Annotated in this window: 63 protein-coding genes and 1 other annotated feature (2 of these 64 running past the window's edge); of the genes, 5 read left to right on the top strand and 58 right to left on the bottom strand. The window is 46.5% G+C overall.

The genetic code is table 11. The annotated features are described in order from the left end of the window. The 4 genes in view from mgsA to ACUYLD_RS07530 are tightly spaced (at most 56 nt apart) and all read right to left on the bottom strand, a layout consistent with a single transcriptional unit that may run on beyond the window. Window positions 1-314, bottom strand: partial view of a methylglyoxal synthase gene (gene mgsA, locus ACUYLD_RS07545; protein ID WP_013310694.1) — the 5' portion only. 124 nt of this gene lie to the left of the window's left edge; only the first 314 of its 438 coding nucleotides appear in the window; it begins with the start codon at window positions 312-314; its stop codon lies off the left edge, out of view. Between the two features lie 56 nt (window positions 315-370). Continuing rightward, window positions 371-1174 (bottom strand): 4-hydroxy-tetrahydrodipicolinate reductase, encoded by an 804-nt coding sequence (gene dapB, locus ACUYLD_RS07540; RefSeq protein ID WP_061829195.1) that lies wholly within the window; start codon window positions 1172-1174, stop codon window positions 371-373. A gap of 31 nt (window positions 1175-1205) precedes the next feature. Then, complete coding sequence (locus tag ACUYLD_RS07535) at window positions 1206-1724, bottom strand: tetratricopeptide repeat protein (protein WP_013310696.1); 519 nt, start codon at window positions 1722-1724, stop codon at window positions 1206-1208. Window positions 1725-1774: 50 nt separating this feature from the next. Continuing rightward, window positions 1775-2104, bottom strand: a complete 330-nt coding sequence (locus ACUYLD_RS07530; protein ID WP_023989148.1) for a nucleotide pyrophosphohydrolase — start codon at window positions 2102-2104, stop codon at window positions 1775-1777. A 214-nt stretch (window positions 2105-2318) separates the two neighbouring features. Between ACUYLD_RS07530 and ACUYLD_RS07525 the strand changes: the two genes are divergently transcribed. Next, window positions 2319-3188, top strand: a complete 870-nt coding sequence (locus ACUYLD_RS07525; protein WP_061829196.1) for a YitT family protein — start codon at window positions 2319-2321, stop codon at window positions 3186-3188. A gap of 77 nt (window positions 3189-3265) precedes the next feature. On the opposite strand, the gene ACUYLD_RS07520 is transcribed toward ACUYLD_RS07525, so the two are convergent. The 29 genes from ACUYLD_RS07520 to mtrB form a co-directional block, all read right to left on the bottom strand. Further along, window positions 3266-4111: a sporulation protein YpjB gene (locus tag ACUYLD_RS07520; protein ID WP_061829197.1), complete on the bottom strand. Its 846-nt coding sequence runs from the start codon at window positions 4109-4111 to the stop codon at window positions 3266-3268. A gap of 565 nt (window positions 4112-4676) precedes the next feature. After that, window positions 4677-5321, bottom strand: a complete 645-nt coding sequence (locus ACUYLD_RS07515; RefSeq protein WP_322159794.1) for a DUF1405 domain-containing protein — start codon at window positions 5319-5321, stop codon at window positions 4677-4679. A 173-nt stretch (window positions 5322-5494) separates the two neighbouring features. Continuing rightward, on the bottom strand, window positions 5495-5674 hold the full coding sequence (locus tag ACUYLD_RS07510; RefSeq protein ID WP_013371655.1) for an IDEAL domain-containing protein: 180 nt from the start codon (window positions 5672-5674) through the stop codon (window positions 5495-5497). A gap of 22 nt (window positions 5675-5696) precedes the next feature. After that, window positions 5697-6203 (bottom strand): gamma carbonic anhydrase family protein, encoded by a 507-nt coding sequence (locus tag ACUYLD_RS07505; RefSeq protein WP_023989153.1) that lies wholly within the window; start codon window positions 6201-6203, stop codon window positions 5697-5699. A 52-nt stretch (window positions 6204-6255) separates the two neighbouring features. After that, window positions 6256-7365 carry a hypothetical protein gene (locus ACUYLD_RS07500; protein ID WP_061829200.1) on the bottom strand — a complete coding sequence of 370 codons (1110 nt, stop codon included), beginning with the start codon at window positions 7363-7365 and terminating at the stop codon, window positions 6256-6258. Between the two features lie 166 nt (window positions 7366-7531). Beyond that, complete coding sequence (locus ACUYLD_RS07495; protein WP_068941607.1) at window positions 7532-8134, bottom strand: histidine phosphatase family protein; 603 nt, start codon at window positions 8132-8134, stop codon at window positions 7532-7534. A 70-nt stretch (window positions 8135-8204) separates the two neighbouring features. Next, window positions 8205-8831 (bottom strand): hypothetical protein, encoded by a 627-nt coding sequence (locus tag ACUYLD_RS07490; RefSeq protein WP_061829202.1) that lies wholly within the window; start codon window positions 8829-8831, stop codon window positions 8205-8207. Next, window positions 8828-9424: an RNA polymerase sigma factor gene (locus tag ACUYLD_RS07485; protein ID WP_172828252.1), complete on the bottom strand. Its 597-nt coding sequence runs from the start codon at window positions 9422-9424 to the stop codon at window positions 8828-8830. Before ACUYLD_RS07485 ends, ACUYLD_RS07490 begins: the two co-directional genes overlap by 4 nt. Window positions 9425-10280: 856 nt before the next feature. Then, window positions 10281-11369, bottom strand: a complete 1089-nt coding sequence (locus tag ACUYLD_RS07480; RefSeq protein ID WP_446674703.1) for a prephenate dehydrogenase — start codon at window positions 11367-11369, stop codon at window positions 10281-10283. Between the two features lie 26 nt (window positions 11370-11395). After that, a complete protein-coding gene (gene hisC / locus ACUYLD_RS07475) occupies window positions 11396-12499 on the bottom strand; it encodes a histidinol-phosphate transaminase (RefSeq protein ID WP_446674702.1) in 1104 nt (367 codons plus the stop codon). A 54-nt stretch (window positions 12500-12553) separates the two neighbouring features. After that, a complete protein-coding gene (trpA, locus tag ACUYLD_RS07470) occupies window positions 12554-13360 on the bottom strand; it encodes a tryptophan synthase subunit alpha (RefSeq protein WP_069289824.1) in 807 nt (268 codons plus the stop codon). Continuing rightward, a complete protein-coding gene (gene trpB, locus ACUYLD_RS07465) occupies window positions 13357-14553 on the bottom strand; it encodes a tryptophan synthase subunit beta (protein ID WP_069289825.1) in 1197 nt (398 codons plus the stop codon). The genes trpA and trpB overlap by 4 nt, the downstream gene beginning before the upstream one ends. Further along, entirely contained in the window at window positions 14550-15221 is a 672-nt protein-coding gene (locus ACUYLD_RS07460; protein WP_446674701.1) for a phosphoribosylanthranilate isomerase, read from the bottom strand. The genes trpB and ACUYLD_RS07460 overlap by 4 nt, the downstream gene beginning before the upstream one ends. After that, on the bottom strand, window positions 15218-16012 hold the full coding sequence (gene trpC, locus ACUYLD_RS07455) for an indole-3-glycerol phosphate synthase TrpC (RefSeq protein ID WP_446674700.1): 795 nt from the start codon (window positions 16010-16012) through the stop codon (window positions 15218-15220). The genes ACUYLD_RS07460 and trpC overlap by 4 nt, the downstream gene beginning before the upstream one ends. Continuing rightward, window positions 16002-17048 (bottom strand): anthranilate phosphoribosyltransferase, encoded by a 1047-nt coding sequence (trpD, locus tag ACUYLD_RS07450; protein WP_446674699.1) that lies wholly within the window; start codon window positions 17046-17048, stop codon window positions 16002-16004. Before trpD ends, trpC begins: the two co-directional genes overlap by 11 nt. 34 nt (window positions 17049-17082) lie before the next feature. Further along, window positions 17083-18633 carry an anthranilate synthase component I gene (gene trpE, locus ACUYLD_RS07445; RefSeq protein ID WP_235309591.1) on the bottom strand — a complete coding sequence of 517 codons (1551 nt, stop codon included), beginning with the start codon at window positions 18631-18633 and terminating at the stop codon, window positions 17083-17085. A gap of 385 nt (window positions 18634-19018) precedes the next feature. Beyond that, entirely contained in the window at window positions 19019-19393 is a 375-nt protein-coding gene (aroH, locus tag ACUYLD_RS07440) for a chorismate mutase (RefSeq protein ID WP_013310718.1), read from the bottom strand. A 2-nt stretch (window positions 19394-19395) separates the two neighbouring features. Beyond that, window positions 19396-20490: a 3-dehydroquinate synthase gene (gene aroB, locus ACUYLD_RS07435; protein ID WP_446674698.1), complete on the bottom strand. Its 1095-nt coding sequence runs from the start codon at window positions 20488-20490 to the stop codon at window positions 19396-19398. A 1-nt stretch (window position 20491) separates the two neighbouring features. Next, window positions 20492-21661, bottom strand: coding sequence for a chorismate synthase (gene aroC / locus ACUYLD_RS07430; RefSeq protein WP_013310720.1), 1170 nt, complete (start codon window positions 21659-21661; stop codon window positions 20492-20494). A 229-nt stretch (window positions 21662-21890) separates the two neighbouring features. Then, complete coding sequence (locus tag ACUYLD_RS07425; protein WP_023989169.1) at window positions 21891-22691, bottom strand: CheR family methyltransferase; 801 nt, start codon at window positions 22689-22691, stop codon at window positions 21891-21893. A gap of 30 nt (window positions 22692-22721) precedes the next feature. Beyond that, window positions 22722-23165, bottom strand: coding sequence for a nucleoside-diphosphate kinase (gene ndk, locus ACUYLD_RS07420; RefSeq protein WP_061829211.1), 444 nt, complete (start codon window positions 23163-23165; stop codon window positions 22722-22724). A gap of 110 nt (window positions 23166-23275) precedes the next feature. After that, window positions 23276-24250, bottom strand: coding sequence for a polyprenyl synthetase family protein (locus tag ACUYLD_RS07415; RefSeq protein ID WP_061829212.1), 975 nt, complete (start codon window positions 24248-24250; stop codon window positions 23276-23278). Continuing rightward, the gene (locus tag ACUYLD_RS07410) at window positions 24247-25113 is read right to left on the bottom strand and encodes a menaquinone biosynthetic enzyme MqnA/MqnD family protein (protein WP_446674697.1); all 867 of its coding nucleotides are present in this window, start codon (window positions 25111-25113) and stop codon (window positions 24247-24249) included. The genes ACUYLD_RS07415 and ACUYLD_RS07410 overlap by 4 nt, the downstream gene beginning before the upstream one ends. Then, complete coding sequence (locus ACUYLD_RS07405) at window positions 25070-25729, bottom strand: UbiX family flavin prenyltransferase (RefSeq protein ID WP_061829214.1); 660 nt, start codon at window positions 25727-25729, stop codon at window positions 25070-25072. Before ACUYLD_RS07405 ends, ACUYLD_RS07410 begins: the two co-directional genes overlap by 44 nt. Then, window positions 25729-26601 (bottom strand): UbiA-like polyprenyltransferase, encoded by an 873-nt coding sequence (locus ACUYLD_RS07400; protein WP_061829215.1) that lies wholly within the window; start codon window positions 26599-26601, stop codon window positions 25729-25731. Before ACUYLD_RS07400 ends, ACUYLD_RS07405 begins: the two co-directional genes overlap by 1 nt. Then, on the bottom strand, window positions 26594-27322 hold the full coding sequence (locus ACUYLD_RS07395) for a demethylmenaquinone methyltransferase (protein ID WP_254325691.1): 729 nt from the start codon (window positions 27320-27322) through the stop codon (window positions 26594-26596). Before ACUYLD_RS07395 ends, ACUYLD_RS07400 begins: the two co-directional genes overlap by 8 nt. A gap of 9 nt (window positions 27323-27331) precedes the next feature. Beyond that, window positions 27332-28201 (bottom strand): heptaprenyl diphosphate synthase component 1, encoded by an 870-nt coding sequence (locus tag ACUYLD_RS07390; RefSeq protein WP_446674696.1) that lies wholly within the window; start codon window positions 28199-28201, stop codon window positions 27332-27334. A 116-nt stretch (window positions 28202-28317) separates the two neighbouring features. Further along, window positions 28318-28869 (bottom strand): hypothetical protein, encoded by a 552-nt coding sequence (locus ACUYLD_RS07385; protein WP_023989175.1) that lies wholly within the window; start codon window positions 28867-28869, stop codon window positions 28318-28320. A gap of 98 nt (window positions 28870-28967) precedes the next feature. Continuing rightward, the gene (gene mtrB, locus ACUYLD_RS07380; RefSeq protein WP_013310730.1) at window positions 28968-29198 is read right to left on the bottom strand and encodes a trp RNA-binding attenuation protein MtrB; all 231 of its coding nucleotides are present in this window, start codon (window positions 29196-29198) and stop codon (window positions 28968-28970) included. Between the two features lie 37 nt (window positions 29199-29235). Here mtrB and ACUYLD_RS07375 point away from each other — a divergent pair, with 37 nt between their 5' ends. Further along, a complete protein-coding gene (locus ACUYLD_RS07375; RefSeq protein ID WP_250261099.1) occupies window positions 29236-29529 on the top strand; it encodes a hypothetical protein in 294 nt (97 codons plus the stop codon). A 71-nt stretch (window positions 29530-29600) separates the two neighbouring features. On the opposite strand, the gene ACUYLD_RS07370 is transcribed toward ACUYLD_RS07375, so the two are convergent. From ACUYLD_RS07370 to ACUYLD_RS07350, 5 genes are all read right to left on the bottom strand, one after another. Beyond that, window positions 29601-29873 carry an HU family DNA-binding protein gene (locus ACUYLD_RS07370; RefSeq protein WP_013310732.1) on the bottom strand — a complete coding sequence of 91 codons (273 nt, stop codon included), beginning with the start codon at window positions 29871-29873 and terminating at the stop codon, window positions 29601-29603. Between the two features lie 247 nt (window positions 29874-30120). Continuing rightward, window positions 30121-31107: an ABC transporter permease gene (locus tag ACUYLD_RS07365; protein ID WP_165177228.1), complete on the bottom strand. Its 987-nt coding sequence runs from the start codon at window positions 31105-31107 to the stop codon at window positions 30121-30123. Continuing rightward, window positions 31104-32621: a sugar ABC transporter ATP-binding protein gene (locus tag ACUYLD_RS07360; RefSeq protein WP_446674695.1), complete on the bottom strand. Its 1518-nt coding sequence runs from the start codon at window positions 32619-32621 to the stop codon at window positions 31104-31106. Before ACUYLD_RS07360 ends, ACUYLD_RS07365 begins: the two co-directional genes overlap by 4 nt. Window positions 32622-32688: 67 nt before the next feature. Further along, window positions 32689-33804: a sugar ABC transporter substrate-binding protein gene (locus tag ACUYLD_RS07355; RefSeq protein WP_446674694.1), complete on the bottom strand. Its 1116-nt coding sequence runs from the start codon at window positions 33802-33804 to the stop codon at window positions 32689-32691. Window positions 33805-34055: 251 nt separating this feature from the next. Beyond that, window positions 34056-34988: a zinc-binding dehydrogenase gene (locus tag ACUYLD_RS07350; protein WP_061829222.1), complete on the bottom strand. Its 933-nt coding sequence runs from the start codon at window positions 34986-34988 to the stop codon at window positions 34056-34058. Between the two features lie 131 nt (window positions 34989-35119). On the opposite strand from ACUYLD_RS07350, the gene ACUYLD_RS07345 reads away from it, so the two are divergent. Beyond that, the gene (locus ACUYLD_RS07345) at window positions 35120-36031 is read left to right on the top strand and encodes an MmyB family transcriptional regulator (protein ID WP_061829223.1); all 912 of its coding nucleotides are present in this window, start codon (window positions 35120-35122) and stop codon (window positions 36029-36031) included. Window positions 36032-36211: 180 nt separating this feature from the next. Here the strand turns inward: ACUYLD_RS07345 and spoIVA are convergent, their stop codons facing one another. The 15 genes from spoIVA to ACUYLD_RS07270 form a co-directional block, all read right to left on the bottom strand. Next, on the bottom strand, window positions 36212-37690 hold the full coding sequence (gene spoIVA / locus ACUYLD_RS07340) for a stage IV sporulation protein A (RefSeq protein ID WP_023989182.1): 1479 nt from the start codon (window positions 37688-37690) through the stop codon (window positions 36212-36214). A 420-nt stretch (window positions 37691-38110) separates the two neighbouring features. Next, window positions 38111-38461 carry a 2Fe-2S iron-sulfur cluster-binding protein gene (locus tag ACUYLD_RS07335; RefSeq protein ID WP_235309581.1) on the bottom strand — a complete coding sequence of 117 codons (351 nt, stop codon included), beginning with the start codon at window positions 38459-38461 and terminating at the stop codon, window positions 38111-38113. Between the two features lie 38 nt (window positions 38462-38499). Beyond that, window positions 38500-39150: a hypothetical protein gene (locus ACUYLD_RS07330; RefSeq protein ID WP_446674693.1), complete on the bottom strand. Its 651-nt coding sequence runs from the start codon at window positions 39148-39150 to the stop codon at window positions 38500-38502. A gap of 178 nt (window positions 39151-39328) precedes the next feature. Then, window positions 39329-39604, bottom strand: coding sequence for a stage VI sporulation protein F (locus ACUYLD_RS07325; protein ID WP_013310741.1), 276 nt, complete (start codon window positions 39602-39604; stop codon window positions 39329-39331). Between the two features lie 166 nt (window positions 39605-39770). Further along, a complete protein-coding gene (locus tag ACUYLD_RS07320) occupies window positions 39771-40811 on the bottom strand; it encodes an NAD(P)H-dependent glycerol-3-phosphate dehydrogenase (protein WP_039271042.1) in 1041 nt (346 codons plus the stop codon). Next, window positions 40804-41412, bottom strand: coding sequence for a glycerol-3-phosphate 1-O-acyltransferase PlsY (gene plsY, locus ACUYLD_RS07315; RefSeq protein ID WP_039271041.1), 609 nt, complete (start codon window positions 41410-41412; stop codon window positions 40804-40806). Before plsY ends, ACUYLD_RS07320 begins: the two co-directional genes overlap by 8 nt. Window positions 41413-41423: 11 nt before the next feature. Further along, window positions 41424-42746 (bottom strand): ribosome biogenesis GTPase Der, encoded by a 1323-nt coding sequence (gene der / locus ACUYLD_RS07310; protein ID WP_013310744.1) that lies wholly within the window; start codon window positions 42744-42746, stop codon window positions 41424-41426. Between the two features lie 147 nt (window positions 42747-42893). After that, a complete protein-coding gene (gene rpsA, locus ACUYLD_RS07305; RefSeq protein WP_013371699.1) occupies window positions 42894-44120 on the bottom strand; it encodes a 30S ribosomal protein S1 in 1227 nt (408 codons plus the stop codon). A 120-nt stretch (window positions 44121-44240) separates the two neighbouring features. Beyond that, on the bottom strand, window positions 44241-44834 hold the full coding sequence (locus tag ACUYLD_RS07300) for a lysophospholipid acyltransferase family protein (RefSeq protein WP_013310746.1): 594 nt from the start codon (window positions 44832-44834) through the stop codon (window positions 44241-44243). Then, a complete protein-coding gene (cmk, locus tag ACUYLD_RS07295; RefSeq protein ID WP_250261094.1) occupies window positions 44831-45538 on the bottom strand; it encodes a (d)CMP kinase in 708 nt (235 codons plus the stop codon). The genes ACUYLD_RS07300 and cmk overlap by 4 nt, the downstream gene beginning before the upstream one ends. 129 nt (window positions 45539-45667) lie before the next feature. After that, a complete protein-coding gene (locus ACUYLD_RS07290) occupies window positions 45668-46327 on the bottom strand; it encodes a flagellar brake protein (protein ID WP_165177242.1) in 660 nt (219 codons plus the stop codon). Window positions 46328-46492: 165 nt separating this feature from the next. Continuing rightward, entirely contained in the window at window positions 46493-47878 is a 1386-nt protein-coding gene (gene ypeB / locus ACUYLD_RS07285; RefSeq protein ID WP_061829227.1) for a germination protein YpeB, read from the bottom strand. 265 nt (window positions 47879-48143) lie between these two features. Beyond that, window positions 48144-48839, bottom strand: coding sequence for a glutamic-type intramembrane protease PrsW (prsW, locus tag ACUYLD_RS07280; RefSeq protein WP_254351448.1), 696 nt, complete (start codon window positions 48837-48839; stop codon window positions 48144-48146). An 85-nt stretch (window positions 48840-48924) separates the two neighbouring features. Further along, entirely contained in the window at window positions 48925-49539 is a 615-nt protein-coding gene (locus ACUYLD_RS07275; protein ID WP_013310751.1) for a genetic competence negative regulator, read from the bottom strand. A gap of 197 nt (window positions 49540-49736) precedes the next feature. Next, window positions 49737-50114: a hypothetical protein gene (locus tag ACUYLD_RS07270; protein WP_039271033.1), complete on the bottom strand. Its 378-nt coding sequence runs from the start codon at window positions 50112-50114 to the stop codon at window positions 49737-49739. Window positions 50115-50208: 94 nt separating this feature from the next. Here ACUYLD_RS07270 and ACUYLD_RS07265 point away from each other — a divergent pair, with 94 nt between their 5' ends. Next, window positions 50209-51135, top strand: coding sequence for a polysaccharide deacetylase family protein (locus ACUYLD_RS07265; protein ID WP_254351447.1), 927 nt, complete (start codon window positions 50209-50211; stop codon window positions 51133-51135). 105 nt (window positions 51136-51240) lie between these two features. Here ACUYLD_RS07265 and ACUYLD_RS07260 read toward each other — a convergent pair whose 3' ends face one another. Then, a complete protein-coding gene (locus ACUYLD_RS07260; RefSeq protein WP_254351446.1) occupies window positions 51241-51582 on the bottom strand; it encodes a hypothetical protein in 342 nt (113 codons plus the stop codon). Further along, complete coding sequence (locus ACUYLD_RS07255) at window positions 51579-52166, bottom strand: type II CAAX endopeptidase family protein (RefSeq protein ID WP_061829230.1); 588 nt, start codon at window positions 52164-52166, stop codon at window positions 51579-51581. Before ACUYLD_RS07255 ends, ACUYLD_RS07260 begins: the two co-directional genes overlap by 4 nt. 185 nt (window positions 52167-52351) lie before the next feature. Then, window positions 52352-52601: a binding site (T-box leader), on the top strand. Window positions 52602-52863: 262 nt separating this feature from the next. Here ACUYLD_RS07255 and serA point away from each other — a divergent pair. Continuing rightward, window positions 52864-54456: a phosphoglycerate dehydrogenase gene (gene serA / locus ACUYLD_RS07250; protein WP_039271025.1), complete on the top strand. Its 1593-nt coding sequence runs from the start codon at window positions 52864-52866 to the stop codon at window positions 54454-54456. Window positions 54457-54677: 221 nt separating this feature from the next. On the opposite strand, the gene ACUYLD_RS07245 is transcribed toward serA, so the two are convergent. The 3 genes from ACUYLD_RS07245 to ACUYLD_RS07235 all read right to left on the bottom strand — a co-directional run. Then, the gene (locus ACUYLD_RS07245) at window positions 54678-56120 is read right to left on the bottom strand and encodes an ATP-binding protein (protein WP_446674692.1); all 1443 of its coding nucleotides are present in this window, start codon (window positions 56118-56120) and stop codon (window positions 54678-54680) included. A gap of 1 nt (window position 56121) precedes the next feature. Then, window positions 56122-56838 carry a response regulator transcription factor gene (locus ACUYLD_RS07240; RefSeq protein ID WP_029517311.1) on the bottom strand — a complete coding sequence of 239 codons (717 nt, stop codon included), beginning with the start codon at window positions 56836-56838 and terminating at the stop codon, window positions 56122-56124. Window positions 56839-56947: 109 nt separating this feature from the next. Further along, window positions 56948-57671 carry the 3' portion of a pseudouridine synthase gene (locus tag ACUYLD_RS07235; protein WP_023989197.1) on the bottom strand. Its footprint extends 35 nt past the window's final position, so 724 of the gene's 759 nt are visible here — the last part of the coding sequence; the start codon falls outside the window, past its right edge; it ends in the stop codon at window positions 56948-56950.

The raw sequence follows: 57671 nt of genomic DNA, 5'->3' as shown, positions 1-57671 counted from the left end.
GGAATCCCTTGTACATCACACAGACGTAACAGGGCGCTAATATCCGGTTCATGCGGCTGGGCCATAAGCGGATCACGCAAAAATATAATCAAGTCCATGTCATTTTGTGCAACCATAGCCCCGATTTGCTGATCTCCTCCAAGCGGACCGGACATGAAACGGTGAATTTGAAGCTTGGTTTGCTCCATAATGCGCAGACCTGTTGTACCTGTTGAAAATAACTGGTGATCTGTAAAAACATGCTCATAGGCCGTTATGAAATTTACCATTTCATCCTTTTTTCGGTCATGCGCTATAAATGCAATCTTTAACATTCAAAGTTCCTCCTGCCTCATTCTATAATTTCGTTCGTCAAATCATTCGCGTATTCTTAATCGATGTAATGCTCAAATCCATACACAAGCCCTGGCTGCTCCATGACCTTCTGAATACCGATTTTAACACCCGGCATATAGCCCGCTCGTTCATAAGAATCCTGACGAATTTTCAGAGATTGTCCAAACCCTCCGAAGATTACTTCTTGCTGTGCGAACACACCGGGAAGACGGACACTGTGAACACGGAACCCTTGATAGTACCCCCCCCGTGATCCTTCTAACGTTTCTTCCTCTTCCGGGTTACCCTGTCGTAGCTCTTCACGCTGTTCGGCGATCAGCTCTGCGGTCTTAATGGCTGTGCCCGATGGCGCGTCCAATTTTTGGTCACCATGATATTCGATGATTTCCAGATGCGGGAAGTATTTCGCTGCCTGAGCCGCAAACCGCATCATCAAAATGACTCCAATCGAAAAGTTCGGCGCGATCAGACCACCAATTTGCTGCTCACGACACTGCTTGTCCAGTTCATTAATCTGTTCGGGGGTAAACCCTGTCGTTCCGATAACCGGACGTACTCCATACTTGATAGCAATCGCTGTATGTGCGTACGCAAAACGCGGCCCCGTAAAATCGACCATGACATCCGCTCGACTATCCAGTAAAGCCTGCTCCACGTCCTCCACAATAGCGATACCCGCTTCCGGTAATCCGACGAGAAGGCCGGCATCACTGCCGGCATGTGTTCTGTTCACTGCGGCCACAAGCTGTAGTTCCTCATCCTGAAGAACCAATTTGACAACTTCACGGCCCATACGCCCTGCTGCTCCTACAACAGCCACTTTTATTGGTTCTGACATATCCCTACAACTCCTTATGCATCCATTTGTGTTAGATCTGTTCATTCATCTGCTGGCATAACTTCTTCATGAGGTTGGCAAGCTGCACATTGTGAGGAAACAGTGCAGCCGCCTCGCGAGCAGCCTGCACAGCTAGCTTATACTCATTCAATTCATCATAAATCAATGCGAGCAGCAAAAAAGCATCCCCACATAACGGATCGAGGGCTATTGCTCGTTCCAATAGCAAAATCGCATCCTGACGCACCTGTGGCGTAGCTCTGTCGACATCCAGCATTTTTCTGGCCTTCTCCGTATGCTGCCTGGCTTCCTGCGCATGCAGATGGAGAACATATTCATCCTGCTGTGGAGCGAGACGAACCGCATGCTCTGCATACGCGAGAGCCTGCTCCAAACGACCACTACGAGCATAGGTAACCGAGCACCGGAAATAATGCTCCGCATGATCAGGCTGGGCTGAAATTGCTTTTTCAAACCATTCCACGGCCTGCTCAAAATCGTTCTGCAAAATGCACTGATAAGCTTTCTGAACGTATTCCTCCGCCTTCATGACACTGCACCTCCGGGTAACCGGTTTGGTACAGCATATGTACAAAACGCCTAATCGGTGTCCTTTTTGGTCCAGCGATTCGCGTCACGCGTGTTAAATTTTTGCATGACCTTATCATGAGCCTCGGTCAAATTTATACCTAGCGAGTTCGCAAAGCAAACTGTGATGAACAAAATGTCCCCCAGCTCCAGCTCAATCGAATTGTCCGCCTCATCCGTTTTTTTCGGTTTCTCGCCAAAGGAGTGATTGACTTCCCTCGCCAGTTCCCCGACTTCCTCAGACATCCGGGCCAACATCGCCAAAGGGCTAAAATACCCTTCCTTAAATTGAGATATATACTGGTCTACCTCACGTTGAATTTCATCTAATGATTTTTCCATGAAACACGCAATCCCCCCATGTGCAGGTTTATTCATATGTTATCGTAAAGCACATTTTAAAACAAATTTTTTTTAATTGTGTACTTATGATCCCAACTTACAGTCATCAGTCTTTTAAAGATAGCGTAAAAAGGTATACTACATATAAGGAACTGCGATTTAGCAAAATCAGCATGAAGTCGTTCTTCCTTAAACTGCTACTGCGAGGGATCATATGAAGATATCCAAGTCCATGGAACAGCTTAAACTGATTTTACCCATTGTGCTCGGGACCGCCATCTATGCATTCGGTCTGCTTTATTTTATAATACCCAGTAAACTGATGGAAGGTGGTATTACAGGGATCACCCTGCTGCTCAATTATGCTTTTTCGATTTCACCCTCTCTCTCCACATTGTTGCTGAACATTCCTTTATTTTTAATTGGGTGGAAAATGCTTGGGGGCAAGCAAATTCTATATACAGGGGTGGGTATCGGGTCGCTCACTTTTTTTCTGTGGTTGTATGAAAAAATGATTCATTTCGGATGGATGGGAACATTTCAAACTGAACACGATTTTATACTTTCTTCATTATATGCGGGGGTTACGCTTGGGGCCGGATTAGGTATTGTGTTCCGCTTTGGCGGCACCACGGGCGGCTCGGATATAATCGCTCGTATTCTAAACAGGAAGTTTGGCTGGAGTATGGGAAGGATTCTGCTGGTCATTGATATCGTCATTATCGGTGCTTCACTACTTTACATACCAAAAGAAAAAATTCTATATACATTAGTCGCCGTGTTCATCGCGTCCAAAATTATTGATTTTATACAAGAAGGGGCCTATTCTGCCAGAGCCTTTATGATTATCAGCGACCAGACGATGGACATTGCGGATATTATTATTAGGGACATGGATCGTGGAGTTACTATTATTCCGGCTGTAGGTGCATTTTCCAAGCAGGCCAAGCATGTTGCCTATTGTGTCGTGCCTCGTCAGGAAATACGACGTTTGCACCAAATTGTTAAATCGGTTGATCCACGGGCGTTTATTATCATACAGGATGTGCATGATGTACATGGAGAGGGGTTCAAAGAGGAATAGCCCGGAAATCCGGGCGATGGGCTAACCTATATGGATGGCTCAGGAGCCAACGACGCGAATATTCGAATTTTGCATCGTTATCCAGAGAAACCAGCTCGATATTTACGATAACCTGCATAGACCAACGCCAGCAGGACAATCATGCCGATTGCCAATTCTGCCCGGCGCTCACTTTCACGCGGGATAAATGGCGCCAGGGCAGTGGCGTCTTTTTCACGTCCAAACAGGGCATTAAACGTCGGATTTCCCTGATCCAACGCCCCTCTAATCGCTGAGGCATCTGCATTTTGCTGATCTCCCAATCCTTTGACGTAGGAAATCCATGAATCAGCCCGGACAACTTCACTTGTTCTGCCATGAATCAATGCTGCTGTACGGATCGTCTCATAGTGGTCCTCCAGCACTGCGGCTCCAGCTTTGAAACCCTTCATGTTGCCTTTAGCAAACTGGCTGTTCAAGCCACTAACATCTTCTTTTAAAATCTTATAATACTGCTGCCATAAGGGCTGACGCGGATGTGCAAGCGCATCTGTCGCAAGTCGTAAATTGGCCGCAGCCTTCACCCATTCATCCGGTGATGCTTGGACGGACTGTGTAGCTTGCTGCACCTCAAGGATGCTGCCGGACAAAGCATGAATGGCCTCTACAGATAACGCTGCCTGCACCTGTCCAGTGCCAAACCATCGACTCACTTCGGCTACATCCGCGCGCGCTTTTTCAATGTTCCCGTCCATCACATCTCGGTACAGTATCGCAGCTGCATGATCCAGTTCCTCAATCTCTTTTGTATTTCCTACGGGTTTTGACTGATCACGCGCTTCTGCCACACCTGGAGGGACGCAGACGGACAGCAGCAGGACCATAGATAAAACAACACTCGAAACAATACGTATCATAATTTGCAACGCCTGACCCCTAATCATGGGACATCCCTCCTCACCTTACTGTATGGCAAGGTTACCGAGACTAGAACTTGCTTTAAGACAAATGGTATCCCCCTCAAAATCTGCAACCACAATCGTGTCATATTGAGGTATATACATAAAATTATCTTTAAAAAAAGAGATGCATAGAATAAGACCAGACATTCACTATTTTCCGCAGCAAAAAGTGAATACGGATTTAATCTAGCACTTTTATTTTTCAGTAACTTTAAATCCGACTGCTCTTCAGGTTCAATTTCTCAACTTTAATGTCCAACTTGTTTATGATTACTTTCCGGTTCAATTGATATTATTGTGCTGAAACAAACCCGAATTTAGGGTAAAAATTCTTCACACTATCATTGCGAACAAATACATAGCATCACAGTTGCCCTGTCGTACGTAAGGGATATATTTATCATTCCAAAAGCCCAATTGATACCAAGCTTCAAAATCAAAACCAAAACTTTGTTTAGCTAAATGATTAAAGCTCTTTCTTATTTTATGATCATCACGGTTCCTTTTTTAAATATATATTCTTTTTGGTTTATAACAATGTTCATCTCTATTTCTCCACTTCCACTCCCACTCGATTGCGCGCAAACATGGCAAGCCATGCCGCTATAATACTGACAAGGGTCAGCATATAGGTAAAAGCACGCACTTGTGGTACATCATCCGTTAGCGTCTTTGGAAGATACGGATATATACCAAATGTATAATCCATCGTATCATTTAACAATGTCCAGAGTGCGGCTAGGCATAAAGCAGTCCATTTGCAGGTGAAAAAACGCACGAACAGCAGTGCTTCGACCGCCATTGCCGTGTGAGATGCCACCAGCATCCAATCCTGCCATATCATATGTCCCCCCTGCGCAACTCCCCAAAAAATAATAGCTGAAGCCCAGATGCCATATTTTACACTCGTGACAACAGCCAATGCCTCGATGATCTGGCGAATGACCTTCAAGCTCTTGAGACGCGGAGAATAGAGCAAAAATGCTATAGAGATCGTAAAAAACAGACTCGCCGTCGGACTATCAGGCACAAATACAATCTGCCACATTGGGTGATAATTTAGTGTATATTCCAACTGCCCCCCATACCATATGTACCCATACACCGTTCCAACCAGATTACACCAGAACAGCAGCCACAAAAAAGGCCGGCTCGTCAAGAACGACCGGCTCCACAAATAAGATAACGACACGTCCTTCATCCTCCGTTCATACGACAGTTGCCTTGTACAGGTCCCATCCTACAAAGACTATATCATATCCAAGCGTATCAAAAAAACCTGACCGCCGCTACAGTCAGGTTTGATGATTATAATCTTGAACTAAAGATTCGTCTGAAATCCAACTCAGGATTCCTAAGATTGTTCTAACTCATTGCTTTCAGCTCATCCGTAAGATGACGAAAAGCTACTTCATCTCCGGAGGCTAGCGCCTCATCAATATCCTTGTAGAGTTTTTCACTCCGGTGTTTACGTAATGCCTCGTCCAAAACCATTTCAGCAGACAGGCCCAACATTACTTCATAAGTAACCTTCATTTTATCCATAGGATGCACCTCCAACATGAGTTTAAGAGATCCTATATTCTTTTCCTTTCGCCACATAGCTGAGTGCCGTTCGTGACATCCGCTGCAAATCTGCATCTGTCAATTCGCGCACCACTTTGGCAGGTGTACCGAGAGAAAGAGTATAGGGTGGTATTTTGGTATTTTCCGTAACGACCGACCCTGCTCCTATTAAAGCATATTCACCAAGCTCCGCTCCGTTGAGTACAATGGCCCCCATACCGATTAAAGTGCCTTTGCCTACCGTACAACCGTGGATTATTGCAGCATGACCTACCGAAATATCATCCGCCAGCAACAGGGGCTGATCCGTGTTCACATGTCCCACGACACCGTCCTGAATATTGCAGCGTTCACCGATGATGATAGGCGCCATATCTCCGCGCAGTACGGCATTAAACCATACAGAGGAATCTTGACCGATCGTTACTTTTCCGACAATTTTTGCTCCTTCTGCCATATAGACAGATGAATGGAGCTGTGGCATGTTTCCGTTATAGTGAATCAGCAACAACTTCACCCTCTCATTTTGGGTGAAATTCTATCAACATGTGTGCTGCTTGTCAATGGAGCCGTATACCCGAGTCGTTCCGACCAATGCGGCACTCTCCCGCCAACTTCAGCCCCCAGGCCGTCATCTGTACAGATGGTCCCGTCGAATGTTCACCCTGACGAAGCATACCCAAGTGAAGCATCATTCGTATAATCCTCTGATCAAAGACCGAACGGGGCGTATCATAGTAAAACGGTCGAATCAGTGGGCCAATATGTACAAAAAGCGACTCTGAGGACGTCCAGGGCCTGGCACATTCTCCAATCCAGTAGACTAGAGACAGCAAATTAGGAACGGCTCCTTTATACAATCTTAACCAAAACCTGAATAGCTGTATCATTTCTTCCTCAATTGTATGCTCCTGATGCGCTTCTCCCTTTGCCGTCAGCACAACTTGGTCCCCTTTCTCCTCAATGTACTTGGAGTGACGGGCATAATCATATAGTAGTGCCATTCGGTCTGGATAAAACTTAAAAGAGGAGCCATACCCGAAACGCCATCCTCCCTTACCCAAAAGCGGCTCCGCAATGTGCAAATGTTCCATCAGCTGCTGCTGATTGCGACGATACCAAGCTCCCTCGGGATTTAGCGGAACCTCATGCTGCCCCATGTATTGAAGGAAAAGCCGTAAATCCTCTGCCAGCAGATGCCCTTCATCCCGGTACGACGACGGTTCGCTTACCCGGGTCATTCCGTTTTGGAAGTCATGTACCATAACACGTCGAAAGCGCTCCTTCATATCCAACGGAATTTGGAACAAATACCTGGTATTGTGCGTCGAACCGTTGAACAACCAGCCACTAGAACGCAGACGGGTCACAATATCCCTTGGCCGCTCACCAGGATTCTCGTCCTCCTCAACAGACTGTTTGGCTATTGCAATCAATTCCTCCATGCTGAAATACGGTCGGTCATCGAACAGCAACGCGTTCAAAAACCTTACCTCTGACAACCTAAGCTCCTTGACCTGCGTCTCAAAAAAACTACTGCTGCCGAGCTTCGTCAAAATCCCCTGGATCAACTCATGTTTGGAATTAGGTTTACAGTCACAATCGTAATACACCGCGATTCTGTTCAAATGCACAATATCCGCAAATGTCAGCATATCCGCCAGATTCATTGTTCCATCGCCTCGTCACTGGACTGTCATCCGGAATTGATTCTTACCTGTTGTACCCACAGCTTTGACGGATTGTTCAGACTCTAAACCTCTTTTTTTGCAAAGGTATAATTAAAAAACAAAAAAGACCACGACTCCTACGATAAGTAGAAGCCTTGGTCTTTTACTAACTTTTTGAGTTACAGTCACTTTTCTCTTGCAAATGCTTCGTGCAATTATACAAAAGTGGTGCCCAATCCATATCCTCACGCTGGAGTACACTAAGTGACAAATTGCCGATTCGTTCCGTGAATTTTTCCTGATACAGAGCCTTATACAAATTAGCCAAAAAACCGCCGTGGGAAACGACCAGCAGATTCTTGTCCCGATTTTCCGTCCAAATGGCTTCCATAAAAGCTAGCCCGCGAAGCTGAAGATCCGCATCGCTTTCCTGCCCTAGATCCAGCAGATGCCAGTCGACTCCCCACTTCTCTTCACGCTCGGCCTGGGTCATGCCCTCGACCTGACCATAAGCACGTTCTCTTAGCCGATCATCAGGCTCTAACAACGGGAGATGCAGAGCAGAAGCAATAATCTCCCCAGTCTCTTTCGCTCTGGAGAGACTACTTGTAATAAGCCCGTCCCAATGATAAGGTTCTTCCTTTAATCGTTCTGCCAGCAAGCGTGCCTGCCGACGCCCTTCCTCATTCAAGGGAATATCACTGTGACCCTGGATTTTCCCTACCGCATTCCAATCCGTCAATCCATGTCTGATCAAGCCAATAAGCATCGTGTCGTTTCCTCCGCTGTTTTGTTATTCAGGCATTGTTATGAATTCATATTGGAGCCCAGCTGTCCTGCTAATTTCTGACCCTTCTCGCCCGATGGATCCAGCCCAGAGAAAATAAAGCAAGCGCAAGTGCCAATACAGACAACAACATCCAGTATTGCGGATAAGTAGGAACAATGCTAGCAACCAGCGGGTCCATAATGCCACTATTCACATCTTTAATGTGGTATTGATATTGTGGAGATGTACTTGTAGTTTTCAACAGGCCTGTCGGTAAAATACCTGTGTCCATGACAGGAGCTGCTTGAGGGGGATTTTCCTGAGAGGAGCTTCCGTTCCAGTTCAAAAACAAGAAGCTACATAAAAATACGGCCAAGAAGCCGGCGATCCATACAGACATATACTTACGGGCTGCTGGGTTCACACGCGCACGTCGATGCTCGCCCGGAACAAGCCACGGTGATTCTTCATAAATTCGATCCATGACTCTGCGATTCATTGCCTCTAGCTTTTCATCTGTTATTTCAAAGGAAATATCACGAATATCGGACCGATTTTCTTTTGACAAATTCCACTCTTTTTCTTCCGAACCATGCTCCCACCCAGCAGACGAGCTTTTGGCCCGTCTGCGCTCCGAGTCTTGTTTCGATACATTTTTGCCTGTAGCGAACAAATCCTCAGTGTCCCTGGATTTCATTGGCTGCTCATCCCTTCGTTTTCCTCATAGAGAGGCTCAAAAAAATAAGGCTCCAACTGCGTCTTCACACTGGATCTTGCCCGGAAAAGCAATGACTTCACCGCACTGACCGTCTGTCCTAAAATAGTCGCAATCTCCTGATAATCCAATTGCTCATATTCACGCAAAATCAGCGCAGATCGCTGCTTCTCAGGCAATCTATTGATCGCTTCACGCACCATCTCTACCTTCTCACCGCGAAGGACGGCCTGCTCCGGAATGACATCCGATGGAGCTACCGGTACATAACCGCTCTCCTCCAATGGAACCTGACCGCTACGGTGCTTGCGAAGCTCACTTAGCACCGTATTGCGTGCAATCGTATATAACCAAGTGGAAAACGATGCGTCTACCTCGCGAAAAGAGTGCAGGCTCCGATACGCTTTATAAAACGTTTCTGAGCACAAGTCCTCAGCAATCATTTCCAGGTTCGAACTTTTCAGCATATGATAAACAAAAGCTAAAATTTTACGTTGGTGCCGCCTCATTAATTCTGAATAAACCTCAACATTACCTTGTTTGATTTCCTGAATCATCTGGGAATCTGTCATCATCCGAGTGAGACCCTCCTCGCCCATACATGTGCTGTTTTCCCGTTCGATTCTGTCTATATATACCGAACAGGTCAAAAAAAGTTGCGCCCTCTGCGCAAATGGATGAAACAGCATCATGGAACATTTGTTATTTTCTTACCCTATGTAGTGCCAACATTAACGGTGCTATCCCCAACAATATTCAACATCCAAAATGGACTTACCCATTGTACCACAAAATGTCCGTCAGTAAAAAAGTCCAAAATCCCCACGATTTCTATCAATGCCTCCCTAACGCTGGTACCTGATTCATTTATACAGCTTTTCAGGGGATTTTAAATTTTTTCAAGATTAAATGACAACCCCATTGAAAATGTTCTATTCAAATACATCAATAAGGAAAAAAACACAAAAAGAAAACGCTTCAAAAAAATTATTGACAAAATGAAAACGTATACATATAATAAAAGTACAGTATGGTTTCTCTCCACTCCTATCCTACTCAGCTACTTCACTAAAAGTAGCTACCACCCGGGGCTTTACCCGGGTGGTCTTTTTTTGTTTTCTTTAATAATAATTAGTGAGAAGGATTGTCTCATTTGTTCTTCAAATAACAAAAAAGCGGGCGAAAGTTTCTTCACCCGCTTTAAAACTTTTCCTATTATTTCACTCCCAGAAAGCATAGTACTTTTAAGGCGATCCGTAGCGCAGCGATCCATTTGAATCTAGAGAAGCGTAGCGTTCGCCTTTGCAGGGGGATTCTTACCTTTAGATAATTTAAAAAGTCCAGAGAATCCCCCTGCAACAGCGATCGTAAGATCAAATGGATCGCGGAGCGGTGTACCTCCTTAACGAACACTCATACTTTCTCCACCCTTCACACCACCACTTTATACCCCATCGAATCCAGCAGAGTCTTGGCACGCTCCCAATCCTGCTCTTGACGGAAGGAAAGCCGCATGATGCCTGGGACATCCTCCCGGCTTTCAATGATTTGCATATTGCTCAGATTAATGCTGTGATTCCCCAGTTCCATAGCAATTCGCCCGATAATCCCTGGGGTATCCGGTACATCAATATACAGATCAAACGTGGAGACGATGACTCCTTTGCGACGCTCTGGCAGTTCACTGCGGAAGTGCCCAGCTGTCAAAAACTCGTCAGCGATTCCCTCACCGTCTTGTATTCTCAGTAAATGGGTAAAACGCTCAATCTGTCCGTTCCATTCTTCCAACAGGCCTAGTAAAACTTCACGATTGCTCAGTAAGATGTCCCGCCACACAACCGGATCACTAGAGGCTATCCGTGTAATATCACGGAACCCGCCCGCAGCCAATGTACGGTACAACGGATTTTCATCATTGTGCTTTCGCACCTGATTCACCAGCGCCGCTGCAATAATGTGCGGAAGATGGCTAATCGCACCGACAATATCATCATGCATATCAGGTTGGACACGCACAACATGAGCACTAGTATATTTTAATAAACGTTCCAGTGAACTGTATGCTTCCTCAGGCACACCCTCTGCCGGGGAAAGCACATAATATGCGTTTTCAAATAACAATGCGGAAGCAGCCTTTACACCGGAACGCTCCGAACCAGCCATCGGATGACCACCGATAAAGTAAGCGTTGCGCAAAGAAATTTCTGATGCTTTTTTGGCAATTGCCGATTTCGTGCTGCCTACATCAGTAATAATACAACCCGTTTTAAGCGGTAGCTTGCTTAACAGTTCGAGATAATGCTCCAATAAGCCCACAGGTACGCATAAAAAAATAAAATCGGCATCCGCTGCCGCTTCTTCAACCGAAAGAGTCGCGGTGTCCACGACACCACGGCTTAACATCGGTTCCATCAATTCAGGGAGATGGGCATGGCCGACAACAGTAATATCCGGCTTCCCTTTAAAACAAAGTGCGAGGGACCCACCAATCAGTCCCACGCCGAAAATGGCAATCTTCATCAATTATCAAATCCCATCTGCGGAAATTATAGGCGTACTTTCGCCGCTTCCGCCCCCAGGACCTGTTCCAGCACACGAATAAACAACTCATTTTGCGGCTGTGATCCAACCGACACCCTAATATATGTCGGATATTTATGATGACCTGCGCGAATAATCACACCTTTACGAAGCAACTCCTGGAATATCTCACCGGATGGACGACGTACATCCAGCATAATAAAATTACCATGTGCTGGGAAAGACTCCAGCCCCAGACGCTTGAGCTCATTTTGCAAATAAGCTCTGCCCTCTGCATTACGATCACGGCATTCTTGAACAAATTCCTGATCTTCCAAGGCAGCAATGGCCGCAGCCTGCGCTACCCGTGATGTATTAAACGGCTCACGAACCTGATTTATCAAGCGAATGATTGACTCGGCTCCCATACCATAACCAATGCGCAGCGAAGCAAGCCCATAGATTTTGGAGAAGGTGCGTAGTACAACCAGGTTTTCATACGCTGGCAACAAACGAATGCCGTCGGGATACGAGCGATCCGTCACAAACTCGGCGTAGGCTTCATCCAGAACAACCATGATGTGCTTTGGTACTTGGTCCAAAAACGCAATCAGCTCTGCTTCGGGTACAATCGTGCCCGTCGGGTTATTTGGATTACAGATCCAAATAATTTTTGTACGGTCATTGATGTGAGACAGCATAGCATCCAAATCATGTACACCGTCACGCAAAGGTACCTCAACTGCAACCGCTCCCTCAATTTCCACATTACTTTTGTATACGGAAAATGTCTGATCGGCCATAATGCTTTCTTCCCCGGGAAGGAGGAAAGCACGCGTAATCAACGCAATAATTTCGTCAGATCCGCAGCCATAGATAAACTGTTCCTCTTTTAAACCCGTCCGTTTAGCTAGTGCCTGTGTCAAAGCTACGGCACTTCCGTCAGGATATACACTAATGTTGGCAAACTCCTGCTGAATGGCCTGCAACACTTTGGGAGAGCTACCATACGGATTCTCATTCGAAGCGAGCTTGATGACTTCATCGAGTCCCAGCTCACGTTTTACGTCTTCAATCGGTTTACCGGGCTGATATACTGGCAAATGTACAATATGCGGTTTAGGTTGCATGCCCCTACCTCCTCTATCCAATCAGAACATATTTATTACTTTCTATTTTGACAGTTACTGCTTTAATTGTGCCACAAAATTATGAATTTGCAAAAGACCTTCTTGCCTGCGCGCAGAATCATTCAGCAATGGAATGGCCTCCTCCACCTGACGTACAATTGCACTGCCGACCACAACTCCATCGCAAATGTTTGAAAACCGGGCTACCTGCTCTTGAGTAGAGATCCCGAAGCCAACCGCTACCGGAATATCTGTATGCCGTTTGACCTGCGCGATAAAGTCCTCTATACCTTCAAAAAAGGAGGCTCTTTCCCCAGTTACACCCAGCGAGGATACACAGTATACAAATCCTCGGGCCTGACGGACAATTCGTTCGATCCGCTGTTCAGAAGTTGGAGCCACCAGAGGAATCAGATGCACACCCACCTCTGCGGCCCGTCCTCCCAGCTCCTCCGCTTCCTCAAGCGGAAGGTCCGGAATAATCAGACCGCTGATACCGTGCTCCTGCAAGCCTGCAAAGAAAGCATCCATACCCATCTGTAATACAGGGTTATAATACGTGAACAGAATAAAAGGCAGACTTGAACCTGCCGCTCTGGCCAGAGAAGCTGTCTCCATGCACGTGCGAATGGAAATTTGCCGTTTCAGTGCACGCTCAGACGCGCGCTGAATTACAGGACCGTCAGCCAGCGGGTCGGAATAGGGTACACCCAGTTCCAATATGTCAGCTCCGGCCGACTCTAACAGCCGAATGATCTCTATTGTAGTATCCACATCCGGGTCGCCTACCGTCAGAAAAGGAATTAATGCCGTTTTGCCTTCATTTTTAAGGCGACCAAACGCCTGATCAATTAAATTCATGACGGATTTCCTCCCAAATACTTGATAATGGAGTCCACATCTTTATCCCCGCGTCCAGACAAACAAATAACGATAATATCATCTGCCGTCAACGTAGGTGCCAGCTTGACGACCTGCGCAACTGCATGTGCCGACTCTAATGCAGGAAGTATTCCTTCGGTACGGCAGAGGAGCTGAAGTGCATCCAGCGCTTCCTGATCCGTGATCGGAACATATTTGGCCCGCTCAATATCTTTCAGGTATGAATGCTCCGGTCCAACACCTGGATAATCTAATCCAGCCGAGATGGAATGCGCAGGTTGCACTTGTCCATACTCATCCTGAAGCAGATAACTCATAGAGCCTTGGAAGACCCCTTGTGTTCCCTTGGTCATCGTAGCTGCATGGAATTCCGTTTCGACACCTTTTCCAGCGGCCTCCACGCCAATCAATGCGACACCCTGATCCTCAATAAAAGGATAAAACATGCCGATGGCATTGCTTCCGCCACCGATCGCTGCCACGATGACATCCGGAAGTCTGCCTTCCTTCTCTAGGATCTGGCGACGTGTTTCATCACCAATCACACGTTGGAAGTCCCGCACCATCATCGGATACGGGTGCGGGCCGACAGCTGAACCCAAAATATAGAACGTATCATGGACATGGCTGACCCAGTAACGCAAAGCTTCATTCCCGGCATCCTTAAGTGTACGTGTACCTGATGTCACCGGAATGACCTCTGCACCCAAAAGCTGCATCCGAAAGACGTTCAGCTGCTGGCGCACAGTATCCTCTTCGCCCATAAACACCTTGCATTCCAATCCGAGCAACGCAGCCACAGTCGCTGTCGCGACACCATGCTGTCCTGCGCCTGTTTCAGCAATGACCTTCTGTTTCCCCATACGCTTCGCCAGCAATCCCTGAGCTAATGCATTATTGATTTTGTGGGCACCGGTATGATTTAAATCTTCGCGCTTCAAGTAAATTTTAGCTCCGCCCAAATGCTGACTCAGACGCTCCGCATAATAAAGCGGCGTTTCCCGACCAGAATAGTCCTTAAGGAGCCCGTTCAACTCTGCTTTAAACTCGGGATCATCCGCGTACTTACGGTAGGATTCCTCCAATTCAATCAGTGCGTTCATCAACGTTTCCGGTACAAAACGTCCTCCAAATGTTCCAAAACGTCCGTTGTTATCAGGTAATTGTGTCATGCCTGCTTCACCCTTTCTACGAATGCTGTGATTTTTGCAATGTCCTTGACTCCGTTCGTCTCTACACCGCTGGATACATCCAGCCCATGGGGATGATACTCATGAACCAGCTTTTCCGCATTATCGGCAGTCAACCCGCCGGCTACAAACAAAGGAATTCCATGTTGATGGGTCCAAGCCTGATAGGCAGGAATTCGATCCCACGCAAACGTTTTTCCGGAGCCGCCGCCATACAGGGGATCGTATGTATCCAGCAATAAAGCGTCAATTGTCCCGACATAGGCATCCAATTCGTCCGCCGAGCGTTCTGTTTGTCCTTGACTGTCCACAGACCATGCCTTGAATACCTGTATACCAAAATGCTCCCTAATCTCCCGACAGCGCTGCGGACTCTCCTGTCCATGCAGCTGTATGACATCCAAGGGTGCTTTCTCCATCACATCATTTAACAGTGCATCACCAGGGTTCACAAATACACCCACGCTACGCGGTCTGCTGCCTGAGGTCCATTCATCTATTACGCGAAGCAGCTTTCCAGCCTGTACGCCGTCAATCCGGCGCTTGCTGTCAGCAAACACAAAACCTATATAATCGACCGGTAAGTTTACCATAGATTTTAGCACTTCAACGCTTTGAAGTCCACAAATTTTTACGCCCGTTTTGTTCATGCTTTAACCCCGTCCATCAATTCGGCTACAGCCTGTCCTACATCTTCCTTGCGCATAAGATGCTCCCCCACCAAGATACCGTGTGCACCTACCGAATGCAGATAATTAACATCTTCCGGTCCCGCAATTCCGCTCTCACTGATGAACGTAACCCCTTTAGGAATTAGTGAGATCAGCTCCTCTGTCGTCTGGAGACGAGTCTCGAATGTCCGCAGATTTCGGTTATTTACGCCAATTAAGGTTGCTGTCCCCAGCTCCAGCACCGCTTTAAGCTCCTCACTGTCATGCACCTCTACCAACGTGTCCAGCCCGAGGTCCTTGGCAATCTGTAAAAAAGACCCTAATACACGGGGTTCCAGGATAGCGGCAATCAATAGCACCGCATCCGCTCCCAGCAGACGAGCTTCATATATTTGCCGTTCATCAATGATAAAATCCTTTCGCAGCAGCGGAATCTTCACCTGATCGCGAATTTGCTGTAAATATTCAGGGCTCCCCTGAAAATATGTCACATCTGTCAGTACAGAAATGCAATCCGCTCCTGCTCCCTCATATGCACGTGCAATGTCCACCGGATGGAAATCCGGTCGAATCAGCCCTTTGGATGGGGAAGCCTTCTTCACCTCAGCAATCAGTCCGAGCGGACGATTGCGTTTGCTCGCGATCGCATTTTCGAATCCTCTCGTCGCAGGTAAATCAGCAATTAATCGTTCAGCTTTACTTATTTGAAAACCCTCCTTAAGCTGCTCCACTTCTTGTCGCTTCGTCACCACAATTTTGTCAAGATACATATTGATATTCCCCCGTTGCCTGTATTAATTGATCCAGCTTGGAAATTGCCAGTCCCGAGTCAATGGCTTCTGCCGCTCGTGCTACTCCGTCCGTCAAGGTAGCCGCTGCACCTGATACATAAATGCACGCTCCTGCATTCGCTAACACAACATCCCGATAAGCTCCATGCTCTCCGTTTAAAATTCGTCGTATGATATCTGCGTTAACCTGTGCGTCGCCGCCCAGCACCTGATCAAGAGAATGCGTCTGCAAGCCCAGATCCGACGGATGAAGCTCGAACGTGTGAACCTTGCCGTCCTTCAGTTCGGATACACGTGTCGGAGCTGAAATACTAATTTCATCTAGCCCATCCAGACTACTGACAACCATGGCCCGTTTGGAGCCGAGCTGGTTCAATACCTCGGCAATGACTTCCGTTTTGTTGGCGTCATAAATGCCCAACAGCTGCCGATCCGCACCAGCCGGATTCGTCAAAGGACCTAGCATATTGAATACCGTCCGCACACCCAGCTCGCGGCGCGGCGCGGCGGCATGCTTCATAGACGGATGATACAGCTGTGCGAATAAAAAGCAGATGCCGATTCGGTCCAGACATGACCTAGCCTGATCACTCGTCAAATGAATGTTGACTCCCAATGCCTCCAGGACATCAGCGCTCCCGGCACGGCCACTTGCAGAACGATTGCCATGCTTTGCTACCCGTACAGACACCGAAGCTGCGATGATCGCGGATATCGTGGAAATATTAAACTTGTGAATCCCTGAACCTCCGGTTCCACATGTGTCCAGCAGACGACCACTGCCTTCTTCAGCTTGCACTGGACTAGCGTAGCTACGCATAGCCTCGGCAAAACCAGTGATTTCATCTACCGTTTCCCCTTTGAGGCGAAGAGCCGTCAGCAGCCCGCCAATTTGCGCCTGTGTAGCACTTCCACTCATAATCTGTTCCATTACGCTACGGGCCTCCGTACGCGAAAGGTGCTGTCCCTCAATGATCCGGCTTAACCCCACTTGCATCATGTCATGTCGTTCCATTGTCGTCTCCTCCTCAAAATCAGATTTTTGTGTGTTACGGAGTGTACAAATAATCCTGGTTGATGACGCTGTTATAGGGCTGTGTCGTTGCCGGGAACATCACTTCTGCCGTACGGATTGCCTTCAGCAATGCCTTTGCTTTGTTCACCGTCTCCTGATACTCGCTTTCCGGAACCGAGTCCCACACAATTCCAGCGCCTGCCTGGACATAGGCCCGGTTCTTTTTAAACACAATCGTGCGAATCGTAATGCAAGCGTCCATATTGCCTGAGAAGCCTAAATATCCAATCGCCCCTGCATAGGGTCCGCGTGCTTCCCGCTCCAACTCAGCAATAATCTCCATGGCTCGTAGCTTCGGAGCCCCCGATACGGTGCCGGCTGGCAGACAAGACAGGAAAGCATCGAAAAAATCTTTGTCCTCCCGTAGCTCACCCGACACATTGGATACAATGTGCATGACGTGAGAATAGCGTTCAATCTCCATAAACGTATCGCATTTGACTGTGCCAAACTGTGATACACGGCCCAAATCATTTCTTCCCAAATCGACCAGCATCAGATGTTCTGCACGCTCTTTTTCATCGTTTAACAGTTCTTCAGCAAGTGCCACATCTTCTGTCTCCGTTACCCCACGCGGTCTCGTTCCTGCAATAGGACGGGTTTCTACCCGGCCGTTTTCCACCTTGACGAGTGCCTCAGGCGAAGTGCCTACGATGATCTCGTCATCCATTTTCAAATAATACATATAAGGCGACGGGTTCATCGTGCGCAGCACGCGGTATACCTGTAAAGGTGAGGCCTCTGTATCAATGTGAAAACGCTGGGATAGTACAACCTGAAAAATATCACCGGAGCGGATATACTCCTTCGCCTGCTCTACGTTTGATATAAACTGTTCCTTCGTCACATTGGATTGGATCTCACCCAGTTCCACATCATCAGGAATGGAGGCTGATCCTAATCGCTCAGGCTGAGACTGCTTGCGCAGATACTGTGCCGTTTCCTCCAACTTGCGTTCCACGTCAGCATAAGCAGCACGAATGTCCTCATCGCGGAACCCTTCGCCTACATGAACATTGCCCACCAGCAAAATTTGCTGCTTCACATGATCAAAAACAATGACTTGATCGCAGAACATAAAACGAATATCATCCATATTCAAATCATCTACCGAATGCTCTGGTAGCTTTTCATAATATTGAAGCAGGTCATATCCAAAAAATCCGATAGCCCCGCCTGTAAATGGAGGCATTTCTTTCAGTTTCGGACTACGGTATTTACGAAGTAATGCTTTGAGCGCTTCAATCGGCTTGTCGTTTAATATTTGCCGTTTACCGTGTTGTTCCAATATTAAACGTCCTTTTTTACCCGAGACCATTAGAAACGGGTCTGTACCGATGAATGAATGTCGCGCCCACTGTTCGCCTCCCTCTACACTCTCTAGCAGAAAGGCACGGTCCCGCTCGGCATACCGACGGAAAATCCGAATCGGCGTCTCCATATCAGCCAGCACTTTTTTGTACACAGGAATCAGGTTAAATTCATTCGCCATCGTTATCACTTGCTCCACATGCGGCGTTAACATGAGATCACTTCCTTTCCAAATTGGCGCAGAACCATAGGAGAGAATATAAAAAAGCCTCTACCGGTAAGGTAGAGGCTGTCAGTTATTGAAATTATAAGAATGCTCCATATGTAAATGACTACAGCAAATAGATAAGTATACACTCATCCCTTTTGTATAAACACGCAGGTTGCTTCAAATAAGCTTCTCTGTAGAAGAATATCTCTTCATAGACAAAAGCTTACCTGCTACCGCCGGTCTCTGTAATCTCATATGGAATTGGCTAAGGCTGCACTCTTCTCATCTCAACTCTGTCTCTGGCTAACTCTACTCTACTTAACTCTGCTACACACACTATATCTCATGGGATGTTACTTTGGCAACCATCAACTTTAAAAACGGGCGCTTATTTCCCTTGGGAAGCCAGATCCGGTCTTAACGCCTGCGCTCCGTTCAAATATACATGTTTAATTTCACGCTGGGATTTATCGGTGTTCACCTGTACCATCAAACGAATGCACTTGGGTAAACTGCCTGCCACAGGAATTTCTAATGCACACATGAGCGGAACCATATCCCAGCCATCAAGCTGACGAATGGCCTTGGCTGGAAAGGCAGTATCCAGGTCATGGGTCACCGTAATCCATACGTTACTAATATCCTCCGGCTGAATTTCATTGTAGGATACAATTTCCTCCAGTAGTTGGCATGTTGCTTCCAAAATTTCGTTTTCTTCATTATTCACTACGGTCGTCGCGCCACGAATTCCCCGATTGTACATCGTTACGCCCCCTCTTTTAACTGTTCAATAACTTGTCGGATGTAAGAGACGGAAATATCCTTCACAACCTCCACGTGCCCGATGCTACGTGGGACGACAAAAGTAATGCTGCCTTCTTTGAACTTTTTGTCATGCATCATCGCGTCCAGCAGCCGATCTGTATCGAGATGTGACGGAAGGGAGGTCGGTAGCCGTAGCGAAGACAACATATCCTTCGTTTCATCTGCCAAAGAAGGATCTGCCCCCAGCTTCACGCCCAAAAGTGCGGAGCCGACCATACCAATAGAAATGGCTTCCCCGTGTAAAAACTCACCATATCCCGCAATGGCTTCAATCGCATGACCAATCGTATGCCCTAGGTTTAGAATAGCGCGCAAATCATTTTCTCGTTCATCGCGCGACACCACTTCGGCTTTTACGGAACATCCCTTTTCCAGACCGTACTCCAGAGCTGTCGCATCCAGCGCAAGTAAATCAGTCGCATGGTCACGGCACCACTGGGCGAAATCAGCATCCCAGATCAAGCCATGCTTGATCATTTCAGCAAGCCCCGCAGATACCTCACGAGGAGGTAATGTTGACAACGTATCTACGTCATACAACACAAGCTCCGGTTGATGGAAGGCTCCTATCATATTTTTCGCCAAAGGATGATTGATGCCAACCTTACCGCCCACGCTACTGTCATGGGCAAGGATCGTAGTGGGGATCTGTACAAACTTGACACCTCTCATATAAGAAGCCGCCACAAATCCAGCCAAATCGCCCACCACACCACCACCAAGTGCAATAACGGCTGAATTGCGATCCAAGCCGCCCTCAATGGCTGCTGTTATGACCTGCTCAAATACAGCAAGCGACTTGGAGGTTTCACCTGGCTTAACGACAAAGGACACTGTCTTGTAGCCAGATGCCTGAAGATTGCTCTCCAATGTTGCCAAGTAGAATCCCGCTACATTTTCGTCAGAAACAATCAACAACGGGCTTTTTTGCGCAATTCCTCGTTCCTTCAACAACTCTCCGGCTCGACGTAGCAGCCCTCGTCCGATATGAATAGGATAAGAACGTTCCCCAAGCTGTACCGTCAGCATACTCATCTTAGTACCGCCCCAGTTGTTCTTCGTAGGATGCAATATTCGCACGAATCTCTTCAATCGAATCCCCGCCGAATTTTTCTAGCAAAGCTTTCGCAATCTCCCAAGCTACCACATGCTCCATAACTACGCTAGCCGCGGGTACTGCACATGCATCCGAACGCTCAACCTGTGCAGTGAACGCTTCCTTTGTATCAATGTCGACGCTTTGCAGAGGCTTGTAAAGTGTGGGAATCGGCTTCATTACGCCACGAACCACAACTGGCATTCCATTCGTCATGCCACCCTCAAAACCACCCAAACGATTGGTACGACGGTGATATCCACGTTCCTCATCATATAGGATCTCGTCATGCACCTGTGAACCGCGCAATTCTCCTGCTTCAAAGCCAATGCCGATTTCCACGCCTTTAAATGCATTAATCGACATGACGCCTTGTGCAATACGTGCATCCAGCTTCCGATCATACTGTACATGACTGCCCAGACCAATCGGAACACCTTCTACGATACATTCCACTACCCCACCGACTGAATCACCTTCTTGCTTGATCAGATCAATATATGCTTCCATTTTCTTTTCGGTTTCTGGATCGGTTACTCTCACCGAGGAGGCTTCTGTCACGGCAATCAGCTCATCAATCGGCAGATCACGGTAAGGAGCTTCGATTTCCCCAATGCGGATGACCTGACCTGCCACCTTGATTCCGAACTCAGCCAGCAATTGACGGGCCAAACCGCCGCATGCCACACGAATTGCTGTTTCGCGTGCACTGGAGCGCTCCAGCACGTTACGAAGATCCTTCAGGTTGTATTTCATTCCGCCATTCAAATCCGCATGACCCGGACGTGGTCGGTGAACCCGACGTTTTTCCTCATCACTGCCTTCAATAGGCTCAATATTCATAATGTTCTGCCAGTGCTTCCAATCGTTATTTTCCACAACCAGCGCAATCGGTGCCCCCGTGGTATAGCCGTGACGTACGCCTCCGGCAATTTTCGCCGTATCTTTTTCAATCTGCATACGCCGACCCCGTCCATATCCTTTCTGACGACGGTGCAGCTGAAAATTCAATTCCTCAAAATCCAATTTTAAATTGCTCGGCATACCCTCTACAATGGCAGTTAGCTGGGGACCATGCGTTTCCCCCGCGGTTAAATAACGTAAACTCATGACGCGTTCCCCCTTTAAACTGTTAAACTGTGCATCGCTAAAACCTTTAACTGTGCTTCATTATAGTATACGCACCTTTCTTTGACAAGAAAAGCCACGTGTATGCAGATAAACAAAAACACGCCTCTTAGCCAAAGGAGCTAAAGGACGTGCTTTGCTGATAAGCCAACCATCAATTACTCAAAGATATAAATAAGTTCCTACAAAACTTTGGATGATATATGCAGGCTTATGCTTTTTTACGATAAAAAAAGGTTTCCGTCGATTCCAGACCATATTGGTTAGGAGAAAAGATTTGCTCTGTGCTACCGACAAATAACACACCGCCGGGACGAAGACTGGCTGCAAACTTTTGATACAACGTATGTTTGGCCTCTTCTGTAAAATAAATCATTACATTTCGACAGATGATGAGATCATAGCCATCCTCAAACCGATCCAGTAGCAAGTTTTGCTTTTGAAATTTCACGGCTTGTTTCAAACGGTCATCAATTCGATACATCGCACCATCCGGCTTGAAATATTTGCTAGCTACCTGCTCAGGTACATCCTTGAGCGAACGCTCCAAATATTTACCTTCCTTGGCTTTTGCCAATGCACCATCATCAATGTCGGAAGCTGTAATGGAGCAATTTCCTAAAATCCCTTTACCGTCGAGAACCATAGCCAGGCTATAAGGCTCTTCACCAGTCGAGCAGGCCGCACTCCACAGCTTAAGCTTCTGCTTTCCTACAAGCAGTTGTGGCAAGATTGTATCCCGCAGCACTTCCCACCGATTGGGATTTCGCCAAAATTCCGAAACATTGATCGTCATCCGATCCAGAAATTCATAGAATAGAGGTTTTTCCTTCATCATGGCATCATAAAAAGAAACAAAACTGGGAAACCCGTTTTTGTTGCGAAGCGTAGTTAACCGCCTTTTCATCTGTGCTTCTTTGTATTGTGCAAGATCAATACCTGTGCTGTCCTTGATTTTGCGGATAAACGCTGTGTAATCGGGGTCCGTCTGACCCAGTTCCATATCCGTCATGCTACCATCCTTCTTCATACGTAATTAAACTTATACCCAGGTCGCCACACTTTTTTCATACCGAACGGATTCTTCCGGCAAGAAAAAATTTGCAATCTCGCGCTCTGCGCTCTCCGGTGAATCTGAACCATGAATGAGGTTAAACGGTGTATGTGCTGCAAAGTCTCCACGAATTGTGCCCGGAAGAGCTTCGGTTACTTGTGTTTTACCAATCAACAAGCGGGAGAGCGTAACGATGTTATCCCCTTCCCATACCATAGCAAACACAGGGCCTGATGTGATAAAGCCTACAAGCTCTTCAAAAAAAGGCTTGCCCACATGCTCTGCATAATGCCGTTCTGCCTGTTCTCTTGATACTTGCACAAGCTTGCCAGCCGCCATTTTGAAGCCTTTGTCTTCCAGACGACTGATGATACGTCCAATCAGTCCACGTTGTACACCATCCGGTTTAACCATCAAAAAAGTACGATCCATCGGCTCACTCCCAATCCAATCTAATGTATTTATACAGTACTAAACTGTATTGTAACAGAAAGCTTGGAAACGGTTAAAGTATTTTGTCACAGCAAACCCAAAACACAACTTTAGTAGGAGCGGCGTGTTACAAAATGAGCAATATCGCGTAGCGTCTTTTTTGTTTTGACATCCGGTAGTAAGTCCAGCGCGTTTAGCGCTTTATTAATATATCGGTCGGCGAGAATTTCAGCTTTAGCGATTCCTTCACTTTTTTTGATCATATCCACCGCTTTGCGTGCATCTCCTTGTCCATCCCCATCCTGAATGCGGCGGATTTCAGCCAGTAGATCTGCACGCAGCTCAGGCTGTTCGAGCGCATAAATCACTGGAAGCGTAATATTCCCCTGTCTCATATCGCTGCCCGGCGGCTTGCCAATCTTTTTTTCCGTGCCACACAGATCGAGCAGATCATCCTGAATTTGAAAAGCCATACCTACGTTATAGCCATAGCTGTACAGCAGGGAATTGATACTTTCCCGTGCCCCTGCAGCCATAGCTCCCAACTGGCAGCTAACCGCAATCAACAATGCTGTTTTGCGCCGTATGCGAAGCAAATAATTACGCACACTCTGATCCACATTAAAAAAATCACGAATCTGTTCCATTTCACCAATGGACATCTGCACCAGCGCTTTAGACAGTACCCGGTGAATGTCGGGATTCGGCAGTCCAGCAGCAATAGACAGCGCACGTGCATATATGTAGTCTCCGGTGTACATAGCCACCCGATTGTCCCATTTGGACTTCACGGTGGGTTGACCGCGTCTCATTTCCGCATCGTCAATCACATCGTCGTGAACGAGAGAGGCAGAATGAATCAGTTCTAGAGGTACCGCTATACGCTTGAGCTTGTCCAGATCATATTCTCCAAACTTGCCTCCCAGCAATACAAATACGGGACGCAAACGCTTGCCCCCTGCTTTAAGCAGATGAAGCGACGTATCATTAATCAACGGCTCCGTACTGTCGATACTGCGGTACAACTCTTCTTCTATAAAGTTCATATCCTTCTTTAATAAACCAAACAAATCCAATCGTTTCATTCTTTCACCCGTGTCAGCGTATTGTCACTCCAGAGAAGCGGCTTCACTCGTCGGTCAAGCAGCCCCAGTTCATGCGCATACTGAAAATAAAGCTCTAAACCTTGTTGTTGCTTCTCTCCAAAATCATAACACAGATTAGTAAAGTAGCGCTCCCAGTAATCTCGCAGACCTCCAATTTCCTCGCATGCTTCAGAAATAACAGGCGTCAGGTCCGACAGACTACGCTGCTTACTTGCGCGGAACGCACTCGCAATTTCAGCCACCGCGGCAGGATTCTGAGCAGCAACAGCACGTCGTACTGCCCATACAGCAAAAGTCATACTGTAGCCCGTCCAGCGCTTCCACTCTTCTCCGAGGTCCGTAACATACAGATCTTCACTTCGCCAAGATGCCTTAATCGCGTGATCTCCAATCAATAGCCCTGCATCTGCCTGTTCCAGCATCAAGTCAAGATCCGGTTCACAGTCAAAATAGGAAGGTTGTCCTTCCCATGCCTTTTGCATCAAAATTTTCAACAAATTCACGGATGTAGCAGACGTATTCGTAAGTGCAATGGTTCCGTTTTTGATTTCGTCCAGCGGCTTGCGTGAAAATAGTAAAATGGATTGCACAGGACCATCTGCACTGACGGATAAATCTGGCAACAATAGCATTTCCTCAGCACCCGATGCATACGCAAAGGAGGACATCGCACTAATATCCAAACTCCCATTCAGCATACCTTGATTTAATTCAGCCGGAACTTTAGAAACCATCTCCGCCGAATGGAGAAGCTTAGAAGGATTAAAAAAATGAAAAATAGGCCAAGCGTTTGTATATTTAATTTTTCCGATTGTGATTGTCTTGGTGTCCGGTGTCGGCATCGGAATCCCCCCATCTCGTAAACAGTTGATGTTCTATACGCAAGCTGTCCAATACTTTGCCTACGAGGAACAGCACAATATCATCCAGCGTCTTGGGATGAAAGTAAAAAGCCGGCATAGCCGGAATCATCTTGACGCCGAGTCTCGCAAGCTTAAGCATGTTTTCCAAATGAATGGCATGTAGAGGCGTCTCACGAGGCACAAGGATCAGCGGACGACCTTCCTTCATCATCACGTCCGCTGCCCTCGCCATGAGATTATCGGACGAACCGTGTGCTACTGCTGACAACGTCCCCATCGAGCATGGCATGATAATCATCGCATCCACCAAATAAGAGCCGCTCGCAATCGAAGCTCCAATATCTGTGAACGGATGGTATACAAGAGAACCGGGACGGCCTCCGAATTGTTCATTCAAAGCCCCTTCCCGGTCAGTCACATTCCAGCCCAACTCCTCTTTCAACACCCGCCAGCCAGCATTGGAAACGATCAGGTGAACTGTGTATTGCAAGTCCAGCAGAGTCTCTACCAGTCGCACACCATAAATGCTTCCGCTCGCGCCTGTAATGCCAATAACGATTCGTTTGCCTTGATGTCCGCTCACCTGATTATTCATTAGTATTGACGCACCACCAAATCAATCAGTGTAAAGGCAAATACGACAGTGCTAAGTACACCGTTCATAGTAAAGAATGCCGTCTGCAATCGACTCAAATCTTTTGGAGATACGATATAGTGTTCATAAAATAAAATAATGTACGAAATAATCATGCCCGCCAGATACCACCAGCTTAAATCTGCAATAAAGAACAGTACAATAAATCCGATCGCCGTAATGACGTGGAATGCCCGAGCGATGTTCAGCGCACCTGCTACACCAAAACGGGCAGGAATAGAATAAACTCCTTCGTTTTGGTCAAAATCTATATCCTGACAAGCATAAATTACATCAAATCCCGCCGTCCAAAATGCAATCGTGAGATATAGTACGATAGCGGTCAAATCTATTTGTCCCGTTACTGCAACCCACGCGCCTAGTGGCGCCAAACCAATGGTCAGACCAAGTACAATATGGCAAAGCCAAGTGAAACGCTTGGTGTAAGAATAAAAAACGAGCATAAAAAAGGCCAGCGGAAACAGCTTGAACGCCAGCGGACTTAACTTGAATGATGCCCAGAATAACAACACCAAACTGACGATAATAAAAATCACCACTTCGCTCGATTTGAGCAACCCCGCTGGGATAGCGCGTCCTGCTGTGCGCGGATTTTTCCCGTCAATCACCCGGTCAATCATACGATTGAAGCCAAAAGCCGCGCTACGTGCGCCAACCATAGCTAGCAGGATCCAGCCGATCTGCGGCCAGGAGGGAAGGTTGCCTGTCACGACAACAGACCCCAATACAGCCCCCATGAATGCAAATGGGAGCGCAAATAACGTATGTTCAATTTTAATCATTTCCAAAAAAATAGCAATTTTCTTAAACATGCTGACTCTCCTTGATTCCAATGTGCAATGCCGCAATGCCTCCGGTGAGAGAATGAGCCTGGACATCCTTCAATCCGACTTCACGGAAGATGCCAGCCAATTCATCCCTTCCTGGAAAAAGCGCCAACGAATCAGGGAGCCATTTATACTGCTCATAACGTTTGGCGAACAATTTGCCGAGCATGGGCAAGATGTGTTGAAAATATGTGTAGTAAATCCCCTTGAACGGCTGCCAAGTAGGTTTGGACAATTCCAGACATACGACCTGCCCGCCAGGTTTGACGACTCGTTGCATCTCCTGTAACACTTGGCGCAGGTCAGGCACGTTGCGCAGACCGAAACCAATCGTCGCATAATCAAATGAATTATCTTCAAAAGGTAGTTCCATCGCGTTGCCCTGAACAAGCTTAATTTGCTTTTCACGGGATTCTGATGTAATCTTACGCTCGCCAACATTGAGCATGTTCTGACTAAAATCCAGTCCTACGATGTGACCACTTTCACTTGCACGCGCCATCGCGAGCGTCCAGTCACATGTGCCACAGCAAAGATCGATTGCCGTATCGCCGCGATGCATGTTCATTTTTTTCATCGTAAATTTCCGCCAAGCCTTATGTCTGCGAAAGCTCAGTATATCGTTCATCAAATCGTATTTACCTGCTATACTTTCAAACACGCCATGAACGAATTGTTCTTTCGGCTTGGTGTCGCTTGGTCCCATCACGTTCACCTAACCTTCCCTCACAACTGGGTGCGGACTATTTAGCAGCTTCAGGAAAGGCTCAAGCATGCGTTCAAATTCCTCGATCCCCGTATTTTGATCATCTGACAGGATCTGCCGGATGTGTGTAACAGCCGTGCGAAGCTTGTCCAGTATCGCATCCTCGGCTTTGTATTTCAGAACCAGCTTACGCCATGCTTCAGTGTCAGTACCACTCTCTGAAAGCAATGCCTGCTCGCTCCGATCCCCGTTACCATATATATGCCAGAACATATATCCGAAACGGGACTTGTCTGGTTCTGTCCGCTTGCCCCATTCTTCCACTAAGGTATCACAGAGGGCAAATTTGTTGAGAAGCTGCTTCCAAATTTCCTGATCCTGTTCTGCTACAAGTGAAGTGAATGATAAAAAAAGCTCCTTTTTGAAACGAACCATCTGAGTTAAATACTGAGTTGCATCCAATCGGAATTGCTGCATTCCCCAGTACAGACTCATTTTCCCTGCGTTCACTTCACATACAGCATCACTCAGCTTCGAAATGGCCGTGATGCGGCCTGCCAGTGCAAGCAGTTGGTAAAAACGACTGCTAAAATAGTCCCCTGCTAACACTTTCAGCTGCCTGGAACGCATCTCCTCCGGGCTCCGTATACCGGATAAAGTATCAATCATATCATGCGTATCCAGCCCCATCTGCACAAGTGAGGTTACCAATGCGTACAGTTCGTCCTCACTGGCATGCAGCTCCTGCGCATTCCGGTTCAAAAACACAAACATCAAACGGGTACGGCTGTCAGGAAAAGCCGGCATTTCCGTATGTTGTTGAATCATGTCGTATTCCACATATTTCCTTGCTAATTGGGGTACGCGATACGGTTTCATCCTAAGCCTCCGAGACATGACTTTCTGCTATACTCAAATAATTGCAATGCCTTATATTATATCACAATTTAAAATGATTCGCGACTAAAGTACTGTAGGTCCACCGGCAGAAACATCTAATCTGTATATACACCGTTAAACCTGTTTTGCCACATGGGCGTTACTGTAATGCGGAAACGGGATTTCAAATCCTCTGGCAATTCCGCGCCTTCCCGGCTTCTCAGCTGTTCCAATGCCTCGTTCGTCCACTCGTTGCGGCGTATATCGGATGCAAGCAGCAAATGCCGTTCTCCTGACCATTCGTCCTGCGTCACCACCCGAAGCAGCAATTGCCGTACATTCGTCGTTCCGTAAAAGCTAAAAGCGGCAAGCTCCGCCATGTTTTGATAAATCTCTAGTGGGGCAGTTTCTTCCTTGGACAGCTTGACATCCAGGGTCAGGACTGAATGTTCCCAGCTTGCGCTTGCAATCGGTGTGGTCAACGGCAGCTCGTTCAGCGTATCCACCAGATTGTCATCCGACAGCAGCACCCGTTGCTGAGGCGAAATCGTCGCCTGTGTTTCACGAACTGCTGCGGTTCCTGAGTCCAGCACCTGTAAGGACGGCAGCAACACAGCTGCTGCGATGGTTATGAGAATGGAGCCACCGAATACAATCCAAGGTTTCATCAGAGCCTCCCCTGACCTCTACTTCATAATGTGGGCTTGCTACAGTAAAGGTCCTCACTCTCATTCTACAACAAAAAAAAGCAGGCTATGCCTGCATTTTAATCCTCCGTATCTACTACCCCGTGCTTAGTCATCACAACGGCTTTGCCGCGAATTTTAATAGCAGAAGTATGATCCGTAAATTGGACGATCAGTACCTCGCCCTTGTCCAATTTTTCTGAATGATGCAAGCGTGTATCCTGACCTCTGGTCAGACCAAAAACCTGACATCCGTTGCTTTTCGCTTTAATTACGACGTACTCACTGCTACCCGTCACGTTATCTTCCATGTCCTTTTCCTCCCTGAGAGCCGAAGCTATACTTTTTATGATGGAGATTCAAGCTAGTTTTGTCAACTACATGCTTCCCGAGCTACCTGCAACAATTAGCGTGTCCCGAGCCATACTATCCGTGCAGTCCCATCCATTAAAGAAAGGAACGGATCTGATGAAAAACTATCTTCCCGCCAATCTCAGCCCTGCCCAAATCGAACGGCTTCAACAGCTAGAGCATGAATTTGCTGAGCTAACGGGTGAACCCCTGGTGCTGATCGCTTATGCCTCGCGAAACGCCAGAACAGCTTCCTCTTCTTCAGACCATAGCACCTCTACCACGAAGTAAACAGGGCAAAAAGAAAAGGCCGTGAATCAAATTCACGGTCTTTTCAGCGCATTGGGAATATGTAAGAAATCTTATTTAATTCCGTCTTTGAGCGCTTTACCCGGTTTAAATGCCGGAATTTTGCTCGCAGGGATTTCGATTTCTTCTCCTGTTTGCGGGTTACGTCCTTTACGTGCGGAACGTTCACGAACCTCAAAGTTCCCAAAACCTACCAGTTGCACCTTATCTCCGCTTTGCAGCGCTCCAGAGATCGCCTCAAATACTGCATCGATTGCTTTGGTTACGTCCTTTTTGGACAATTCAGTGCTTTCAGAAACCTGATTGATCAAATCCGTTTTATTCATAATATTCACCTCCCAATTCAAGTGTAGTCCAGCATTAAGGTTATCGGTGTTAATGACCGATATGAGGTCGCCTGTATAAAATAACCCGGGCGGCGTACTGCCTTCCATAATGTTATCATCTGTTTCCGTTTCGTCGTTAAATATACATAGAATATACCTAACCTCCGCAATATAGGCCGAAACTGGCGTTTTATGGCACCCTTCTTGCGTGGAACAAGGTTTATAGTAATACAGTCCACAGACAATTTCAAGTACGACGACGGTTTAACACGTAAAAAGTAACGGCCAGCGCAAGTACCAGCACTACTCCTTTGACAATATCATGGGCAAAATATTGCACATTCATCATCGTTAGTCCATTAACCAACACACCGATCAATACCGCACCAATAAATGTACCAATGACATTGGGTTTACCAGCACCAAAGACCGAAAAACCGACAAATACTGCAGCTACCGCCTCCATGAGCAAAGGGGAACCTGCGTCAATTTGGCCTGAGCCTACTCGCGAGGCATACAAAATTCCGGCAATCGCCGCAAATACGCCTGAAGCAACATAGGCCAGAGTACGGACTTTTTTTACCCGTATGCCCGACAGACGAGCAGCTTCCTCATTTCCACCCGTTACATACATTTGACGCCCATGCTTTGTATAGGTCAAGAAAACATGCACCGCCGCCACAGCCAGTAACAGTAAAATAACCGAAATCGGGATACCCAACCATTTACCTTGCCCCAGCAAAAGAAATGCAGGAGATATCTCCCCCGGCGCCTTGCTGCCATCGGGAAACTGCATATGATTGTATATGGTATAGCCCTGAGCGTACGTTTTGTGAATCCCGCTTACAATATACATAATTGCAAGGGTTGCGAGCAAATCAGGAATACGCAATTTAATGATCAATAATGAATTTAACAGTCCTACCAAAGCGCCGACAATCAGAGACACAATAATGACCACCGCAACAGGCTGCTCATACCAGACCATCAAAGAAGCTGAAACGACCGTTGTCAAAGATACTGTAGCTCCCACCGACAGGTCAAAACCGTCCACGATAAGTGACAACGTCACACCAATGGCAACGAAAGTAACAATGGCAATAGATCCTAGAATATCCATTAAATTATCATAAGTCCAGAAATAAGGTAATGTAGATGAAAAAAACGCCAATACACCTATAATGACAACTACGGCACCGTAACGAAATGAGACGTTTAACCATTTTTCCTTCATGAATGCACCTCTTCACCGCCGCTGGCATACAACAGAAGCTGTTCCTGTTCCACTTCGCCCCGCGCAAATTCCTTTATAATTTTGCCATCATACATCACTGCAATCCGATCACCAATGCCAATCCCTTCAGCAAATTCACAGGTTAGATAGATGATTGCTTTTCCTTGCTCCGCCAACTGGCCAATGATACGGAAAATATCACTTTTTGCCCCTATATCCACACCCTTGGTTGGCTCGTCAAAAACAAATACATCCGCTCCCGAATGCAGCCATTTGCCAATCGCAACTTTTTGCTGATTCCCGCCACTCAAATATTTAACATTCTGACGGAGCGATGGCGTCTTAATACCGAGAGAGGCGACAATCCCATTACCGTTATTTCGTTCTTTACGCCGACTGATGAAACCAAGGACACTCAGCTTCCCCAATAGCGGAAGGCTGAGGTTTCTTTCTACACTCTCCTCAATCAACACCCCCTGCTTACGCCGCTCCTCGGGTATGGACACAATTCCTTGAGCTACCGCGTCCGCTGGCTCTCTCAATCGAATGGAGCGACCCTTAAAGGTCAGCTCTCCCTTATCCGGCTTGTCTGCTCCTGTAAGAAGTCGTGACAGCTCCGTCTTGCCTGCACCAACCAGACCCACAATAGAGAGAATTTCACCACGTCGGGCCTGTAAATCAACGCCGTGCACTCGTAATCCTTTGTGAAGCCCTTTTGCTTCCAATATCGTTTCACCAATCGGTACCTCTGTTTTTGGGAATTCCTCTTCAAATGTTTTCCCAAGCATATGCGTGACGATGTCGCCTACACTTAAATCAGAGGCAGGTCCCGTGAACACGCGCTCGCCATCACGCATCACCGTAACACGGCCACTGTGTTCGATAACCTCCGGCAATCGGTGTGTGATGAGAATACATGCAACCCCCTCATCCTTGAGTGTATGGATTGTACGGAACAAACGTCGCGTTTCTTCCTCGCTGAGCGGCGCCGTAGGCTCATCAAAAATGATCGTATTTGCTTGCTGTGTCAGAATACGTGCGATAAGTACAAGTTGTTTTTCTGCCAACGTCAGTTCAGACACATATCGTCGTACGTCAATATTTACCTCTAGACGTGCTAATGCCTCACGCGCTCGTCTGCGCATAGCCCCCGGCGCAGCCCACCATCGACCATCAGGTGCAGACAAATCGTCCATTACAATGTTTTCAGCGACGGTTAACTGAGGCACAAGCGCTGAATCAACCTCCTGATACACACAGTGGATTCCCGCCCTTTTGGCCTCCCACGGTGAACTAATGTTTAGTTCCTTGCCACCAACTACGATAACTCCCTGATCGGAACGATACGCACCGGACAAAATCTTCATCAATGTGCTTTTCCCTGCCCCGTTGGCGCCCAGCAGAGCGTGAATTTCGCCACCCTGCACCGTAAAATCCACGGCTCGCAACGCATCTACACCAGCAAACTGTTTGCTGATTTTCTTCATCTCCAATGTATATACTTGTGAACTCATGGTGCCCCCTCACGCCTGCTTATGATAAAAGCGCGCCGAAGCGCGCCTTTTGCATGATGCAAACATTTTATTTGGACGTTTCATATTCCTTCATCCAATCCTTATATCCCTGCTCACTTTGACCCCATCCCTCCACATATTGGGACAGCTCGGATGTGGAAATTTGCTTATCTGGCAGCGCTTCGCGTTGCACATATACAGCCTCCAATACGACTTTCTCCTCCGGATTATCCCCATGCAGCTTCTGATATGCATAGCGCACTTGTACGCGCCCGATATCTGTTGGATCAACGGCTGCCGAGGCCACCCAAGGATTTTTCGGGTCCTGGATCATTTGCAAGTCCTCGTCGCTCATGTCAATGCCGTAGACCTTAATTTCCGTACGTCCCGCTTGTTGGATCGCACGGGCTGCGCCTTTGGCAAATTCATCCCAAGCAGCCCAGACGGCTGTAATTTCGCCCTTAGGATATTGCTTTAATACAGCTTCCATTTTGGCTTGCGTATCTAATGCAGGATTTTGAGCCGAACCAAAAGTCGCGATTTCTTTAATATCCGGATTGGATTTTAAAAATGCATCATAAGCAACCTGACGACGTTCCATCGGTGCAAATCCAGCAACCCATACTTTCACAATGTTACCTTTGCCACCGATATCCTTTTTCATTTGCTCCAGCGTCAACTCAGCCATGCTTTGGTCATCCTGTGAGAGTACTACCGCACCCGGAACATTGACGGCAGCATCGAACACGATAACCGGAATATTGCGGGAAATTGCTTTTTTCAGCCCTGTCTCCAGCAATGCATCACCGTGATCAGTCAAAATGACATCAAACTGCTGGTTAATCGCACTATCAAGCAGAGAAGCCATTTTAGCCTTATCGTTATCTGCCACAAACTTGGTCAGCGTACCGCCAAATTTCTTAACTTCCTCTTCCACGCCTTGAACATACTGTTGCGAAAATGTGCCCGTGTTAAACTCCATGATCAACGCAACCCGTTTACCCTTTAGATTTAAATTGTCCGTTTTTCCGTTTGTTGTATTCGATCCCGCAGTGCTTGTCCCTTGAGTGCCGCTCTCTGTTTTCGGCACGCCGCATGCAGTAACCAGCAAAACCAGCACCAGTAGCATGATAGCCCCTAGTCCTAGCTTTTTGTTTCTTTGGAGCTCTTTTTGGATATTCATGATTTCATTTCCCCCTCGTTCAATCCACAAAATGATTCAAATTTGATACTTAATATATCGCTTTAAACCAAGTATGTAAATAGGTTTTATAAAATATAGAAAAATTTCCGGTTTTAAAGCCAAAACACAACAAACAACCGCCCCCCGATTGAATACCGGAAAACGGTTGCTGCTTAAATATGAAATCAGGACGGAGCCTAGTCCGAAGATACAATCCTGTTTTGTTATTTTAAATATGAGAAAGCTCACATCTAATTTATTTGGAGCACTGCTTTACCGGAGAACCTCCGATCTATCAGTTGTTGGGCAATAGTTCCAATTTCCTTCCAGGATGTCTCCACTTCGATCCTTGGTACTAACTGGCCTTTGGAAACAAATTCACCTAATAATTTCAGATCTTCCGCCGGCGAATAGCGATTTATCTCCTCTCCTAAAAAGAAGCTATACAAGGTTCTACCACCTAAGCCCCTGATATTAATCGTTGCGTAAGGTGAGGACGAATGTCCCATGGATACACATATTCCGTCTGGCACAAGCTGAGGCAGTAAGGCAGCTAGCGTATCACCACCTACTGAATCTATAATTAGATGATAAGGTCCAAATGCATCAACCGATGGAATCGCGGTATCTCCAACAATAACCTCATTAGCACCAGCCTCTTGAACAAGTAAGGCTTTTTCCGTTGTTCTGGCAACACCTACTGTAAAAGCTCCAGATTGCGCGGCTAGCTGATGTGCAAAAATTCCAACTCCGCCAGTCGAGCCAGTAATCAACATTCGCTTACCGAGCAGCATTCCTCCTTTTCTAAGCGTATAGAGCGCTGACAGACCAGCTACTGGTAAAGTAGCCGCCTGGGCAAAGGTAATATCATCGGGAAATTCAGCCAGTAATGAAGTAGGAGCAGCAACCTGTTCGGCCCATGCTCCCATCAAGAGAAGGCCTACGACACGGCTTCCCTGTTTCGGACCCGTGCCATCTTTAGCCTGCTCAACGACGATCCCAGAAAAATCCCAGCCTGGTCTGATCTGTCCTCCATTATTTCTTGCATCTACAACTTCACCCCGATTAAGAGAGAAGGCTTGTACTTGAACGATCGCTTCCCAAGGCTGGGCCTGTGGGGCGGCAACTTCCTTTATCGCAAAATATCCTGAAGCAAACGGATCTGTTACAATTGCACGAACCATATGATCTCCTCCATGTTTGTCATTGAGAACCCTTTGTAAATAGCTCCCCTTTTTCACAATGTAGTATACTGTAGGGAATCATGTGTACCAAGTGTAGAACTACACCTCATTATGAAAAGGATTGAAAAGAGATGACCATGCACAAGGATGAGGACTTCCAGCACAAAACATTAAAAATCGTATTGGGAGAGATTGAAGCTGTTCGTATGAAACGCCAGCGGGAATATACCGAGCAATCTCACCCGTTATTGAAACGATTTACTCAGCAGGAGCTTAATGATGAGGCCTGTCCTACATATAAAAATCTATTGGTTGGACGGTCTCGTCGAATACCGGATCGGCAAACGATGATCCATATTGCTGAGTATCTGGAGTGCACTTCAGATGAGCGCAACGATCTTCTCCTCGCCGCCGATTATCTTCCGATCCATTACGAATTGGAAGGACGGTCTCTGGAGCTGGCGCTGGAGCAAGCGCAGCAGATCATGAGTAATCTGCCTTTTCCGGCAATGATCGTCACTCATACCTTAGATATTAAGGGGTTAAATGAGCCGTTTCGCCAGTTATTTGATATCCCCTATGATTCTTTTATGAATGGCAAGCTGAATAAAGTTGATTTTCATTTTAACTCCGATTTTTCCATTCGGCCCCGTTCCACCTTCGATACTGAGTCGTTCGAACAATGGGAGTCTCATGCTATTTATGGGATACAAGCTTTTAGAAGGAATAACATGTTTTCCCGATACGACCATGGGTATAAAAAGTTAATTGACAGATTTCGAAAATACGACGACCTCAATAAATATTGGAATATGCAGCCAAAGGACTCAGCAAATGAAGTTGAGCAATCCAAAATCATTTTGGCCAGAATGGGAACCATGGCCGATTTTGTCCCTATTCGTTACAAGCAAATTCATCTTTCTGTAAGCAGCCACATGTATCCTGGAATTGAAGTGTACTTACCAATAGACGAACCTGCACGCAGAGTATTTGAATATTTGGGGTGTCCTGCAGAATGTCAGAACTTCGCGTTTAATGAATAGCCAGTCAATGAGAAACGAAAGCTCAATAAAAATAGAGGTAGTCTAGGACTTTATTTTCTCGTCCATGGCTACCCCTGTCTGGTTTTGGAGGTCAGTCTAATATTTTGTTTTCTGCGAACCGTAGAGAGCAAATTGCTCTCCACGGTATTTCTCTTAAAGATTTTTTGGTGTGGCTTAGCCTTAAAGAATAATAGCAATGAGACCGCCGGAGCCTTCATTAATGATACGACCCAGCGTTTCCTGCAGCTTATAGCGTGCATTGTCCGGCATCATGGCGATTTTACCCTGAATGCCTTCCCGTACAATAGAATGCAGCGAACGTCCGAAAATGTCTGACTCCCAAATTTTGATTGGGTCATTCTCAAAATCCTGCATCAGATAGCGCATAAGCTCCTCACTTTGCTTCTCTGTTCCGATAATCGGAGCAAATTCCGATTCCACATCGACACGAATCATGTGTATGGAAGGTGCTGTTGCCTTGAGCCGCACACCAAACCTTGTACCCTGACGAATCAACTGCGGATCGTCTAGTGCCATCTCGGACAACGACGGCGCGGCAATACCATATCCCGTTGTCTTGACCATTTCCAGCGCCTCAGCGAAGCGGTCGTACTCCCGTTTGGCATGGGCAAAATCCTGCATCATTTGTAGCAAATGATCCTTGCCGCGAATCTCTACCCCGACGACTTCGACCAAAATCTGATCGTACAGCTCATCGGGGGCATACAGATCAATTTCAGCTACGCCCTGCCCCATATTCATCCCGCTCAACCCGGCCCTGTCGATGAATTCATATTCCATAAACTGGCCAACCACTCGATCTACATCACGTAGGCGTCGAATATCTTTAACCGTATCGCGAACGGAATTTTCATAATTGCTACGCAGCCAGTGCTCTTCGTTCAGTACCATGACCCAGCTCGGCAGGTTTACATTCACCTCATGCACCGGAAATTCATACAATACTTCACGAAGTACGCCTGTAACATCATCTTCCGTCATAGTCGCCGCGCTGAGTGTCATGACGGGTATATCATACTTGGCAGCCAGCTCACTGCGAAGCTGGAGTGTTTCATCACTGCGCGGATGCGTGGAGTTGATAACCAAAACAAATGGTTTGCCAACTTCCTTCAACTCCTCAATGACGCGTTCCTCCGACTCTACATAAGAGCTGCGCGGGATTTCCGCAATCGTGCCGTCTGTAGTGACTACCACACCGAGCGTCGAATGCTCCTGAATAACCTTGCGTGTACCAATTTCTGCCGCTTCCTGAAAAGGAATAGGTTCTTCGAACCATGGTGTGGAGATCATCCTCGGACCATTTTCATCCTCGTAACCTTTTGCTCCTTCTACTGCATATCCTACACAGTCAACCAGACGTACATTCACATCCAGTCCTTCCGTTACTTTGATCTGGACGGCATTATTCGGTACGAATTTAGGCTCCGTCGTCATGATCGTCTTGCCTGCCGCACTTTGCGGCAACTCGTCTACGGCGCGGGCACGGTCCGCCTCACTTGTAATGTTTGGCAGAACAATCGTCTCCATAAACCGCTTGATAAACGTTGATTTTCCTGTTCGGACTGCGCCGACGACCCCAAGATAAATGTCTCCTCCGGTGCGTTCGGCAATGTCTTTAAAAATGTCCACTTTCTCCAATGAAATCCCCTCCTCAAAAGTCTCCGAAGGAAAAATGCTTAAAGAGCATCCGCTTCGTGTTCAACCAACTGCTTGATCCCAGATGCGGCAGAACAGCCTTTAAAATGCCCGGAAGTCGTCCGCCGCCGAGATTCAGGAGACTGATGGAATCGGCGAAACGGCGTAAACTCGTACATGCATTTGGACTGATACCATCATATGTATCCCCTCCGTAAAATATGTTTAGTTTTTTGAAAAATAGATTGCGACAGAGCGATCATTGCAGAAACGATATTTTACGTTTGGGTCCACTCACCTAATATATGCGGGGCAAGGCTCTCCCATGACTTTGTCGCTAGACTAAATAAAAAAGGATGTTTCTCCTGACTGTTTAGAGTCGTCGGAAACCATCCTTTTTTTATTCTCCTGATATAATCGGCATTACCAAAGTTCATCATCCATCGCCTGACGCTCCAGTTGCCGCCTGATAGCCGCCTTGAGCTTATCCTCCGGTATGGTTACCTCCATATCGCCTTGGACACGGGCCTGGCAGGATAAGCGTATTCCTTCATCCAGTAAAGGTCCCAGCTTCCGCTGCTCTGCATCGCTGGGTTGACCTGCGAATTCAGCCCATCCCGGTGATATTTGTACCTTACACATCAGACAGGCTGCTTTTCCGTCACAACGAGTGGGAATATATACACCCGCTTTACGAGCAGCCTGAAGCAATGACGTACCCTGACCGACCTGTACGCGCCTGCCTGACGGCTTGAACGTAATCTGCACATTCATGAATGGTCCTCCAGTCGTCTTTCTCCTAATAACACAGCTTATACTTCATTGCCCTTCTGGATGACAGAGTGCAACTCTGGCCAAGGCAGAAGTTCTGCAAGCTTGTCCAATTGCTCCTCATTCCAAATATTACTGACTAGTAACTGCTTCAGTACAATTATATGACGTCGCGGGTCGCGCTTCATGACATCGGCAATCGCTTTGTACCGGTCGGGTCGATTTCGCAATATATTGAATAAAAGTTCATGACTGAGCGGCATCAGACGCAGTGAAGCACTCCCCAGCTCAAGCTGAATACCAGTCGACCAAAGTAGTCGCTCGATCTCTAAGCGGTATAACGCTCCGCCACATAATACCTCAAATCCTCCCACCAACTCGACTGGAAATCCCTCTAGATCATAGTGGCTCAGCAATGAAACGTAAGAGCCGCTACGGTCAACCTGCTGTCGATCTATACTCATACCCAGGGGGTGTGAATGAAGCTGCTTTGCGGCATGAATATCCGCATAAATATCAATGTCCCGAGGCAGGCGATCCAGTTCAACTTCTTGCACAAGTAGTGAACAGCTCCCGCCCAGCATCCACGGAACCGACACTGTTGACCAGCTCTCAGCCAAGCTACTCAGCGCAACTGCCAGATTGTGAGGAAGCCTGTCTACTAACACTGATGATATTGCCTCCTTCAACATCGTTTCCTCCTTTGCTGTCTTTCCTTCCGTTTCCTGATGGGCATCATTATAACATGTTCGACAGGGCAGTTCGATATTTTGTGTACTGAAAAAGTGGTTACCTACTCCAAAATACAAAAAAAACCGCGAACCTTCCCGGTTCACGGTGAATAATGCTAACTGGCGTGCGGCCAGCGGTCTATTTTTTCATCATCATTTTCATCAACGCTTCCATATTGGAAGGATTCATTCCGCTCTTTTTGACGGCACCAACAATATCCCTTACTGTATCTTCCGACACCGGAATGTTGGCCATCGCAGACACCTGCTTGATAAGCTGACGCAGTTGCGCTTCGCTTTGAAGCGTGTCCGCCTTTACCGTGCCTGCCAGCTTTTTCACTGCATTTTCGGATATGTTTTTGCCGCCTTTTTTGTTAATGGCCTTCAATGCATCTTTCGGAAAGTTTTTATTCACAATCTCCCCTCCTCCGCCATTGCTCAACTCAGTCTATGAGTGGCAGAGACAAAAGGTGATTAAGCGTACATAAGACATGCCAAACGCCTAACTAAAAAAGGCTATCTCATTATAGAAAAAATCTACCATGAGACAGCCTTTATATTATTAAAGCTCATCCGAGCCCTTAAGAATGCCATTGCTCCCAAGTTTGAAGTGGCATGACTTCCATCTCGGTCTTAGGATCGCGACCCATCAGCGCCTCAACGGCCTTACGGACGTCACGTCCTTCAAACAGTACTCCATACAGCACCTCTGTAATAGGCATCTGAACACCTAATTTTTGAGAGATGGCGTATGCCGCTTTTGTCGTTCGAATACCTTCTACGACCATGCCCATAGATTCCAGCACAGCATCAAGCTGTTGGCCCTGTCCCAATAGTGACCCTGCACGCCAGTTGCGACTGTGACGACTCGTTGCAGTGACCACTAGATCGCCAATACCAGCCAGGCCGGCAAAGGTTAGTGGGTTAGCGCCCATCTCAACTCCGGCACGGGTAATTTCAGCCAATCCACGGGTCAATAAAGCCGCTTTGGCATTATCACCGAAACCAAGTCCATCTGACATTCCCGCACCCAATGCGATAATGTTTTTTAGCGCCCCGGACAGTTCCACGCCGAGCAAATCACGGTTTGTATAGACGCGGAAATAGGAGTTCATAAACAGCCCCTGTGCGGCTTGTGCAGCCTTCTCATTGGAGGAAGCTACAACGACCGTTGTAGGACATTTCCTCACCACTTCTTCCGCATGACTCGGACCAGACAGCACAGCAATATCACCCTCAGCGACTTCCAGTTCTTCCGAAATCACCGTGGACATACGTTTAAGCGTTTCAGTTTCAAAACCTTTAATGGCATGCACTACCAGCATATCCTTGCTAAAATGAGCTTTCAGACTACGTGCTACCTGACGAGCAGCAGCCGAAGGAGATACGATAATCACTGCTTTAGCACCAGATACCGCAGTCTGCATATCAGTTGTAGCTGAAATGCGGTCAGACAAAATGGAGCCTGGTAAATAATGCTCATTCGTATGCTTCTCATTGATTTCAGCTGCTTGCTGCTCGTTTCTCGTCCAGACAGAGACATCGTTGTTATTGGCCGCAAGAACGGAAGCCAGGGCTGTTCCCCAACTCCCCGCGACCAGCACAGCTATTTTCTCAGACAAGACGATCTCCTCCTTTGGAGCCAAGCTTGTTCTCATTCCCACGTACCAGCTTGACTATGTTGGTACGGTGTCTCCACACAGCGAACAGACAAATGATTAGAGCCGTCCAGAATAACGGCCATGCATAACCAAGCACGAGTAATATCCAAGGAGTCAAAATGACAAATATGAGCGATCCCAAGGATACGTAACGCGTCATTACGATTGCAAGTATCGCAATGATTCCGGCATATAGTGCGGGCAGTAAGGCAAGCGATGCCAATACACCAATAGCAGTCGCAATACCTTTTCCTCCACGGAAGTGAAAATATATCGGCCAGTTATGGCCCGCAATCGCTGCAATGCCGCACAAACCCGATACCCAGGATGATTCTCCACCTAACCAGTGCCCTATTAGCACTGCAATAACCCCTTTAAGTACGTCCAGCAGCAGTACCAGAATAGCTGGGCCTTTTCCAAGCACACGCAGCGTATTCGTCGCACCGGCATTGCCGCTTCCATGCTGGCGAATGTCGATTCCTTTTAATTTTCCATACAGCAAACTAAAGCTGACAGAGCCAAGCAAGTAACTGAGTACGATGGCAACGATTTGTAAAATCAACCTATTCGCTCCTAACTTTCGTCAGACTTGCGCCGTGTAAAGATACGAATTGGAGTTCCTTCAAAATTGAAGGCGGCGCGAATTTTGTTCTCCAGATAACGCTCATACGAGAAGTGCATTATTTCTGGATCGTTTACGAATACAACCATCGTAGGCGGCTTAACAGCAACCTGGGTCACATAGTTAATACGCAGACGACGTCCCTTGTCTGTTGGTGGAGGATTGATGGCAACCGCGTCGGAAATTACATCATTCAGCAAATGTGTCTGAATACGCAATACATGCTGCTGTGCCACATGCTGTACAACAGGAAGCAGCTTTTGCAGGCGTTGCTTCGTTTTTGCAGACAAGAACACAATCGGAGCATATGTCATAAATAGAAAGTGATCGCGAATTTTCGTTTCAAACTGGTGCATCGTTTTATCGTCCTTGTCCACGACATCCCATTTGTTAACGACAAACAGCGACGCTTTACCCGCTTCATAAGCATAGCCAGCAATGTGCTTATCCTGCTCAATAATGCCTTCCTCGCCGTTAATAACGACCAGTACAACATCTGCACGCTCAATGGCACGCATGGCACGCATTACACTATATTTTTCAGTCGTTTCATATACTTTGCCACGTTTACGCATACCTGCCGTATCAATCAGCACATACTTTTGACCGTCTTTTTCAAAAGGTGTATCAATTGCATCACGCGTCGTGCCTGCAATGTCACTAACGATAACCCGTTCTTCTCCCAGAATGGCGTTAACCAATGAAGATTTACCTACATTCGGGCGGCCGATCAAGGCAACACGAATAACGTCTTCATCATAGTGATCTTCTTCCAGCTCAGGCAAATTGGACGTAATGGCATCTAGCAGGTCGCCTATCCCTGTTCCATGACTACCAGAAACAGCAATTGGATCACCAAATCCATAAGAATAAAACTCATAAATCAGATCGGCGCGACTGAGATTGTCCACCTTGTTGACAGCTACGATGATCGGTTTACCCGAACGATATAACATTTGAGCTACCTCTTCATCTGACTGTGTAATTCCTGCTTTCGCATCACTCATGAATACAATTACATCTGCTTCTTCTATTGCAAGTTCGGCCTGCATACGGATGGATTTTAAAATGACATCCTCACCATCAATCTCAATGCCGCCGGTGTCAATAATACTGAAGGATTTACCATTCCACTCCGATATACCGTATATACGGTCACGAGTGATTCCGGGTTTATCTTCCACGATGGACAAACGATCCCCGATAATCCGATTAAAAATAGTGGACTTACCCACATTCGGACGACCAACGATAGCCACAACGGGTCTTGCCATAAATTCACTCCTCCTGTCAATTCTTCCGCTATCATCATAGCAAAAAACATACCTATTAGCGATATGGTCACGTAACAACAATCGGCGAACCCTCTGGGTCCGCCGATGGTGTACGTTATGCTTATTATAAAATGTATTGATTTAAACTCATTTAAATTTGTTCAGCTTATCGCCAAAACGCTCGCCGAGCGTAATGCTCAGACCGGAATTATTGAGGGAAACGTTAGGATTATTCAGTTCCTCACGAGGTGCACGAGATGCACGTGGTGCTCTTTCTGCTTTAGGAGCAGCTTCAGGAGCTTCCTCAGTTTCTTTAATGCTCAGGCTAACACGTTTTTCAGAAGGATTCATTTCAAGAATTTTAACTTTCACTTCTTGTCCTTCTTCCAGAACTTCTTGTGGAGTTCCAATGTGTTTGTGGGAAATTTGGGAAATATGAACCAAACCTTCCACGCCAGGAGCGATTTCAACGAATGCACCGAAGTTAACCAGACGTTTTACAACACCTGTTACGATGTCATTGTTGTTGAATTGTCCAGCAGCCGATTCCCAAGGACCAGGCTGTGCAGCTTTCATGCTCAGGCTGATTTTTCCTTTTTCAGGATCTACTTTCAAGACTTTCACTTTCACTTGATCTCCTTCAGAAACTGCATCAGAAGGCTTATCGACATGAGTCCAAGCAATTTCAGATACGTGAACCAGACCGTCCACGCCGCCAACATCTACGAAAGCACCGAACTGAGTAAGACGTTGAACCGTACCTACGATTTCTTGGCCTTCTTTCAGCTCAGCCATTACTTTAAGCTTGTTGGCTTCGAATTCTGCTTCCAGAACGTCTTTTTGAGAAAGGATCACTTTGTTATTTTCACGATCCAGTTCTTTTACAACAACACGCAATGTGCGGCCTTTATAATCACTGAAATCTTCAACGAAGTGGCGTTCTACCATGGATGCAGGGATGAATCCGCGCAGACCCACGTCTACCACGATGCCGCCTTTAACGACATCATTCACAACAACTTCAAATACTTCTTTGCTTTCGAACAGTTGCTCCAACTTTTCCCAAGCATTTTCACTGTCGATTGCACGTTTGGACAGAACAAGTTTTTCCTTGCCATCGTCAATGCTGATAATTCTAGCTTCAACCTCTTGGCCTACTTGTACTGCTTCTTCTGCGTTATCCAAACCAGAAGACAACTCGCGAATTGGAATAACTCCATCGTATTTATATCCAATGCTTACTACCGCTTGGTTATCTTCCAATTTCACGATTGTACCCTTAACGGTGTCACCTTTTTTCAGGGAGACGATTTGATCGAGCTCGTCTTGATTTGCCGCTTCAGCAGCTTCTTGATTTTTAATTTCTTCCGACATGTCAATACCCTCCTCAATTCAAAAAAAACCATTTATTTAAACCTGCGCATGGCAGAGTTCAAAACATAAATAAACTTTTGTTCTAGTTTTCCGAGCTTAGACACAATTCATGCAAGCCTTTCAGTTATTCGTAGGCTTACCCGTTTCCTTCATCGTGCGAATACGAGACATAATTGCTTCTGTTGCAAGTTCAAGCGGATCTCCTTCGATATCGGCACCCTTTTGGTAAGCGTCCAAATTGACAGGTTTACCGTATAACACTTTCGTTTTACGGAAAAGCTTGTAATCACCAATAATGGCGACCGGAACGGCAGCCGCTCCACTGCGTAGCGCAAAGCTTGCAGCACCCTTTTTACCGATTCCCCCAGCTCCTCTGGAGCCTTCGGGAAAGATCCCCATAACCTTACCATCACGCAAAATGTTCAATGCCAGCTTAATGGATTCCTTACTTACACCACCGCGTTTGACTGGAAAAGCTCCCAGTTTCCCAATTAGTGGACCCAGTACAGGAACATTAAACAGCTCGGCTTTTGCCATAAAGTGAACCTTTCGCTTCAGCAAAATACCGACTGTAGGAGGGTCAAGATTACTAATATGATTAGAACACAACAGCACTCCACCCTCAGCAGGAACATTTTCCCTGCCTACCGCCTCAAGTCTAAACAGAACGCGGTAAATGAGACGCAAAATACTGGCGCATACAGTATATATCATTGGCTGATCTCTCCATCCTTCTCCGTTAAGCAATAAGATACGATCGTATCAACGACATCCTGAATGCCCATTTGGGTCGTATCGAGCACGATGGCGTCCTCACTGCAACGAAGCGGGGATACCTCCCTCTCCTCGTCAAGCTTGTCACGTGCCGCAATGTCACGTTCTAGCTGCTCCAGAGTGATATCATCAGTTTCGCTCAGTTCTTTAAAACGGCGAGAGGCACGTTCCTGAACACTTGCGGTCATGAACACCTTGACTTCCGCATCGGGAAGTACAGTTGTTCCAATATCACGACCATCCATAACGACACCCTTGCGCGCAGCCATTTCACGCTGGTTTTCAGTCAAACGTGTACGTAAACCGGCAATACTTGAATACTGTGACACGTTGCTAGTCACTTCCATCGAACGGATCACAGTGGTTACATCTTCCCCGTTACAATAAACCTTTTGGCCTGTGGGGTCCGGTACTAATTCAATCACCAGCTCAGGTACATGTTGAAGCACTTTTTGTACATTTTCTGCAGGTATTTCCTTACACATCATGTACCACGTTGCAGCTCGGTACATGGCGCCGGTATCTACATATACATAAGAAAGTGCTTTCGCCACCAGGCGGGCCACTGTACTTTTCCCTGCACCAGCAGGTCCATCAATGGCTACATTGATTTTGTTACTTGAAGATACATGTTGCCTTGCCAACAGGGAATTCCTCCTAACCTAACCTCAAGAAAAAAGCAGGCATTGCCTGCGACGTGAAAATTATACCACACATTTATAGGCGATGCAAAATAAGCGACAGGTTTACTATAAAAGAAAAATTTCGGATGATTAAGATTTCCCCCGGAATTCCAGCTGTCTTTCAAAGCAATATTTAATCAGTTTTTGGCGCTCCTGATCAGCGATTTCCTCATATTTCAGCATAATGAGTTTGCGACCGTTTTCCATCTGCTGAATGCGCACAATTTCAGATTGGAACGGAACATGCTCCTGAGTACCGTTTTTATATGGAACTAAAATCCAGCAAGACAATGATTCTCCTTCTTCAAGATGATGAGTTCCCTGGGTGTGAAAAGAAACACCCCCGCCTCCTACATCATGTGTCTCTGCTACAAATCTGGACTCGTTCGCACCATGCTTTACTGCAATTTCCAAGTTGGCCTTAACCCGAAGAAAGTTGCGGCGCTGAATTTTGCTGATGCTGTCTGGAGCAGGTTTGTGGATACGAACCATCCGGAGGATATCCTCTTTAAAACCCGTAACGTGGGTATTAAAATAATTTTTAATCCCACCCTCGCTCATAAAAAATATAGACAGTTCTTCCCCTAGAAACAATTTTTTCAAATGCCCACTTGTTTGTGACATAGGAATTTCAATTAAAAAGTTCTGTGACTCCTCTTCCGCAATACGAGACTTAAATTCAAAAATCTCGTCCTTATGGTCAGTACCAGCCACTTGTATGTATAACACATCATTAATTTTGGGAAACAAATGATCCACCATCCTTGTCCATTAAAAGCTCTAATTAAGGTATATAATACCACGACTTTATGCCTATATTAAGCATTTTATTTGTTCGATCTATGACTAAAGCACAAAAAACCTCCTTCATGAAGGAGGTTTAGAGTGACTATTGATTCATTTTCATGTAATCAACTACGCATTACTTGCAGTAACCTGAGGTTCATCTGAATCTTTAACCTCTTCAATCGTTTCTTCCATCCCCGTATTGGCGTTAATGTATATCCGGTAGACGGAACCATTGATTTTACCACCAAATTCATAACATAGAACTTCATTTGAAAGTTCATTTTCAATTAAAGCTTTACGGTGGTAAGTTTCACGAAACTCAGGATTCAATTTTGCTCGTGCTGCATTCAAATTCAATTTCGCTTGCGGAATGCGGCGGAGATGACTATGCTCATACACATAATCACTGGATTGAAAACCGATCACTTGTCCGTTATCAAGGCCTGATCTGACTGTGATTTTTTCTGGATAGATAATCACGTCCCCTTGTTGGCTCGCAAATGTAATATTAGCTAAATTCCCGCTCTCATCATACGCAACTGGCTTCATTCCTTTGTAACCTTTTTGTTCAAGGTATTCACTAGCATAGCGAATCGCTTCATTACGTGTTGCTTTTTTAGGGCCTACTGCTCTCATGTCATGATAAGAAATAAGCTTGCCGCCTTTTTTCGTAAAATCCATACTGGCCACGGGCTGCTTCTTATTTAGCAGGGTAGCTGTATAAGATGCCCATTCCGTTCCTTTACCATTTTCGTTCACACGGATCTGACTTTCCGGTTTTCCTGTAAATTCAGCGGCATTTCGTTTAATTTGTTCTGCATTCACTGCCGGGAGACTCAATTTTTTCACAGAGCGTTTATCATAGATGCTGGCTACAGACGGTCCCCAATCCAGCTCCTTGTAGTTTTCCACCTTTTTGTCCACGGTTTTAAAGCCATCAATAATGGTGTTGTCCTTCGGACCAGTTTGCGAACCTGCCGCCATATCTACATCCATCCATCGCAAATTTTTGCTAAGGACCTTTTGCTGCACTTCCTGCATGTTTTTTGAAATTTCTTTGGAATTGTTATATAACGTTTTCAGGTTCGAAATTTCTTTCTCGTTTAAAGGCTCGTGATCCAGATCACGGACAGCGGTCTGATACGAAAACGCGGATAGATGCGACAGTAAATCCTTGGCATGATTAAAAGGCATTACATTCAGAGGCAACTGATTAACCTCATTTTGGGCCTCACTTGCAATCCTCCACACGTTCATCAAACATTTGCGGTGCATCGCGTGTGAAGTATTATGGACAGCAACCGCGTTCCCGAGTTGAGAATGCAGCTGATCCATATGAAACGACAAATCGTGAAACGCACGCTGGTATTGATTTTCCGCTTTTATCGACATGCTATTTGCCTGAAGAGACACCTCTTTTCTCATCTGGCTTTGCTGATAACCCCACACAAATGCTCCTATCATCATCAGGGTAACCACCGGGAACAATACGGCACTAAGTCGCTTATACATATTGGGAGTCTCCTTTCTTCAAGTACACTACCGATAGTGTGACAAGAAGAATGCTCTCTTATGCATGGTTTTCCATGACTTCAACAATAAACTCACAGTTATCGCAAATGCAGCGTTTAAAGCCGGTCTGAATCTGTCCTTGCTCTATACGTCCTCTCAGCACAAAACGTTCTCCACATCTTTTACAATGAATTCTTACTTTTATACGCAAAAAAAAGACACCTCTTTCTCTAACAGGTTTGTCAGATCAGTGTGCCCCATTTTGTTACATGTTAACCTTTTCTTCCCGTTTTAACAAACGAAAAGGAGAACGGTTATTAGCTCGACTGATCTTCGCCATTCCTCCATACCATAGAAATGCCATAAGTGGAATGATAAACCAGATCCAGTCATGCGAAAATTTCGTTAAAATCAAATCGTATACTCCGTGCCAGAACCATGGAAGCACCAATGACAGCAGCAACATGTATTTGCTCCTCAAGCCCTCTGAAAACTTGGCCTTCCCCATGTAGTAGCCCATCATTACACCAAACATCGCATGACCGGATACCGGTAGCAATGATCTCATCAGCATCATGCTAATCGAAGCATGGCCCGCCCAGGCATATAACAGATTTTCAACTGTTGCAAATCCGAGTGAGACTGCGGCCGCATACAAAATACCGTCATAAGGCTCGTCGAACTCGGTATGATTATAGATGATGTGATACAACAGAAACCATTTAAAAAACTCTTCCACTCCCGCTGAAATGCCGAACACCTGGATTAACGTGTGATCCCCTAGCCAAAGCAGCAGCCCGCGTTGAAAAATCATGACAGGAAGAACCACCAAAAAGCCGAGCAAAAACACTTTAAAAACCATGTGCAGTGGCTCCGAATCATACCTGTCCTTCAAGTAAAAATACATCAATAAGGCGAGACCCGGCGCTGTGGCTGCCGCTAAAACCGAAAACAGAAGCACCGATCATCCCTCCATAAAAATGAGTCGGCCCTGCTTTAGCGCAGAGCCGACAAATTCACTTCGATATCACTTTCGATAAAACGAATCAAGAACGGCTGTCAAAATGAGTGCAGATGACAGCAACTGCCTGCTCAGGAATGACCAGCTTGCCGTACTCTTCCAACATAGCTGGTGTAACGGATGAGCCTTCTCCAAATTCAGCAAGAACCGCAATTAAAGCCGCAAGCTTGGACTCCTCTACTTCTTCTGGTTCCAAATGCAGAATCCATTTTCCTCTATAATGATACAGCTTACCTGCTTCCGTAGTGTTACTACGAAGCATATGAGCCGCTTCTATGAGTACTTCGAAATCGCTAAACGCGTAAACGATGGAATCGCTATGCTCCAGCGTGACTTCCATTTCGTAGACTTCCTCTGGAAGCTCCTCATCGGGACCCGAACCATACTGTTGATGGTCGTATTTTCCCCGGGTGACGATAACAACCATTCCTTGAGCAGGAAGCGCAAAGACTTCGACAGCTAACGGTCCCGTGGCGTCGAAGCCCAGTTCGCTGTATGCCTGATCCATCATTTCGGTAAACAGCTCATGAACTCTTGGAATTTCTTGCCACATATCGTCTTTTTGAATACCGCGTTCGCTCAAATCGTCAAAGGTAAGGAAAATCCGTATCTTGTCCTGACTTAATCTTTCTATTTTCATACTGGACCCTCCTCCTGGCAGCCGAGTGTTATTAACAGATTATGATGCAATTATGATGCCTGTGATGAAAATGGTTCTATGTAATCATGTTATCATTTTATAATCGTAAATGCACGCAATAAAAAGATAAAAAAAAGAATCATTTGAACGGCTTTTACAAAAAAGCCGCAAAATGATTCGGAATAAAGGTTTCTGGGTTACAATCCCGGTACGGCTGTATGAGTTTCTTTCAAAATTTGCTCGACCTCACGCTTAACATCGGGACTTGTTCTGATGAAGTCTTTAATCAACTTCATATTCTCTTCTTTGTTCTTGGCAGTATGGGCGTTATGAGCGGTTTTATCTGTTGGTGAATGATGGTCTTGATCCTTATGGGTGTCTTCTTTATTTAGCGTTATCTCGCCCATTCCGGGGAATGCCGCGTCCATCATTTTAGTACGGGCTTTCTGCACTAAATTGCCGCTTTTTTTTCCACCCATGTCCATGGATAAGCCCAACATGTCGCGGTTGCGGGAGATCAAAGAGCTTGCTACAGCGCCCAAGACGATTCCCAGGAAAAATGAAGATGTTTTCACAATTAGAACCTCCCTTTGTGGTAGAATCAAGCATAGTGTTCGTCAGTAGTGACAAACTCATACGGTATAAAATACAGGAAGGTGAGATGAAATAATGGGTACAAAAACAGCAGCCATTTTGTTCACCGCATGTCTGCTGCTTAGTGCTTGCACTGCAACCAAGCCGGAATCTGCGGCAACAAGCAAACAGCAGGATTCGGTAGCGTCTGACTCAAGTAACAGCGCCAAAGATCAGAGCAGCGTCTCTTCCCCAAAAAGCAGCAGTAAGCAAGCAGGCAGTGATGATCATAACTCAGCGGGTAAAACCAATGCACAAAATGATAAAACCAGCGAAAGCAATGAAACAGGAGCTGCGACATCTGCAACTACCAATAACAAAATGTATCACTTGAACAAAGCCTACAATGTAATTCCTAACCAACAAGGCACCGAAAAAAAAGTCGTGTTACTGACCTTTGATGATGGTCCTAAGGAAGCAGCCATGATTAACAAAATCATAGATGTACTCGATAAACACAAAGCGAAAGCGATTTTCTTCGTAAACGGTTACCGTGTAAAAGAGCATCCTGAGTTGCTTAAGCTTATCCATGACCGTGGACAGCCCATCGGCAACCATAGCTGGGATCACATCGTGCTGAAGAATAAATCTGAGCCTGAGGTCAAAAAACAGATTGAATCGGTACAAAAAGTTGTTAAGGACATTACAGGACAAGCCCCCGTATTCTTCCGTCCCCCTCATGGTGCCGGCGGAGACGTAGGTCGCATGGTCGCTAAGGAAAACGGTCTCCTATACATGACATGGTCCGTCGGTTCTCTGGACTGGACAATGAAAAAGAATCAGCCTAATAAAACGGAGGCACTTCTCAAAAACGTAACGGAACAACTTCATCCAGGCAGCAATATTTTGATGCATGAACTGCCATGGACAGCTGAGGCTCTGGACAGTCTATTGACACGCCTTGAGCAAAAGGGGTACCAATTTGTTGATCCTCAAAGCATTGAGGTTCCTGCCAGCAAATAGAGACTTGCGTATACTCAGTCTTAACTGTAGATGATGCAATAAAGGCCTCCACTCTCCGCTATTCATGCGGAGACGGAGGCCTTTTTACCGTATCATTTTGCGCCTTTACCAAAGCATTTCACTGATGGGTGGTGCACCCTTGATGCCCCACCACAGTAACGCTGCAGTAATCAGCACAAAAAGAGTACTCAAAAAATTTAAAAACCACTTGCTTACCCGAATACGGCGGGACGGAAACATTTCTGCCCGCGTTCGGTACTCACTGGCAGGAGTATCATCCTCCAGCGTCACAGCAACTTCTGGTACAGCGGCAACGTGAGCCAATTCTGGCACGGGCCGTGAAGCACGGGAGCGAACTGGTTTAGATTTTGACCTGTCCTCCTCCTTGCCTTTGCGACCATTTCGACGGCTACCATAGGTCTGCACTCTGCTAAGTTCCTGATTCATTCTTCATACCTCCGAAAACGTAACGCTAAGCCAGATATAAGGTCAATCACAAAATGACAAATGATCGGTGCCCACAGACTACCGGTCTGCACATATATGTAGCCCAATCCATAACTGCTAAGAAAAACCCAGCCAGTGGGAATCCAATGCCGTAAATACCGGATATGAATCACCGCAAACAAAATGCTTGTCCAATAAGGACCAAAGCTGTACTGAATTGCACCTCTGAACAAGAGTTCCTCACAGATAGAGACGATAGCTGCTATACAAATAATATGCCACACCGGACGATTTTGAAACAGCATTTGGTTAATACCACCGTCATCCATAGCATCCTCAGGCATAATCCGGGACAGCAACAGATCCACAAGTAACATAGCGGCGGCCAATCCCAATCCCCACCATAAGACGTGCAGAGTGTTCGGCAATGCAAATAGTTCTAACACATTTCTTTTCTGAAAAAATATCCAGATTGCGCCAATCAGCAGGGTCAGCCCCTGAGTTAGATACAAATTGTAAAGCAGCAAGCGGTCGTTCAATTCATGAATTTGCGCTCTTTTCCATTTCACTTTAAGCTTTTTCATAGTTAGTTAGTCCTCTGCATAGTCTTCTTTAGCATCATAGCCAAAAAGTCGGGCGGATTCAAGAAGACTTAAATCTTAATTTTCCGCATTCTGTAGCTATATATCTAGCCGGCTATCCACACATGTCGCATGTCCTATTGACATGCCCATGTAAGCCATGATACATTATGAAAAAATTATTAGCGACAACAACAATGATGGAGAAAAGGTATTGATTTCGTCCTCAGAGAACCGGTGCTTGGGTGGAAGCCGGTGACGAAGTAACTACTTTCAGCGCTCCTGAGTTATTGCACCGAGGTCTGTGGAATACTTCCCGGCATTAGATGCAATCGGCAGAAAACCGTTATCCTTTCGGTCATTTTATGACCGCTGAAGGCAGTCCATTGCGAAATGGCTGCGAATTAGGGTGGTACCACGATAACTCTCGTCCCTTACTATGGAGATAGTATGTGATTCGGGGGTTTTTTTGATGCCCGAAAAACGCAAAGCGCCTCCGCGTAAGACTTTTGATCGTCAGTTTGGTGCATAATACTATTTTATCCCTTTTCTGCGTCAATGCGTTATCACACTAGTATTTTACACCGCTCTCCTGTACTTTTAGAAGCATTTCAAGTTTTTTTCATGTTCTTTATGGAATGTATTTCAGTTTGAAGTACATCCTGTCCATAAAAGAAGTTAACTTTGAGGAGGAAACCAAATGTTTAAAGTGTTAGTATCCGATCCGATCAGTGACCTGGGCATCCAGCAGCTGATGGATGCAGACGATGTCACGGTGGACAAGAACACAGGTCTCAGCGAGGATGAATTGGTTCAAATTATTGGTGACTATGACGCATTACTCGTTCGAAGCCAAACTCGGGTAACCGAACGCATCATGACGGCAGGTAAGAACCTCAAGGTTGTAGGGCGAGCTGGGGTCGGAGTGGACAACATCGACCTCGAAGCAGCAACACAACGCGGGATTATCGTTATTAACGCTCCTGACGGCAACACGATTACGACTTGTGAGCACACTTTTGCGATGATGATGGCTCTAGCACGTCATATTCCACAGGCATATGCCAAAACCATTGGCGGTACATGGGATCGTAAAACATTCCTCGGTGTCGAACTGCGTAACAAAACACTTGGAGTCCTCGGCATGGGACGTATCGGCAGTGAGGTGGCTAAACGTGCTAAAGCATTTGGCATGAGCATCCTCGGCTATGATCCATTTCTAACGGAAGAACGCGCTGAGAAGCTGGGCATTAAGCTGGCGAGCGTGGACGAAATTATCCGCAACGCAGATTTTATGACCGTACACACACCATTAACACCGGAAACGAAACATATGATTGCTCGTCCACAGTTTGAAGTGATGAAAAAAGGAATGCGCATCATCAACTGTGCCCGGGGCGGAGTTATCGATGAAATGGCTCTTGTTGAAGCTATTGATGAAGGTATCGTTGCCGGTGCAGCCTTTGACGTATTCGAGTCAGAGCCGCCAGCACAGGATCACCCATTCCTGAGTCATCCGAAAATTATCGTCACACCACATCTGGGTGCCTCGACTGTCGAAGCTCAGGAGAATGTAGCTATCGATGTGTCCGAGCAAGTGCTGCATATTTTGCGTGATGAGCCTTTTAAAAATGCGGTCAACATGCCTCCAGTGCCATCCAACGTTATGACGCAATTGCAGCCATATTTCTCGCTTGGAGAAAAGCTTGGCAGCTTTGCCGCTCAGATCACGAATCAGGCTGTACGTGAAATTCAGGTAGATTACGCTGGCGATTTGTCCTCTGTGGATACACAGCCGCTGACACGGTATATTTTGAAAGGTGTTCTTAGCCGTCATCTGGGCAGCGATGTGAACATTGTAAACTCTGTACATCTGGCCAAAACACGTGACATCCATCTTGTCGTATCTCAGGCGCCCGCCACCAAGGGTTTTACCAATCTGATTACCGTTACACTCAAGACGCAGAGCGGCGAAGAGCAACGTGTATCTGGCACCCTGCTGGCAGGCTATGGCGAACGGATCGTTCGGTTGAACCAGTTCCCGGTAGATGTAGCACCGGAAGCTCATTTCCTGCTCATCTCCCACAATGATAAACCAGGCATTATCGGCCGTGTCGGCACCTTGCTTGGGGAGAACGGCGTCAATATCGCTTCCATGCAAGTAGGGCGTAAAATTGTCGGCGGTGAAGCCATCATGATCCTGACCGTCGATAAAGCCGTGCCAAAAGACGTGCTGATTCAACTCGTTGGTTTGCCAGAACTAAATACTGCCCAAGAAGTAGTGTTAAATTAATTCCAGACATATTGAGAAGTCCATAGTTTTATAATAAAGAGAGGCGCCTGGCTACCCAGGCGTCTTTTTCTCTTATACCGTTATCTGTCATGAGAGCAATCATCATGCATGAAACAGGATGTTCCACGTTGAACAAGATAAATGTTGATTTTTCAACAAAAAGCACCCTCTTCCGAGGATGCCTGCAAACCGGGGTATATCAGCTGGGGCTTATAAATCTGTTACAGACCCAGCTTTGTTTTGTTGGAGATCGGCAGCAAAATAGTAAATTCCGTCCCTTCCCCCAATACGCTGGCAGCAGAGACAGAGCCTCCGTGAGCCTCTACAATGTTCTTGACAATAGCAAGCCCCAAACCAGTCCCTTTATCCTCACCACGTACTCTGGCCTTATCTGCCTTGTAGAAGCGGTCGAAAATATAAGGTAGATCCTCGCTGGCAATGCCTACACCTTCATCCTTAATCCGAATACGGATTAACTCATGCCGTTCTCCCAAAATTCGATCCGCCGCAATAGTAACCTTTTTCCCGCCGGGTGTATGTCTGAAAGCATTATCCAGCAAGTTGGTCAATACCTGCTCCAGTCTGTCCTCATCTGCCTCAGGCAGCAGCAAACGTTGGCCTTGCTCATGGTAATCGAGTGTCAGTCCCTGTTCCTTTGAACGTACCGTAAATTTACGGTGAACACGCTCGATCAGCTCATTCATATCCACTTCCTGTCGGTGCATGTCTGTATGACCAGCCTCCATTCGGGCCAGATCAAGCAGATCCTTGACTAACCTTCCCATGCGTAATGATTCATCATGGATGACCTGTACCAGCTCCTCGGATTCTTCAGGGGAACCCGCCATTCCATCCAGCAACGCCTCACTGTAGCCCTGCATCATAGATAAAGGTGTACGGATTTCATGAGATACGTTGGCCACAAAATCGCTCCGCATCTTCTCCAGCTTCACTTCTTCCGTAATATCTCTAAGCACAGCTACTGCACCGCGGATTGCATTATCCGTATACAGAGGCGCCATCTGCACCGACCAGGAGCCCTTCTTGACATGGATATAGTCTCCGACATCCTCTCCCCTGTCCATAACAGTATGGAACAGAGACTGCAAAGGCTCAGGTACAGAAGCTCCAAACTCCTCCAGATCACGCTCCTGCCACTCCAGCTTTTTCCAGATATCCAACAGACTTTGTGCCGGCGGATTCGTCAAGATGATTTGTCCGCTTCTGTCGAAGGTGATTACGGCATCAGACATGCTTCGCAGTACGCTGGATAAATGGTTTTTCTCCTCATTCAGACTGCGGATCGTTGCTTCCAGTTCCGTGGACATATGATTAAAAGTTTTCGCCAGTTCTCCAATTTCGTCACTGGTCACCAGCGAAAGCCGAGTATCATACCTCCCCTCACGAATCGCATTCGCCGCCTGAATCAACAGCTGCATAGGCTGTGTGATTTTAGTAAAAAGGAATAAGGCAAAAAAGGTCGTCAATAAAAATCCGACAATGCATGTATAGGTGAACAAATGCTTGATTTCCGTCGATTCATACGCCGCAAAATTTCTGTTGATGTACGGCAATAAAAAAAGCCCTAGAAAAATAAGCACAGAGCCTACAAGACAAATGATGGTGATCCACAGCTTGCCTACCAGCGATCTCCAGAAGTTCACGTTATTTTGGAACCTCCAGCTTATAACCTACGCCCCACACGGTTGTAATCATAGCCGCTGCCTCTGGCGATACCTTATTCAGCTTTTCACGAAGCCGTTTCACATGCGTATCCACAGTACGCAGATCACCAAAAAATTCGTAATTCCAAACATCTTTCAACAGTTCCTCACGCGAGAAGACTTTATCTGGCGACACCGCCAAATAGTGCAACAGCTCGTACTCTTTAGGCGTGAGACTGATTTCAATCCCGCCCGCAGTTACCCGATGCGCATCATGCTCAATGATAAGATTCGGAAAAACAATACTATTGCTTGGTACCGCCTCTTTCGTTAAAAAGGCAGTTTCCGACGAACGGCGTAAAATTGCCTTCACCCGGTAAATGACTTCTCGCGGGCTAAAGGGCTTAACCACATAATCATCGGCTCCGACTTCAAAGCCTTGTACACGGTTCACTTCCTCACCTTTGGCAGTCAGCATAATCACAGGTGTAGCTTTGGTCTGACGCAGCCGTGTACACACCTCAATCCCATCCATCCCCGGAAGCATTACATCCAGTAAAATAATGCTGTAATCGCTTGCAGTCGCTTTTTGGAGGGCAATCTCACCATCCTCAGCTTCGTCAATTGCATATCCTTCTTTTTCCAGATACATCCGCAGAAGGCGGCGAATGCGTTCTTCATCATCTACAATTAATATGCGGTTGCTTTGTTCTGACATATTCCCAGCCCCTTCGCTAAAAAAACCATTCTCTCTATTTTACTATTTTCCCGTGCTTGGTCAAACTTTACTCTCATCCAACAGTCTCTTTACACCAAAAAGGCCGGGGTTATGACCCCCGTCCTGTCCGTTTCTTTTTCGTGTTGTCTGATTTGGCAAGTTGAATGAGACGGTTGATTTCGTCCTTGGTTAAGGGTCTGGTCAGACCGCGCTTCAAGTTTTGTAGCAAAAGATCACCGAAGGCAATCCGCTTGAGTCTGATGACCGGGTGTGAAATGGCCTCAAACATCCGTCTTACCTGGCGATTTCTGCCTTCATAAATGGTAATCTGGATCACAGACTCCTTACCATTCGGATCTACATCTTTATATTCTACCTCGGCTGGTGCAGTAATGCCATCTTCCAGCACGATTCCTTTTTTCAGCTTGTCCAGCTCAGTACCATGCGGAACGCCTTTGACAGTTGCCACATATGTCTTGGGCACATGATGCTTGGGATGGGTGAGCAGATTGGCGAACTCGCCATCATTGGTAAGCAACAGCAGTCCTTCGGTGTCGTAATCGAGACGCCCTACTGGATATACGCGTTCCTTAACGCCTTTCAGATAGTCTGACACGATTTTACGGCCTTCCGGATCGGAAGCACTCGTAATGACTCCTTTAGGTTTGTTCATCATCAGATAGATTTTTTTCTCGGTTTTGATCGGGCGTCCCTTTACCGTAATCATATCTTGATCAGGGTCTGCCTTCGTTCCCAGTTCAGTTACGACAACCCCGTTCACTTCCACGCTGCCCGCCTGAATAAGCTCTTCACATTTACGTCTGGAAGCTACA

The sequence above is a fragment of the Paenibacillus sp. SER-28 genome (assembly GCF_052906305.1).
This window is presented reverse-complemented; position numbering and strand designations above follow the sequence as displayed.

Bases quoted from the DNA above. Each gene is read 5' to 3' on its own strand.
- dapB (WP_061829195.1), bottom strand. From the start codon at position 1,174: ATGTCAGAACCAATAAAAGTGGCTGTTGTAGGAGCAGCAGGGCGTATG.
- ACUYLD_RS07535 (WP_013310696.1), bottom strand. From the start codon at position 1,724: ATGAAGGCGGAGGAATACGTTCAGAAAGCTTATCAGTGCATTTTGCAG.
- ACUYLD_RS07530 (WP_023989148.1), bottom strand. From the start codon at position 2,104: ATGGAAAAATCATTAGATGAAATTCAACGTGAGGTAGACCAGTATATA.
- ACUYLD_RS07525 (WP_061829196.1), top strand. From the start codon at position 2,319: ATGAAGATATCCAAGTCCATGGAACAGCTTAAACTGATTTTACCCATT.
- ACUYLD_RS07520 (WP_061829197.1), bottom strand. From the start codon at position 4,111: ATGATTAGGGGTCAGGCGTTGCAAATTATGATACGTATTGTTTCGAGT.
- ACUYLD_RS07510 (WP_013371655.1), bottom strand. From the start codon at position 5,674: ATGGATAAAATGAAGGTTACTTATGAAGTAATGTTGGGCCTGTCTGCT.
- ACUYLD_RS07500 (WP_061829200.1), bottom strand. From the start codon at position 7,365: ATGAATCTGGCGGATATGCTGACATTTGCGGATATTGTGCATTTGAAC.
- ACUYLD_RS07495 (WP_068941607.1), bottom strand. From the start codon at position 8,134: ATGCTTATTGGCTTGATCAGACATGGATTGACGGATTGGAATGCGGTA.
- ACUYLD_RS07490 (WP_061829202.1), bottom strand. From the start codon at position 8,831: ATGAAATCCAGGGACACTGAGGATTTGTTCGCTACAGGCAAAAATGTA.
- ACUYLD_RS07485 (WP_172828252.1), bottom strand. From the start codon at position 9,424: ATGATGACAGATTCCCAGATGATTCAGGAAATCAAACAAGGTAATGTT.
- ACUYLD_RS07480 (WP_446674703.1), bottom strand. From the start codon at position 11,369: ATGAAGATTGCCATTTTCGGCGTGGGACTGATTGGTGGGTCCCTCGCA.
- hisC (WP_446674702.1), bottom strand. From the start codon at position 12,499: ATGCAACCTAAACCGCATATTGTACATTTGCCAGTATATCAGCCCGGT.
- trpA (WP_069289824.1), bottom strand. From the start codon at position 13,360: ATGAATTTAATTGATCAGGCGTTTGGTCGCCTTAAAAATGAAGGCAAA.
- trpB (WP_069289825.1), bottom strand. From the start codon at position 14,553: ATGACACAATTACCTGATAACAACGGACGTTTTGGAACATTTGGAGGA.
- ACUYLD_RS07460 (WP_446674701.1), bottom strand. From the start codon at position 15,221: ATGAACAAAACGGGCGTAAAAATTTGTGGACTTCAAAGCGTTGAAGTG.
- trpC (WP_446674700.1), bottom strand. From the start codon at position 16,012: ATGTATCTTGACAAAATTGTGGTGACGAAGCGACAAGAAGTGGAGCAG.
- trpD (WP_446674699.1), bottom strand. From the start codon at position 17,048: ATGGAACGACATGACATGATGCAAGTGGGGTTAAGCCGGATCATTGAG.
- trpE (WP_235309591.1), bottom strand. From the start codon at position 18,633: ATGTTAACGCCGCATGTGGAGCAAGTGATAACGATGGCGAATGAATTT.
- aroH (WP_013310718.1), bottom strand. From the start codon at position 19,393: ATGTACAATCGGGGAATTCGTGGCGCGACGACCGTAGTGAATAATGAA.
- aroB (WP_446674698.1), bottom strand. From the start codon at position 20,490: ATGAGTATGCTGACGGTACAGCTTGGGGAACGTTCTTATCCTATTCAT.
- aroC (WP_013310720.1), bottom strand. From the start codon at position 21,661: ATGAGTTTACGTTATTTAACCGCGGGGGAAACGCATGGTCCCCAGCTA.
- ACUYLD_RS07425 (WP_023989169.1), bottom strand. From the start codon at position 22,691: ATGACGGATATGGAACTGGGTCAGACGGACCCCGATTACACAGCGTTT.
- ndk (WP_061829211.1), bottom strand. From the start codon at position 23,165: ATGGATCGTACTTTTTTGATGGTTAAACCGGATGGTGTACAACGTGGA.
- ACUYLD_RS07415 (WP_061829212.1), bottom strand. From the start codon at position 24,250: ATGAAACGATTGGATTTGTTTGGTTTATTAAAGAAGGATATGAACTTT.
- ACUYLD_RS07410 (WP_446674697.1), bottom strand. From the start codon at position 25,113: ATGCCGACACCGGACACCAAGACAATCACAATCGGAAAAATTAAATAT.
- ACUYLD_RS07405 (WP_061829214.1), bottom strand. From the start codon at position 25,729: ATGAATAATCAGGTGAGCGGACATCAAGGCAAACGAATCGTTATTGGC.
- ACUYLD_RS07400 (WP_061829215.1), bottom strand. From the start codon at position 26,601: ATGTTTAAGAAAATTGCTATTTTTTTGGAAATGATTAAAATTGAACAT.
- ACUYLD_RS07395 (WP_254325691.1), bottom strand. From the start codon at position 27,322: ATGGGACCAAGCGACACCAAGCCGAAAGAACAATTCGTTCATGGCGTG.
- ACUYLD_RS07390 (WP_446674696.1), bottom strand. From the start codon at position 28,201: ATGAAACCGTATCGCGTACCCCAATTAGCAAGGAAATATGTGGAATAC.
- ACUYLD_RS07385 (WP_023989175.1), bottom strand. From the start codon at position 28,869: ATGAAACCTTGGATTGTATTCGGTGGCTCCATTCTCATAACCATCGCA.
- mtrB (WP_013310730.1), bottom strand. From the start codon at position 29,198: ATGGAAGATAACGTGACGGGTAGCAGTGAGTACGTCGTAATTAAAGCG.
- ACUYLD_RS07375 (WP_250261099.1), top strand. From the start codon at position 29,236: ATGATGGAGATTCAAGCTAGTTTTGTCAACTACATGCTTCCCGAGCTA.
- ACUYLD_RS07370 (WP_013310732.1), bottom strand. From the start codon at position 29,873: ATGAATAAAACGGATTTGATCAATCAGGTTTCTGAAAGCACTGAATTG.
- ACUYLD_RS07365 (WP_165177228.1), bottom strand. From the start codon at position 31,107: ATGAAGGAAAAATGGTTAAACGTCTCATTTCGTTACGGTGCCGTAGTT.
- ACUYLD_RS07360 (WP_446674695.1), bottom strand. From the start codon at position 32,621: ATGAGTTCACAAGTATATACATTGGAGATGAAGAAAATCAGCAAACAG.
- ACUYLD_RS07355 (WP_446674694.1), bottom strand. From the start codon at position 33,804: ATGAATATCCAAAAAGAGCTCCAAAGAAACAAAAAGCTAGGACTAGGG.
- ACUYLD_RS07350 (WP_061829222.1), bottom strand. From the start codon at position 34,988: ATGGTTCGTGCAATTGTAACAGATCCGTTTGCTTCAGGATATTTTGCG.
- ACUYLD_RS07345 (WP_061829223.1), top strand. From the start codon at position 35,120: ATGACCATGCACAAGGATGAGGACTTCCAGCACAAAACATTAAAAATC.
- ACUYLD_RS07335 (WP_235309581.1), bottom strand. From the start codon at position 38,461: ATGAATGTGCAGATTACGTTCAAGCCGTCAGGCAGGCGCGTACAGGTC.
- ACUYLD_RS07330 (WP_446674693.1), bottom strand. From the start codon at position 39,150: ATGTTGAAGGAGGCAATATCATCAGTGTTAGTAGACAGGCTTCCTCAC.
- der (WP_013310744.1), bottom strand. From the start codon at position 42,746: ATGGCAAGACCCGTTGTGGCTATCGTTGGTCGTCCGAATGTGGGTAAG.
- rpsA (WP_013371699.1), bottom strand. From the start codon at position 44,120: ATGTCGGAAGAAATTAAAAATCAAGAAGCTGCTGAAGCGGCAAATCAA.
- ACUYLD_RS07300 (WP_013310746.1), bottom strand. From the start codon at position 44,834: ATGATATATACTGTATGCGCCAGTATTTTGCGTCTCATTTACCGCGTT.
- ypeB (WP_061829227.1), bottom strand. From the start codon at position 47,878: ATGTATAAGCGACTTAGTGCCGTATTGTTCCCGGTGGTTACCCTGATG.
- ACUYLD_RS07275 (WP_013310751.1), bottom strand. From the start codon at position 49,539: ATGAAAATAGAAAGATTAAGTCAGGACAAGATACGGATTTTCCTTACC.
- ACUYLD_RS07265 (WP_254351447.1), top strand. From the start codon at position 50,209: ATGGGTACAAAAACAGCAGCCATTTTGTTCACCGCATGTCTGCTGCTT.
- ACUYLD_RS07260 (WP_254351446.1), bottom strand. From the start codon at position 51,582: ATGAATCAGGAACTTAGCAGAGTGCAGACCTATGGTAGCCGTCGAAAT.
- ACUYLD_RS07255 (WP_061829230.1), bottom strand. From the start codon at position 52,166: ATGAAAAAGCTTAAAGTGAAATGGAAAAGAGCGCAAATTCATGAATTG.
- serA (WP_039271025.1), top strand. From the start codon at position 52,864: ATGTTTAAAGTGTTAGTATCCGATCCGATCAGTGACCTGGGCATCCAG.
- ACUYLD_RS07240 (WP_029517311.1), bottom strand. From the start codon at position 56,838: ATGTCAGAACAAAGCAACCGCATATTAATTGTAGATGATGAAGAACGC.